46 protein-coding genes and 2 pseudogenes are annotated in these 47,742 nt (G+C 72.7%); 20 read left to right on the top strand and 28 right to left on the bottom strand.

The genetic code is table 11. The annotated features are described in order from the left end of the window. The first annotated feature begins 159 nt into the window (after nt 1-159). Nucleotides 160-723 carry a hypothetical protein gene (locus tag ACIQVL_RS50540; protein ID WP_403479155.1) on the top strand — a complete coding sequence of 188 codons (564 nt, stop codon included), beginning with the start codon at nt 160-162 and terminating at the stop codon, nt 721-723. Here ACIQVL_RS50540 and ACIQVL_RS50535 read toward each other — a convergent pair. Further along, nucleotides 718-1,649 (bottom strand): annotated as a pseudogene (locus ACIQVL_RS50535) (IS5 family transposase). The gene ACIQVL_RS50540 and the pseudogene ACIQVL_RS50535 sit on opposite strands and share 6 nt — an antisense overlap. 214 nt (nt 1,650-1,863) lie before the next feature. Here ACIQVL_RS50535 and ACIQVL_RS50530 point away from each other — a divergent pair. The 5 genes from ACIQVL_RS50530 (at nt 1,864) to ACIQVL_RS50510 (ending at nt 5,946) form a co-directional block, all read left to right on the top strand. Then, nucleotides 1,864-2,472, top strand: a complete 609-nt coding sequence (locus ACIQVL_RS50530) for a flavin reductase family protein (protein ID WP_403425651.1) — start codon at nt 1,864-1,866, stop codon at nt 2,470-2,472. A 147-nt stretch (nt 2,473-2,619) separates the two neighbouring features. Continuing rightward, nucleotides 2,620-3,051, top strand: coding sequence for a GntR family transcriptional regulator (locus ACIQVL_RS50525; RefSeq protein WP_403479154.1), 432 nt, complete (start codon nt 2,620-2,622; stop codon nt 3,049-3,051). Between the two features lie 430 nt (nt 3,052-3,481). Then, a complete protein-coding gene (locus tag ACIQVL_RS50520) occupies nt 3,482-4,261 on the top strand; it encodes a polysaccharide deacetylase family protein (protein WP_403425655.1) in 780 nt (259 codons plus the stop codon). 115 nt (nt 4,262-4,376) lie between these two features. Then, nucleotides 4,377-5,180 (top strand): SDR family NAD(P)-dependent oxidoreductase, encoded by an 804-nt coding sequence (locus ACIQVL_RS50515; RefSeq protein ID WP_403425656.1) that lies wholly within the window; start codon nt 4,377-4,379, stop codon nt 5,178-5,180. A 16-nt stretch (nt 5,181-5,196) separates the two neighbouring features. Beyond that, complete coding sequence (locus ACIQVL_RS50510) at nt 5,197-5,946, top strand: SDR family NAD(P)-dependent oxidoreductase (RefSeq protein ID WP_403479158.1); 750 nt, start codon at nt 5,197-5,199, stop codon at nt 5,944-5,946. Here the strand turns inward: ACIQVL_RS50510 and ACIQVL_RS50505 are convergent. The 17 genes from ACIQVL_RS50505 to ACIQVL_RS50425 all read right to left on the bottom strand — a co-directional run bounded on the left by ACIQVL_RS50505 (nt 5,943) and on the right by ACIQVL_RS50425 (nt 20,685). Beyond that, the gene (locus tag ACIQVL_RS50505) at nt 5,943-6,998 is read right to left on the bottom strand and encodes an MBL fold metallo-hydrolase (RefSeq protein ID WP_403425658.1); all 1,056 of its coding nucleotides are present in this window, start codon (nt 6,996-6,998) and stop codon (nt 5,943-5,945) included. The two genes, ACIQVL_RS50510 and ACIQVL_RS50505, sit on opposite strands and share 4 nt — an antisense overlap. After that, complete coding sequence (locus ACIQVL_RS50500) at nt 6,995-8,545, bottom strand: class I adenylate-forming enzyme family protein (RefSeq protein WP_403425660.1); 1,551 nt, start codon at nt 8,543-8,545, stop codon at nt 6,995-6,997. Before ACIQVL_RS50500 ends, ACIQVL_RS50505 begins: the two co-directional genes overlap by 4 nt. Nucleotides 8,546-8,608: 63 nt before the next feature. Beyond that, nucleotides 8,609-8,929: an EthD family reductase gene (locus ACIQVL_RS50495; RefSeq protein WP_403479153.1), complete on the bottom strand. Its 321-nt coding sequence runs from the start codon at nt 8,927-8,929 to the stop codon at nt 8,609-8,611. Nucleotides 8,930-8,948: 19 nt separating this feature from the next. Further along, nucleotides 8,949-9,332, bottom strand: coding sequence for a nuclear transport factor 2 family protein (locus ACIQVL_RS50490; protein ID WP_403425664.1), 384 nt, complete (start codon nt 9,330-9,332; stop codon nt 8,949-8,951). Next, complete coding sequence (locus ACIQVL_RS50485; RefSeq protein ID WP_403425667.1) at nt 9,329-9,679, bottom strand: nuclear transport factor 2 family protein; 351 nt, start codon at nt 9,677-9,679, stop codon at nt 9,329-9,331. The genes ACIQVL_RS50490 and ACIQVL_RS50485 overlap by 4 nt, the downstream gene beginning before the upstream one ends. A 100-nt stretch (nt 9,680-9,779) precedes the next feature. Further along, nucleotides 9,780-10,406 (bottom strand): TetR/AcrR family transcriptional regulator, encoded by a 627-nt coding sequence (locus tag ACIQVL_RS50480; protein WP_403425668.1) that lies wholly within the window; start codon nt 10,404-10,406, stop codon nt 9,780-9,782. A 116-nt stretch (nt 10,407-10,522) separates the two neighbouring features. Beyond that, nucleotides 10,523-11,311 (bottom strand): enoyl-CoA hydratase/isomerase family protein, encoded by a 789-nt coding sequence (locus ACIQVL_RS50475; RefSeq protein ID WP_403479152.1) that lies wholly within the window; start codon nt 11,309-11,311, stop codon nt 10,523-10,525. Continuing rightward, nucleotides 11,308-12,069, bottom strand: coding sequence for an SDR family NAD(P)-dependent oxidoreductase (locus tag ACIQVL_RS50470; protein WP_403479151.1), 762 nt, complete (start codon nt 12,067-12,069; stop codon nt 11,308-11,310). The genes ACIQVL_RS50475 and ACIQVL_RS50470 overlap by 4 nt, the downstream gene beginning before the upstream one ends. A gap of 5 nt (nt 12,070-12,074) precedes the next feature. Then, complete coding sequence (locus ACIQVL_RS50465) at nt 12,075-12,851, bottom strand: SDR family oxidoreductase (RefSeq protein WP_403479150.1); 777 nt, start codon at nt 12,849-12,851, stop codon at nt 12,075-12,077. After that, nucleotides 12,848-14,062, bottom strand: a complete 1,215-nt coding sequence (locus tag ACIQVL_RS50460; RefSeq protein ID WP_403479149.1) for an acyl-CoA dehydrogenase family protein — start codon at nt 14,060-14,062, stop codon at nt 12,848-12,850. The genes ACIQVL_RS50465 and ACIQVL_RS50460 overlap by 4 nt, the downstream gene beginning before the upstream one ends. Nucleotides 14,063-14,074: 12 nt before the next feature. Beyond that, on the bottom strand, nt 14,075-15,055 hold the full coding sequence (locus ACIQVL_RS50455; RefSeq protein ID WP_403479148.1) for a phosphotransferase family protein: 981 nt from the start codon (nt 15,053-15,055) through the stop codon (nt 14,075-14,077). Continuing rightward, nucleotides 15,052-16,263, bottom strand: coding sequence for an acyl-CoA dehydrogenase family protein (locus ACIQVL_RS50450; protein WP_403425680.1), 1,212 nt, complete (start codon nt 16,261-16,263; stop codon nt 15,052-15,054). Before ACIQVL_RS50450 ends, ACIQVL_RS50455 begins: the two co-directional genes overlap by 4 nt. An 89-nt stretch (nt 16,264-16,352) precedes the next feature. After that, nucleotides 16,353-17,501: a thiolase family protein gene (locus tag ACIQVL_RS50445; protein ID WP_403479147.1), complete on the bottom strand. Its 1,149-nt coding sequence runs from the start codon at nt 17,499-17,501 to the stop codon at nt 16,353-16,355. Further along, complete coding sequence (locus tag ACIQVL_RS50440; RefSeq protein ID WP_403479146.1) at nt 17,498-17,869, bottom strand: Zn-ribbon domain-containing OB-fold protein; 372 nt, start codon at nt 17,867-17,869, stop codon at nt 17,498-17,500. The genes ACIQVL_RS50445 and ACIQVL_RS50440 overlap by 4 nt, the downstream gene beginning before the upstream one ends. Then, nucleotides 17,854-18,642: an enoyl-CoA hydratase/isomerase family protein gene (locus tag ACIQVL_RS50435; protein WP_403479145.1), complete on the bottom strand. Its 789-nt coding sequence runs from the start codon at nt 18,640-18,642 to the stop codon at nt 17,854-17,856. The genes ACIQVL_RS50440 and ACIQVL_RS50435 overlap by 16 nt, the downstream gene beginning before the upstream one ends. A 91-nt stretch (nt 18,643-18,733) precedes the next feature. After that, on the bottom strand, nt 18,734-19,867 hold the full coding sequence (locus ACIQVL_RS50430) for an acyl-CoA dehydrogenase family protein (protein ID WP_403479144.1): 1,134 nt from the start codon (nt 19,865-19,867) through the stop codon (nt 18,734-18,736). An 11-nt stretch (nt 19,868-19,878) separates the two neighbouring features. Next, nucleotides 19,879-20,685, bottom strand: coding sequence for an SDR family NAD(P)-dependent oxidoreductase (locus tag ACIQVL_RS50425; protein ID WP_403425689.1), 807 nt, complete (start codon nt 20,683-20,685; stop codon nt 19,879-19,881). A gap of 69 nt (nt 20,686-20,754) precedes the next feature. On the opposite strand from ACIQVL_RS50425, the gene ACIQVL_RS50420 reads away from it, so the two are divergent. The 5 genes from ACIQVL_RS50420 (at nt 20,755) to ACIQVL_RS50400 (ending at nt 28,242) form a co-directional block, all read left to right on the top strand. Next, nucleotides 20,755-21,822, top strand: coding sequence for an alcohol dehydrogenase catalytic domain-containing protein (locus ACIQVL_RS50420; protein WP_403425691.1), 1,068 nt, complete (start codon nt 20,755-20,757; stop codon nt 21,820-21,822). A gap of 153 nt (nt 21,823-21,975) precedes the next feature. Beyond that, nucleotides 21,976-23,346 carry an FAD-dependent oxidoreductase gene (locus ACIQVL_RS50415; protein WP_403479143.1) on the top strand — a complete coding sequence of 457 codons (1,371 nt, stop codon included), beginning with the start codon at nt 21,976-21,978 and terminating at the stop codon, nt 23,344-23,346. Nucleotides 23,347-23,510: 164 nt separating this feature from the next. Next, complete coding sequence (locus ACIQVL_RS50410) at nt 23,511-24,380, top strand: branched-chain amino acid ABC transporter permease (protein WP_403425695.1); 870 nt, start codon at nt 23,511-23,513, stop codon at nt 24,378-24,380. A 12-nt stretch (nt 24,381-24,392) separates the two neighbouring features. Further along, the gene (locus tag ACIQVL_RS50405; protein ID WP_403479142.1) at nt 24,393-26,972 is read left to right on the top strand and encodes an ATP-binding cassette domain-containing protein; all 2,580 of its coding nucleotides are present in this window, start codon (nt 24,393-24,395) and stop codon (nt 26,970-26,972) included. Between the two features lie 121 nt (nt 26,973-27,093). Then, on the top strand, nt 27,094-28,242 hold the full coding sequence (locus tag ACIQVL_RS50400) for an ABC transporter substrate-binding protein (protein ID WP_403479141.1): 1,149 nt from the start codon (nt 27,094-27,096) through the stop codon (nt 28,240-28,242). A gap of 81 nt (nt 28,243-28,323) precedes the next feature. Here the strand turns inward: ACIQVL_RS50400 and ACIQVL_RS50395 are convergent, their stop codons facing one another. The 4 genes from ACIQVL_RS50395 to ACIQVL_RS50380 form a co-directional block, all read right to left on the bottom strand. Continuing rightward, nucleotides 28,324-29,880, bottom strand: a complete 1,557-nt coding sequence (locus tag ACIQVL_RS50395; protein ID WP_403479140.1) for a carboxylesterase/lipase family protein — start codon at nt 29,878-29,880, stop codon at nt 28,324-28,326. 206 nt (nt 29,881-30,086) lie between these two features. Further along, entirely contained in the window at nt 30,087-30,725 is a 639-nt protein-coding gene (locus ACIQVL_RS50390) for a GPP34 family phosphoprotein (RefSeq protein ID WP_403425704.1), read from the bottom strand. 123 nt (nt 30,726-30,848) lie between these two features. Next, entirely contained in the window at nt 30,849-31,508 is a 660-nt protein-coding gene (locus ACIQVL_RS50385; RefSeq protein WP_403425706.1) for a response regulator, read from the bottom strand. Continuing rightward, nucleotides 31,505-32,674: a sensor histidine kinase gene (locus ACIQVL_RS50380; protein WP_403425708.1), complete on the bottom strand. Its 1,170-nt coding sequence runs from the start codon at nt 32,672-32,674 to the stop codon at nt 31,505-31,507. Before ACIQVL_RS50380 ends, ACIQVL_RS50385 begins: the two co-directional genes overlap by 4 nt. A gap of 11 nt (nt 32,675-32,685) precedes the next feature. On the opposite strand from ACIQVL_RS50380, the gene ACIQVL_RS50375 reads away from it, so the two are divergent. Together ACIQVL_RS50375 and ACIQVL_RS50370 are read left to right on the top strand one after the other, a co-directional pair. Further along, complete coding sequence (locus ACIQVL_RS50375; protein WP_403479157.1) at nt 32,686-33,132, top strand: beta-ketoacyl synthase N-terminal-like domain-containing protein; 447 nt, start codon at nt 32,686-32,688, stop codon at nt 33,130-33,132. Between the two features lie 98 nt (nt 33,133-33,230). Then, the gene (locus ACIQVL_RS50370) at nt 33,231-34,688 is read left to right on the top strand and encodes a WGR domain-containing protein (protein WP_403479139.1); all 1,458 of its coding nucleotides are present in this window, start codon (nt 33,231-33,233) and stop codon (nt 34,686-34,688) included. A 27-nt stretch (nt 34,689-34,715) separates the two neighbouring features. Here ACIQVL_RS50370 and ACIQVL_RS50365 read toward each other — a convergent pair whose 3' ends face one another. The 4 genes and pseudogenes from ACIQVL_RS50365 to ACIQVL_RS50350 all read right to left on the bottom strand — a co-directional run bounded on the left by ACIQVL_RS50365 (nt 34,716) and on the right by ACIQVL_RS50350 (nt 38,277). Then, nucleotides 34,716-35,720, bottom strand: coding sequence for a 2-dehydropantoate 2-reductase (locus tag ACIQVL_RS50365; RefSeq protein WP_403479138.1), 1,005 nt, complete (start codon nt 35,718-35,720; stop codon nt 34,716-34,718). Nucleotides 35,721-35,901: 181 nt separating this feature from the next. After that, nucleotides 35,902-36,460: pseudogene (locus ACIQVL_RS50360) on the bottom strand (sigma-70 domain-containing protein); the annotation flags it as partial. 279 nt (nt 36,461-36,739) lie between these two features. Beyond that, nucleotides 36,740-37,153 (bottom strand): cupin domain-containing protein, encoded by a 414-nt coding sequence (locus tag ACIQVL_RS50355; protein ID WP_403425713.1) that lies wholly within the window; start codon nt 37,151-37,153, stop codon nt 36,740-36,742. 107 nt (nt 37,154-37,260) lie between these two features. Beyond that, entirely contained in the window at nt 37,261-38,277 is a 1,017-nt protein-coding gene (locus tag ACIQVL_RS50350; RefSeq protein WP_403425715.1) for a zinc-dependent alcohol dehydrogenase family protein, read from the bottom strand. 236 nt (nt 38,278-38,513) lie between these two features. Between ACIQVL_RS50350 and ACIQVL_RS50345 the strand changes: the two genes are divergently transcribed. Beyond that, nucleotides 38,514-39,401, top strand: a complete 888-nt coding sequence (locus tag ACIQVL_RS50345) for a helix-turn-helix transcriptional regulator (RefSeq protein ID WP_403425717.1) — start codon at nt 38,514-38,516, stop codon at nt 39,399-39,401. Nucleotides 39,402-39,455: 54 nt separating this feature from the next. Here ACIQVL_RS50345 and ACIQVL_RS50340 read toward each other — a convergent pair whose 3' ends face one another. Next, a complete protein-coding gene (locus ACIQVL_RS50340) occupies nt 39,456-40,358 on the bottom strand; it encodes a helix-turn-helix transcriptional regulator (protein WP_403425718.1) in 903 nt (300 codons plus the stop codon). A 300-nt stretch (nt 40,359-40,658) separates the two neighbouring features. On the opposite strand from ACIQVL_RS50340, the gene ACIQVL_RS50335 reads away from it, so the two are divergent. From ACIQVL_RS50335 to ACIQVL_RS50320, 4 genes are read left to right on the top strand one after another with little or no spacing between them, the layout of a single operon-like run. Beyond that, nucleotides 40,659-42,101 carry an MFS transporter gene (locus ACIQVL_RS50335; protein WP_403479137.1) on the top strand — a complete coding sequence of 481 codons (1,443 nt, stop codon included), beginning with the start codon at nt 40,659-40,661 and terminating at the stop codon, nt 42,099-42,101. After that, nucleotides 42,101-42,985 carry an aldo/keto reductase gene (locus ACIQVL_RS50330; protein WP_403479136.1) on the top strand — a complete coding sequence of 295 codons (885 nt, stop codon included), beginning with the start codon at nt 42,101-42,103 and terminating at the stop codon, nt 42,983-42,985. Before ACIQVL_RS50335 ends, ACIQVL_RS50330 begins: the two co-directional genes overlap by 1 nt. Nucleotides 42,986-43,030: 45 nt before the next feature. Further along, nucleotides 43,031-44,098 carry an NAD(P)-dependent alcohol dehydrogenase gene (locus ACIQVL_RS50325; protein WP_403479135.1) on the top strand — a complete coding sequence of 356 codons (1,068 nt, stop codon included), beginning with the start codon at nt 43,031-43,033 and terminating at the stop codon, nt 44,096-44,098. Between the two features lie 50 nt (nt 44,099-44,148). Next, nucleotides 44,149-44,520, top strand: coding sequence for a DUF2255 family protein (locus ACIQVL_RS50320; RefSeq protein WP_403425725.1), 372 nt, complete (start codon nt 44,149-44,151; stop codon nt 44,518-44,520). An 18-nt stretch (nt 44,521-44,538) separates the two neighbouring features. Here ACIQVL_RS50320 and ACIQVL_RS50315 read toward each other — a convergent pair whose 3' ends face one another. Next, nucleotides 44,539-45,987: an aldehyde dehydrogenase gene (locus ACIQVL_RS50315; protein WP_403479134.1), complete on the bottom strand. Its 1,449-nt coding sequence runs from the start codon at nt 45,985-45,987 to the stop codon at nt 44,539-44,541. A gap of 188 nt (nt 45,988-46,175) precedes the next feature. On the opposite strand from ACIQVL_RS50315, the gene ACIQVL_RS50310 reads away from it, so the two are divergent. Both ACIQVL_RS50310 and ACIQVL_RS50305 read left to right on the top strand, forming a co-directional pair. After that, complete coding sequence (locus ACIQVL_RS50310; RefSeq protein WP_403479156.1) at nt 46,176-46,664, top strand: TetR/AcrR family transcriptional regulator; 489 nt, start codon at nt 46,176-46,178, stop codon at nt 46,662-46,664. Nucleotides 46,665-46,732: 68 nt separating this feature from the next. Then, nucleotides 46,733-47,557, top strand: coding sequence for a maleylpyruvate isomerase family mycothiol-dependent enzyme (locus tag ACIQVL_RS50305; protein ID WP_403425729.1), 825 nt, complete (start codon nt 46,733-46,735; stop codon nt 47,555-47,557). Nucleotides 47,558-47,742: the final 185 nt, after the last annotated feature.

Raw genomic sequence — 47,742 nt, 5'->3', positions numbered from 1 at the left:
GCACCTGGCACATCGCACCAGCCAGTGCATGAGCGGAGGGCTGTCCGGCCTGACGGCCGGACAGCCCTCACCAAGATCTTCATCAGCCTTCTAGGCGCTGTCCGGGCGATCATGCGATTGCTTGGGAGCGGGTTGCCAGTGCTGTAGGCGTCTGGTGGCGTGAGTTCGGTGGAGAACGGCAAACTGTGCGGCGTGCAGGCGACTCGATTGGACGATGGTGACCTTCGGTGGGTCTTTCCCTACCTTGACGACGTGGGTGAGGTCGGCCGCTATGTGAGCCAGGCCGATGAGCGCATCGTGTTGCTGGCGTCGCATCTGGGATCGCGAGCGACCTGGACGGGATGTGGTCTCGAGTTCCATCACATGCCTGGCGCTGCCGAGGCGGATCTCTTCGGAGCCGCAAGTGCACCGGGGGTGGAGTTTGTTCTGTGCCTCGATCGGGTTCCTGTTGGGCGGGACAACCGTAATCGCCACTCACTGCCGGGTGGCTGGGCCGTGACGGCCGACATCGTGTTGGACTGCGATCGTGTCGAGGATTGCGGTGGTCATTACCTGGAGCAACGTGAGGATTGCTTCGCCACACCGCTGGACGCTGCGCGAGCCTTGGCAGCCGGTGCACAGTGGCTCTGGGAACGGGGCTCGGCTGAACCTGCCGGAACTTGGGCGAACCGTAACCGGCCCGACCTGCATACTCTTCCTTCACCGGAGCATGGCCGGTCATGAACGGAGCCAGATGGTGACGGCTGCGACAGTCACGGTGCCGAGGAAGAGGTAGCGGCGTTTGTCATAGCGGGTGGCCACCGCGCGATGCTGCTTCAGTCGGTTGATGGCCCGTTCGATGGTGTTGCGCTTCTTGTATCGCTCTTCATCGAAGCCGGGCGGCCGTCCTCCGCGTGATCCTTTGTGCAGGCGGGCGACCTGACTGTCGGCCTTCTCCGGGATCGTGTGGCGGATGCCACGTTTTCGCAGGTACTTGCGAATGGGTCCATTGCTGTACGCCTTGTCGGCAGCGAGGCTGTCCGGCTTCTTGCGGGGCCTGCCCGGGCCCGGTCTGGGAACGCGGATCTTCTCCAGGACGGCCTTGAACTGGGTGCAGTCCGCCCGCTGGCCTGGCGTGACGATCAGGGACAGCGGGCGGCATCTGCCGTCCGCGCTCAGGTGGAGCTTGCTGGTGAACCCGCCGCGTGAGCGGCCCAGGCCCTCACCTCCAGCACCACCTCCACCAGGCGGGCGACCAGGCTCTGCCATGGCTTCTCGTGCTGATGTTCCACCTCCTCGGCCCCCTTTGAGGGGGGTGCCGGCGGCGGATCGGTGCGGGCACCGGCCGCATGCTGATGCGCGCGGACGATGGTCGAGTCCACTGAGACGTCCCAGTCAATCTCGCCGGTCGCATCCGCCGCGGCCTGGACCTGCTGGAGCAGGCGTTCCCAGGTCCCGTCGGCCGACCACAGCCGGTGGCGTTCGTAGACCGTCTTCCACGGGCCGAACCGTTCGGGTAGGTCACGCCAGTGCACTCCGGTCCGGACCCGGTGCAGAAGCCCGTCGATTACCTGCCGGTGGTCCCGCCACCGGCCACAACGACCGTTGCTGACCGGCAGAAACGGCCGCAGCCGTTCCCACTCGGCATCTGTCAGATCGCCCCGCCCCATGTCCACATCAACGACGCCGGCACGAAGCAGTCACATGATCGGCCGGACAAGTCCTAGGACGGCGCGACGCCCTCGACGGCGGCGTGGGGTGCGGGGAAGGCGCACCGCGCTCGGAGCCGCCGGGCCGCCCGAGGAGACAGCCGGCGCGTGAGCCGCCACGACACACCCGACCTGGCTGCGGTGGGCTCGGGTGTGCCGGTCCGATACTCGGTCCATGCGCGTGGAATACACCCCTGAGGCCATGAGCAGCACGGACTTCTACAGGTTTCTGACATCGGTCGTCATTCCCCGGCCGATCGCATGGGTCTCCACGATCACACCCGACGGAAGGACCGAGAACCTCGCCCCGCACTCCTTCTTCAGCATCGCCAGCACCGATCCCCCGATCGTCCAGTTCACCTCGATCGGCCGGAAGGACTCGCTGCGCAACGTCGAGGAGACCGGGGAGTTCGTCGTCAACTTCTCGTCCGAACCGCTCCTGCAGCTGATCAACGCCACGGCCATCGACTTCCCGCGCTCGGTGAGCGAGTTCGACACCGCGGGCATCGAGCGGGAGGCCAGCCGAAGTGTCCGTCCGCCCAGGGTGGCGGCCGCCCATGCGGCTCTGGAGTGCCGTTCCCACACCACCCTGCGCATGGGCAACTGCACCTTGGTCTTCGGGCGGGTGCTCCATGCCGCGATCGACGAGAGGTACCTCGCCGGCGGCCGCCCCGACAGCGCGTTGCTGCGCCCCCTGACCAAGCTCGGCGGCGACGAGTGGGGCACCCTGGGCGAGGTGCTGCACCTGAACCGCATCCCGTACGAGGAACCCGGCACCGCCTGACTCCCCTGGTGTCCGGCACGGGCGGCATGCCTCCGGCGGCACCCCGATCCCACCAGTGCGCCCACAGGCGTTTGACAGCACCACCGGACATCCACCATGCTTCCATTAATTCATTAGCACAAGCATGGTGGAACCGAGGAAGACGACGTGATCGACTACCGGATCGACCGTGGCAGCGGCGTACCGGCCTACGTCCAGATCGTCGAGCAGACCGAACGAGCGCTCCGGATGGGCTTTCTCAAGGTCGGGGACAAGCTGCCCACGGCCAAGGAGGTGGTGGCGGCGACCGCCATCAACCCCAACACCGTGCTCCGCGCCTACCGGGACCTGGAACAGGCCGGCCTGGTCGAGCTCCGGCGCGGGCTCGGAACCTTCGTGACCCGGTCACTGGCCCGGCCCGGCGCGCAGGACGACTCGCCGCTGCGCCGGGAGGTCACCGACTGGGTGGCACGCGCCCTGGCCGAGGGCCTGGAACGGGCCGACGTCCTCGCCATGGTCACAGCGGCCCTGGACGCCCACGCCAACGAACACGACAGCCACACCCCGGGCGACCGGGAGCGCAGGAGGGGGGACGTATGACCGGGCCTGACGCGCGGCCGCGGTGCGGGCCGCGGGACTCGGATTCCGGTACCGGAGGCGGGGCGCCTGGGCCCTGCGGGACTGCGGGTTCACCGTACCCGGCGGCCGGATAGCCGACCTCGTCGAACGTAACAGCGGCGGCGGCGAGAGCACCGGCGGCCCCGCTGTCGGCCCGCGACCGGGAACCGGGCCTGTCCAAGGCCCTGGTCCGGGCGTTCCCGGGGCAGGGGCTGGGGCCGGTGTCCGCGACGGCGCTGTCCGTCATCTGCATGCCGGGGCTCTCCCTGCTGGTCCACAGCTGACGGAGCGTCGGCTCGGGCGCCGTCCGAGGTATCGCCTGACGCTCGGCACACGGCCGCGGGACCTCTCCGCGCGGCCCGTCCTCACCTGCACGCGGTAACTCCGCGACTCCACCGAAGAAAGGGCTCATATGCTCTTCGACGCACGTTCCAGACGGTTTCGCATACGCATCGCCGTCGCGACAGCGGCGGCCGCCGTGGTGGCCGTCGCCGTGACGCTGGCACTGACGGTGACGACCTACGATCACACCTCGCCGCGTGCCGCCCGGGCCAAGGCATCGGGATCGGTGACCGCAGGCGTCGACTGCCGCAAGGCGAAGTGCGTGGCCCTCAGCTTCGACGGCGGCCCCAGCCCGACGACTCCCCGGCTGCTGGACATCCTCAAGCAGCAGCACCTGCACGCCACGTTCTTCGTGCAGGGCAGGGGGCACATCTCGAAGTACCCCGGCATCCTGCGCCGCATCGCGGAGGAGGGGGACGAGATAGGCAACCACACCTGGACCCACCCGAGGCTGACCGATCTCGACGAGGCCGACGCCCGTGCGGAGCTGACCCGGACCCAGAACGCCATCGAGAGGATCACCGGCACCAGGCCCGTCCTGATGCGTCCGCCGGAGGGCCGTACCGACCGCAAGGTGGCCAGGATCTGCCGGGAGCTGGGCCTTGCACAGGTGCTGTGGAGCGTCACCGCCAAGGACTACGAGACGACCGACTCGGCCCTGATCACCGAGCGGGTGCTCGACCAGACCCACCGCGACGGCATCATTCTGCTGCACGACCTGCACAAGGGGACCGTGCCCGCCGTTCCCGGGATTCTCAAGGCGCTCAAGCAGCGTGGCTACACCGTCGTCACGGTGTCGCAACTGCTCGCCCCGGCCAAGCCCCGGCCCGGGATGGTCTACCGGCCCTGAGGCAGCTCGCCGGCGCTCCCACCCCTTGTCGCTCTCCCCCTCAGGAACCTAGACTCCGTTGGTGAACTGAAGTTGGTTCAGTTCACGATCCGTCTCGGACGGAAGGGAGCGGACGGTGGATGGTTCCCTGGAGGGCAGGGTCGCGCTCGTCACCGGCGCGGGCCGGGGCATCGGCCGGGCCATCGCGGTGGAGGCGGCCCGGCAGGGTGCGTCGGCCGTGGTGGTCGCCGACCTCGACGCGGCGGCCGTCGGCGAGACCGCCGAACTGGTGCGTGCCGAGGGGGCGAAGGCCGAGGCGGTCGGGTGCGACCTGCGGGTGCGCGACGACATCGAGGGCATGGTGACGCGGTGCGCCGAGCGCTTCGGCGGCCTCGACGTGCTGGTCAACAACGCCGGAGTGATCGACACCGCGTTCACCACCGGCCAGGACCACGGGGTCGGCTCGCTCCCCGAGGAGGTCTGGGACGCCGTCTACGAGGTCAATCTGAAGGCCGTCTGGCTGACGACCAAGTTCGCGGCGCCTCTGCTGCTGCGGTCGACGCGCGGCCCGGCCATCGTCAACACCGCCTCCGTCTCCGGCCTGGTGGGCTTTCCCGACTGCCCGGCCTACGGAGTCACCAAGGCCGGTGTCATCCATCTGACCAAGGTCACCGCGGTCGACCTGGCCCCGGTGCGCTGCAACTGCCTCTGTCCCGGCGTCATCGACACCCGGCTGACGCAGGACCACTGCGCCGCGGCCGAGGATCGCGGAGCGACGGAACGGGCGCTGTTGGCGCCGCAGTTGGTGGACCGGCTGGGGCGGCCGGAGGAGGTGGCGCGGCTCGCCTGCTTCCTGGCCTCGGACAGCGCGGCGTTCATCACGGGTGCCGCCCATGTGATCGACGGCGGCGCGCTGGCCTGGCGCGGTGTCAAGCGCTGAGGGAAGGACGCACATGATGGAGACGAGGCTGGGCGGCCGGGTGGCCCTGGTGACCGGCGCGAGCGGAGGCATCGGGGACGCCGTCGTCCGGCGGCTCGCGGCCGAGGGGGCCACCGTGGTGGTGACCGACGTCGACGCGGAGCGCTGCGAGCAACTCGCCGCGGAGGTCGGGGGCGGGGCCCTCGGGCTGGCGCTGGACGTGACCGACGAGTCGGCCTGGGAGGGCGTCGTGCACCGGGTGGCCGGCCGGCTCGGCTCGCTGTCCGTGCTGGTGAACAACGCCGGGATCGCCGCGATGCGCACCGTCGAGACGGAGACCCGGGAGTCCTGGGACCAGGTGATCGCGGTCACCCAGACCGGTGTCTGGCTCGGCATGAAGCACGCCGGCGCGGCCATCGAGCGGTCCGGCGGCGGTTCGGTCGTCAACGTCGCGTCGATCTTCGGTACGGTCGGCGGCTTCGGCTCCCAGTTCTCGTACCACGCGGCCAAGGGAGCCGTACGCCTGATGACGAAGAACGCGGCGCTGCACTGGGCGCGGCGCGGCGTCCGGGTCAACTCCCTGCACCCCGGCTTCATCGAGACGCCCCGGTCCCGTGAACTGTGGCGGGGCACACCGCGGTTGGCCGCGATGCTCGACGGCACGCCGCTCGGTCGGCTCGGCACGCCCGAGGAGGTCGCGGCGGCCGTGGCGTTCCTGGCCTCCGACGACGCGAGCTTCATGACCGGCTCGGAGCTGTACGTCGACGGAGGCTGGACGGCGCGCTAACCGGCGTGCGCGCCGTACCGGTCGACGCCGTCGGCCGACCGGGTGCGCCGGACGTGACCGCGGGCCGCCAGTACGTCGAGGTGGGCCGCGGTCTCGTTGACCGCGAGCATCTGGTTGAAGGCGTTCAGGTCGGCGAAGGCGACCGTGCGCCGCGTCCACCCCAACTCCGCCGCCACGTCGTGGGCGTTGAGCGTGCGGTCGCCGAGGACCGCCAGGGTCCGGGCGAGCCGGTCGTCGTGGTGGGCCAGCAACTCGCCGACCCGGGCGTGCACGCTGTCGCCCACCGGGCCGTGCGCGGGCAGCAGCCGGGCGTCCCGGAGCGTCGTCATCATCCGCAGCGAGTCGAGGTAGTCCCCCAGCGGCAGCTCGGCCGGGCCGAGTTCGAAGCCGATGGACGGGGTGATGTGCGGCAGGACGTGGTCTCCGGAGAAGAGCAGGCCTCGGGCGTGGTCGAGGTAGACGACGTGCCCCCGGGTGTGGCCCGGCGTCGGGACGACCTGCAACCTGGCGTCGCCGAAGCGGAGTTCCTCCGCCTCCAGCCAGCGGTCCGGGGCCTCCCACACGTCCGGGTCGAAGTCGCCGTGGTCCATCGCGGCCACCCGTTCGGCGAGTTCGCCCGCTCCGGAACGCGTCAGCGTCTGCAGCGAACCGGCCGGCTGCGTCGTACGGAGCGATCCGAGCAGTTCCAGGCCCCGGCGCTCGCCTGCGCCGAGGTAGACCCGGGAGCCGAGCAGCCTGCGCAGTGCGACGGCCTGGGTGTAGTGGTCGCGGTGGATGTGGGTGACCAGGATGTGGCTGATCTCGCCCAGGTCGTGGCCGAGGCCGCTGAGCGCGTCCTCGAGTGCCTTGCGGGACTCGGGGACCGACCAGCCCCCGTCGATCAGGACCAGCCCCTCCGCCAGGCCTTCCAGCGCGTACACGTTGACCGCGCGCAGTCCGTCGTCCGGCAGCGGCAGCGGGATGCGGTGGACGCCGGGCCGTACGGTCTCGGCGCCCGCCTCCGCCCACCGGCCGCGGTCGAAGCGAGGGGTGCGGGTCGTGGGGGAGGTCATGCGTCTCCTTGCCGGTGCGATGGGCGGTGCGGGTGCGGGGCCGGCTCCGGGGAGAGCCGGGTGTGCAGTTCGTGGGCGAGCCTGCGGGCTCCCGAACGGTCGAGCTTGCCCACCGTGGTCTGCGGCAACTCGGCCACGGTGAAGGCGAATTCGGGCCACTTGGCCTTGGACAGTCCGGTGCGGTCGAGGTGTGCGGTGAGGTCGTCGAGGCCGATGCCGTCGTGGCCGTCCTCCGGGACCACGAGCACGGCCGCCCGTTCGCCGAGCAGCGGGTCCGGCACCGGCACCACACACGCCCGCGCGACACCCGGGTGGGCGGCGACCGCGCGTTCGATCTCGGTGATGTCCAGGTTGCGGCCGCCCCGGATGATGACGTCCTTCTCCCGGCCCATGACGGTGACCGTCCCGTCGTCGCCGGTGGCCAGCAGGTCCCCGGTGGGGAAGAAGCCGTCCGGGGTGAGGGCGGGCGGTTCGACCTTGCCGTCACGGGCGTAGCCCAGGAAGAGGGAAGGGCCGCGGACCTGGGCCCGGCCGGTCGCTCCGGGGCCGAGGACGGTGCCGTCGGCGGCGACCGCGCGCAACTCGGTGCCGGGGAACGGGCGTCCGTCCCGGCCCAGCCGGATCTCCTCGGGGTCGTCGGGCCGCGGCGAGGTGTGCCCGAGGCATTCGGACATGCCGAAGACGCGCAGGATCCGGGTCCCGAGGGAGTGTTCGGCACGGGCGAGGGCGCCGCGGTCCATGGGACCACCGCCGACGGTGAGGGAACGGACGCCTTCGAGGACCCGTGATCCGGCGGCCGCCGAGCCCATCTGCAGTGCCATGGTCGGCACGCACATGGTCCACCGGACGTCGTTCGCGGACATCCGTGCCAGTGCCTCCTCGCGGTCCCAGCGGCCGCTCAGGACGAGCGGGCCGCCGAGCATCAGCGCCATGCCCACGCCGAAGCAGTACGCGGCGGTCGAGGAGAGGGGCACGACGGCGGCCACCGCGTCGCCGTCGTGCAGCCCGTTGATCTCGGCGGTGCGGGCGCACGCGTAGCGCAGGGCGCTCTCGGACTGGACGACTCCCTTGGGCCGCCCGGTGGAGCCGGACGTGAGGCCGATGAGCGCGCCGCCGGACCAGCGGGAGACGTCACGCGGGCCGTGGCCGGCGAGAGCCTGCCAGCCGTCGAGCACCCCGGCGGTCCGGGCACCCACCACGCCCTCCCGCGCCTGCCATCCCTCGGCCGCGGACGGCTCGGCGACGACGGTGTCGGGGCGGATGTCCTCCAGGGCCGCCGCGAACTCGGCCCGGGTCGTGTGGCGGTTGACCAGGGCCAGGACGCCGCCGGTCAGTCCCACGGCGAGGGTGGCGGCGACGGTGCGCCAGGAGTTGTCGGCCTGGAGCAGGACGGTCCCGCCGGGCGAGCCGTCCGGGGCCATGGCGTCGGCCAGTTCGGCGGCGCGCGCCAGCAGGTCGCGCGCGCCGTGCCGGCCCGTGTCGTCGACGACGGCTGTGAAGTCGGCCTTCTCCGCGCGTTGCTGGAACTCCCGCACTGTCTGTCGCATCCGCTGCTTCCTCGCCTCTTCGCGCGAAAGGTGGTGGTGGCTGTCCGGCTCCGAAGGGCACGCTCAGCCCGGGAACAGCTCCGTCTCGCCGCCCATGACGGCGATCCGCCGGCCCCGCATGTCCCCGACCTGGGCGACCGCGGCCGCCCACTCGGGGCTGTCCAGTGCCCTGCGCAGGTCCTCGGCGGTGTCGAAGCCCAGGACGGAGACCCCGTCCCAGCCCTCGGAGCGCGGTTCGAGGGCCGTGTCGATGTCGGTGTGCCGCCAGGACCGCAGACCGGGCAGGGCACGGGTGAGTTCGGCGTGTTCGCCGCGCCACCAGTCGATGAACTGCTCGTGCGTCCACTCGGGCGGCCGGGCGGCCAGCAGGACCAGGTTGTACATCGCGCCCTCCTCGGGCTTCTCAGGTGAACAGCACCTCGGGCGAGCGCCCGATCATCAGCTGCCGCAGCCGGCCGGTCTCGTCCAGCCGCGCGCCGGCCACGAAGGTCGCCTCCGGCACCCCGGAGCGCCGGACCTCGCCGAGGAACAGTTCGTCGCGGCCGACGGTGCCCGCCGTGAGCAGGTGGTGGGTGCGGACGCCCACCTCGCGCTGGGCGAGGTAGCCCGTCAGCTCGGCCCGGCCGCCGTGGAAGTCGGTGGCGCCGCCGTCACCGGTCGAGAAGAGAATGGAGAACGAGAAGTCGTCGCTGATCAGGTCCAGGATGCGGTCCGCGTCCTCGCTGTCGAGCAGGGCGAACCAGCGGGTCAGGAACGCTGCGGTGGACTGCGCGGCCGGGGCGGTCACGGCCGGTCCACCAGGTCGAAGCCGGTGGTGAAGAAGGACTGGTAGCGGGCCATCAGCCCGGCGGGCGAGACCTGTACGGCGGAGAGGAACGCCCCCGTGGTCACGCCCTTCTCGACGACGAAGCCGTACGCGGTCTCGACGTCGCCGTCGACCGCGTACCTCTTGATCTCATGGGTACGGTCCACAGCCGCACGCCCGGCTATGTACGCGGCGAACTCCTCGCGCGAGGACCCGCTGCGCTCACCGCCGGGCAGGGCGATGAGGAACCGGAAGCCGGGCTCCACCAGCTCCAGGGCCTTCTCCGGATCCTGGCCGTCCATGCGGGCCATGTATTCGCGAAGCACCATTGCCGATCGCTCTCCCTACCGAGACCTAGTGACAACCTGAGTTCAGTTCAGTTTGATCCCGAGACGGCCGCCCCGGCAAGAGGCGGGACGGACCCGGAGGTTATTCGGCGACCATGCGCACCACGCATCCCTCGATCATCTCGCTGATCTCGGAGAGCGGGATCGCCCCGGTCGGGCGGTACCAGCGCCAGACGCTGACGATCATGCCGAGCACGGCCAGGCCGAGGGTGTGGGCGTCACGCAGCGGGAAGGCGCCCTTGGACATGCCCCGCATCAGCAGGTTCGTCCAGTCCCGCTCGACCATCTGCACGAGCTGGCGGGCCGCGACCCGCTCGGTCTCCTCCCGCCGGGACCTGCGCGGGTTGGCCAGCAGCGACATGTTCGCCTGGAGGATGCGCATCTGGCGGATCTCCTGCTCGGTGACCGCGAAGGCGGAGCGCACCGCCGCGCGCACCTCGTCGACCGGCTCCGTCACGTCCTTCGTGGCCTCGACGAACTGGTCGTGGGAGCGCTGGAGTTCCAGGCGCATGATGGTGAGCAGGCAGTGGGCCTTCGACTCGAAGTAGTGGTAGAGCGCCGTCTGCCCGATACCGACCCGGTCGGCGACCTCGGACCACTTGGTGCTCTCGTAGCCGTCCTCCCCGAACCGCTCCACCGCGGCCACCAGGATGGCCGCCCGCTTCGACCTGGGCCCCTCCTCCGGATCCACGATCCGCGCCCTTGCCATCGTCTCTCCCTCTGCTCCACGGCCGGATCCGATCACCGTCCGGTCGTCCGAGAGTAGACCCAAGTTCAGGTTGGCTTCGAATCGACGGGACACGTGGGTCCGGACGGCCCCGTCCGTCACCGCGCTGCGGCCCGTGTGTAGTCCGGCCGCCGCCGACCGAGGAACGCGGCCATCCCCTCCTGTCCCTCCGCCGTCACGGCGGCCGTGGCCATGCGGCGGGCCTCCGCGTCGAGCTGTTCGCCGAGCCCGGCCGCGAACGCGCCGCCGACCAGCCGCCGGGTCACGCCGTAGGCCTCGGTGGCCCCGCGTGCCAGCGTCCGCGCGGCGCCCTCGGCTTCCTCCCGGAGCCGCTCGGGCGCGACCACCCTGCTCACGAGCCCGATCTCCAGGGCCTCCGCGGCAGGCACCCTCCGGTTGGTCAGCAGCAGGTCCAGGGCCCGCTTGGGTCCGACGAGACGGGGCAGCAGCCAGCTCACCCCGGCGTCCGGCGTGTACCCGATCGCGGTGTAGGCCGCCGTGAAATGGGCGTCCGCGGCGGCGAAGCCGAGGTCGGCGGCCATGGCCAGCCCGAGCCCGGCCCCGGCGACCGCCCCCTGCACGGCCGCCACCAGCGGCGCGTCGAGGCCGGCGAGGATCCGCAGCGCCGCGTGCAGCGCGCCGGTGACTTCGGTGAGGTGCCCGGCCAGCCGCTCCCGGGGCAGGGTGCCGAACTCCTTCAGGTCGCCGCCCACACAGAAGGACGGCCCCTGCCCGGTGAGCAGCACCGCCCGCACCCGGGCCGCCTCGCACTCCTGCGCCGCCGCCAGCAGTCCCTGCGCCATCGCGAGGTCGATCGCGTTGCCCGACCCCCGGCACATCTCGACGTGCGCCACCCCGGCGTCGTCCACCTCGACAGTGATCCTCATCGTGCCGTCCACCCGCCGTCCACCGTGAGCACCTGGCCCGTGCAGTACGCGGACGCGTCCGAGGCCAGGTACAGCAGCGCTCCGTCCAGCTCGCCCGGTGCACCGCCGCGCCCGAGCATCGTGCCGCGCTCCACCCAGCGCCGGGAGCGTTCGTCGGCGAACAGTCCATCGGTCATCTCGGAGCGGAACCAGCCGGGTGCGAGGGCGTTCACCCGCACCCCCGCCGCTCCCCACTGCCCGGCCAGCTCACGCGTCAGCCCGAGGAGCCCCGCCTTGGAGGCGGCGTAGGCGGCCCCGCCGAGCGGAGCACCGGCCACGAGCCCGAGGACGGAGGAGACGTTGACGACCGATCTCGTACGGTCGCCGACGTGCCGTGCCTCGGCGAGCAGCCGGGCCAGGTGGAACGGTGCCACGAGGTTGACGGCCAGGACGTCCGCGAAGTCGCCGGGACTCTCGTCCTGTGCGCGTACGGCGCCGGCTGCCCCCGCGTTGTTGACCAGGACGTCGAGCCGGCCGCCGTGCGTGAGGGCGGTCTCCGCCAGCCGGACGCGGTCCGCCTCGCTCGCCACGTCACAGACCACCGGACGGATGCGCGGGTTCCCGTCGGCGAGTTCCTTGAGCCGGTCCGGTCGTCTGGCCGCCGCGAACACCGTGGCCCCCGCGGCGGCCAGCACCGTCGCGAAGCGCGCGCCCAGCCCCGACGAGGCGCCGGTGACCACGGCCGTCCGGCCGTCCAGCGAGAACAGGTCCACGCCCACGCCGGTCACCCTTCCACCCCGATCGGCAGGGCGGTCGCCCCGCCGTCCAGGACGAGCGTCTGACCGGTCATCCAGGACGAGGCCCCGGACGCGAGGAACACCGCCGCGTCCGCCACGTCCTCGACCGTGCCCAGCCTGCGCAGGGGCAGCCGCGCGGTGAGGATCGGCTCCCGCGCCTCCCATACGGCCCGCGCCAGTTCGGTCTTGATCAGGCCGGGCGCGATGGCGTTGACCCTGGCGTGCGGTCCGAGTTCGTAGGCGAGCTGCCGGGTCAGGTGGAGCATCGCCGCCTTGGTGGCGTTGTACCAGCCGATGTGCGGATCGACGACCAGCCCGCCGACGGAGGCGATGTTGACGACGGCTCCCCCGTGCTCGCGCATCCATGCCTGCCAGGCGTGCCGGGTCCACACGACCATGCCGTACTGGTTGACCTCGACCGTCTTCTGTGCGCGCGCCGGGTCGAGGTCGAGGAGGGGGCCCATGTAGGGGTTCGTGGCCGCGTTGTTGACCAGGATGTCGAGCCGGCCGAACCTGCCCACGGTCTCCTCGGTGCACCGCTCGGCGTCCTGGGGCCGGCCCGCGTGGGCGACCACCTCGTGCACCTCGCCGTCGCCCTTGACCCGCAGCAACTCCTCCCGGGCGGCGGCCAGTCCGTCCGGCTTGCGGGCGGCGATCACCACATGGGCGCCCGCCTCCCGGTACGCCTTCGCGATGCCGAGGCCGATTCCCCGGGAGCCCCCGGTGATCACGGCCACCCGGCCGTCCAGTGCTGGTCCGTTCACGCCGACTCCTCGGGATACCTGGCCAGTTCGCGCCGGGCCACGGTGCGCAGGTGCACCTCGTCCGGGCCGTCCGCGATCCGCAGCGCCCGGGTGATGGCGTAGAGCCGGGCCAGCACGGTGTCGTTGCTGACCCCGGCCGCCCCGTGCGCCTGGACCGCCCGGTCCACCACCCGGTGCGCCACCTCCAGCGCGGCGACCTTGATCGCGGCGACCTCGGTACGGGCGGCCGCGTTGCCCGAGGTGTCCATCAGCCAGGCCGATTTCAGGACCAGCAGGCGCAGCTGCTCGATCTCGATCCGGCTGCGGGCGATCCACTCGCGCACGACGCCCTGGTCGGCGAGCGGGCCGCCGAAGGCGGTACGGGTCAGGGCCCGGCGGCACATCAGCTCCAGGGCGCGTTCGGCGAATCCGACCGCCCGCATGGCGTAGTGCATCCGGCCGGGCCCCAGCCTCCCCTGGGCCAGCGCGAACCCCTCGCCCTCGCCGCCGAGCAGCGCGGACACCGGCACCCGCACGTTCTCGAAGAGCACGTCCCCGTGGCCGCAGCGGTCGGTGTAGCCGAACATGGGCAGATCGCGCAGGACGGTGATGCCCGGGGTGTCGCGCGGGATCAGCACCATGCTCTGCTGCCGGTAGGTGGGTGCGCCGGGATCCGAGACCCCCATGAGGATGATCAGCCGGCAGTCCGGGTCGAGGATCCCGGAGGTGTACCACTTGTGGCCGTTGACGACGTACTCGTCGCCGTCCCGGGTGATCCGGGTGCGGATGTTGCGTGCGTCGGAGCTGGCCACCTCGGGCTCGGTCATGGCGAAGCAGGAGCGGATCTCGGCGGCCAGCAGTGGGCGCAGCCAGCGGTCCTGTTGTTCCGGTGTGCCGTAGAGGGCGAGCAGTTCCATGTTGCCGGTGTCCGGGGCCGAGCAGTTGAAGACCTCGGGTCCGATGACGGAGCGGCCCGCCAGCTCGGCGAGTGGCGCGTATTCGAGGTTGGTGAGGCCGGCGCCCAGGTCACCGTGGACGAGGAAGAGGTTCCACAGTCCCTCGGCGCGCGCCTTCTCCTTCAACTCCCGCAGGACCGGGGGGAGTTCGTGCGGGTTGCCCGCTTCGGCGAGCTGCCGGTCGTGGACGGGTTCGGCGGGCAGGACGTACTCCGCCATGAACGCGGCCATGCGCGAGCGGAGTTGCTCGGCCCTCGGCGAGAGTCCGAAATCCATGATGCGGCTCCTTCAGGACCGTGGGGAGCGTCGGGCGAGGATGCCGGCGGCCGTGCGGATCATCGCCGCGATGGTCGGGGGCAGCCGTTCCTGGTCGGGGTCGTGGTGCTTGCCCTCGCGGTGCCTGCGCAGGTTGTGGCCCATGATCGCGGCCATCTTGGTGCGGGCCAGGGCGCGGAACCAGTCGAGGGCGGGCGGTTCGGGACGGCCGTCGAGGTAGGCGGTGAGCAGTTCCTCCTCGGTGGGCAGACCGGGGACCGCGCGGCCGAGGCGGGGGAAGTTGCGGTGGTCGGCGAAGAGCAGGAACCACGCGAGGTCGATCCGCGGATCGCCGTACCCCCAGATCTCCCAGTCGACGACGGCGGCGGGCCGCTCGCCCCGGCACAGGACGTTGCCGAGGCGGAAGTCGCCGTGGGTGAGGGCGGGGCTCGTGCCGTCGGGGACGCGCGCGGCCAAAGCCTTCAGCAACTCCGCTGAGCCGGGGCGGAGTTCGTCCGGGACCGCCCGCATGGTGCGGCTCCACCGTTCCAGCTCCCCTGCCGCGTCCAGCGTCTCGGGAGCCGCCGGGCCAGGCGTTCCGTGCAGGTCCCTGAGCACGTCGGCCAGGGCGAGCATGCGCGTGCGGCACAGCCCGGGGTCCAGGCGGTGTTCGTCGAGGACCGGCTCGACGGCCTCGCCGTCCACGAACTCCATGGCGAACCAGGCCGGTTCGGTCTCGTCCACGGCCACGACGGCCGGGACGGGCACCGGCGACCCGGCGAGCGCGCGCAGGATCCGGGCCTGCCGCAGTACGTCGTTGCGGCCGACGGCGCGCTGTCCCGGTGGCACCGCCTTCACGACGTACGACACCTCTCCGGCCGTGACCGAGTAGGTGAGGCCCGAGTGGCCGCCGGGCAGGGTGCGCAGATCGCCCGGCAGCTCGTGCGGGTGCCGGGCGGCGAGCCGGGCGCGGACCCGCCGTCCGAGGTCGGCTGCTTCGGTCGCCGTACTCAATTCCGCGCCCCCTTCGGCTCTTTGGGCAGCCGGAGCACGCGCTCGGCCAGGATGTTGCGCTGGATCTCGTCGCTGCCGCCGGCGATGCGGTAGCCGGGGGCGCCGAGCAGGTGCTCGGTCCAGGCGAAGGTGCCCCACTCCCCCGTGTCGGCGGCGAGCCGTGGTCCGAGGAGCTGCTGGACGAGGTCGGTGGTGGCACGCATGGTCGCGGTGGCGTGCAGCTTGCCGACCGATGCCTCGGCGCCCGGTTCCCGGCCGGCCGCCAGGGCCGCCGTCACCCGCAGGCCGGTGAGCCGTTGGACGAGCGTACGGACGTAGAGGTCGGCCGCCTGCTGCCGTTCTCCGCCGGTGAGCGGGCGGGGCAGCTGCCGGGCGAGGTCCAGGGCACGGTCGGCGTTGTCCAGGCCGAGGCCGCCGGAGTCGAGGCGTTCGGCGGCGAGCACGGTGAGGGTGACCCGCCAGCCCTCGCCGACCGGGCCGAGCCGGTCGGCGTCCGGCACGTGGACGTCGTCCAGGTACACCTCGTTGAAGCTGGAACCGCCGGTCATCTGCCGGATGGGCCGTACGGTCACGCCCGGCGCGTCCATCCGGACCAGGAGGACCGTGAGGCCCGCGTGCCTGGGGGCGTCGGGGTCGGTGCGGCACACGGCGACGCCCCAGGTGGCGACCCGGGCGCCGGACGTCCAGACCTTGTGACCGCGCACCACCCAGCCGTCACCGGCCCGTACGGCCCGGGTCCGGACGCCGGCCAGGTCGGAGCCGGCCTCGGTCTCCGAGAAGAGCTGGCAGGCGAGTTCGTCGGTACGGAGCATGGGGCGCAGCCAGCGCCGCTTCTGTTCGTCCGTGCCCCAGATGCGGATGGCGGGGGCGACGAGTTGCCGGGTCACCGGGAAGACCTCGGTGCGCCGCGGGACGTCGAAGGCCGCTTCCTCCGTCCGGTACAACTGCTCGTAGTGCGAGGGAAGTTCGCGGCCCCCGTACTCCGGTGGCCAGTCGAGGGCACCCCAGCCCTGGTCGTACCGGGTGCGCTCCCAGCGCCGTATCAGCTCGGTGTGGGCGTGCTCTTCCGCCTCGGTCCAGTTCTCGAAGACCGCCACCGAGTCGTCGCCGCGGCCCCATTCCTGGTGCGCGGCGCGCTCCTTCGCCACTCCGGCCAGCCAGTTGCGGGCCTCGGTGCGGAACTCCGCGGGCTCGGGAATGCCGCTCATGCTCCGCCCACCTCCCTTCTTCTCCTCGATGCCTCGATGCCTCGATGTCCCCGTGCCTTGATGTCCCGGGTCCCGGTGCCTGGATGCGCTCAGCGGGTCAGCACGGTGCAGGCGCTGACGCCCGGCGCCCCGTACACGTGGGTGAAGCCGGCCACCGGGTCACCCGGCACCTGGCGCTCGCCGGCCCGGCCGCGCAACTGCTGGACGACCTCGTGGACCTGGCGGAGCCCCGAGGCGCCGACGGGTTCGCCGTTGGCGATGCAGCCGCCGTCGGTGTTGACGGGCAGCGAGCCGCCGATCCCGGTCGCCCCGAAGGGGATGAGCGACTCCTGCTCGCCGTGGGCGCAGAACCCGCACTCGGCCAGGTGCATCACCTCGGCGCCGCTCTCGGTGTCCTGGAGCTGGCACACGTCGATGTCGGCGGGTCCCAACCCGGCCTCCTCGAAGGCATGTCGTGCCGCGTCCGCGCTCACGCCGGTCGGGGTCCCGGGCGGCGCCCAGGGGCTGAAGACCTCGAAGGAGCCGAACCTGCGGGTCCGCACGACGGCCGCCCGGAGCGTGACCGGTGTACCGCCGAGCTCGCGGGCCACGGCGCGGCTGCACAGCACCAGGGCGACCGCGCCCTGGCCGGGCGAGCAGAACATGTACCGGGTCAGCGGGTCGTTGACCATGCCGGACGCGAGGATCTCGTCGGCGTCGAGCGGCTTGCGCCGCCAGGCAAGGGGGTTGAGCGCGCCGTTCCGGTAAGCCTTCTCGGCGACCAGGGCGAGGGTGCGGGGGCTGATGCCGTGGTCGTGCATGTACCGCTGGATCTTCATCGCGAAGAACTGGGTGGTGACCATCAGTCCGTCGCGGCCGTAGGCCTCGTCGAGCCCCCAGTCGGCGGGCCGTGGGTCGAAGGCGCCGCGCGGGTGCTTGTCGAAGCCGACGGCCAGGGCGACGTCCGCCGCCCCCGACCGGATGGCGTTGACCGCCGACACCAGCGCGCTGCCGCCGGTGGCGCAGCCGTTGCGGACGTTGGTGAACGGCACGCCGGTCAGGCCGAGTTCGGAGACCAGCGTGTCGGCGTTGCCGGCCGCGTCGCTGCCGCCGTACGCGGCCCGCACCCGTGACCAGGGCAGTCCGGCGTCCTGCAGCGCGGCGCGCACGGCCCGCACGGCCAGCTCCCGGCCGCTCGCCTCCGTCCGGGCGAAGGAGGTGATCCCGGCACCGCAGACCAGCACGTCCTCGCCGCTCATACGACGGCTCCCGTGGCCCTCGGTACCCCGTCCCCCGCCGTGACGGTGACCGGCATGCCGATCTCCGCGTCCTCGGGCCGGATGTCCAGGGCGGCCAGCACCCGTACGCCTTCGGGGAGTTCGACGTATCCGACGGTGAACGGCGTGAACCCGGCGGCGGGCGGGACGTACGGCGGCGACTTGGGTGCGTACCGCTGCACGGTCCAGGTCCACAGCGTGCCCGTGGCGGAGAGTACGACCGGCTCGGCCGGTCCCCCGCAGCGGGGGCATCCGGGGCGGGCCGGGTAGGCGGTGACCGCGCAGTCGGCGCACCGGGAGCCGCGCAGCCGGCTCCCGGACTCCGCCGCGGTGCTCAGCGGCCCTTCCACTGCGGTTCCCGCTTCTCCAGGAAGGCCGCCACGCCCTCCGCCGCGTCCTCGGAGTTGAGCATCACGCCGACGGCGAGGTGTTCCATGACCATCAGGGACTGGATGTCGGCGTCGAGGCTCCGGTCGATGGTCATCTTGGTGATCCACATGGTGAACGGGCTCTTGTCGACGAGCTGGTCGGCGAACCCCTCGACGGTGGCGTCGAGTTTGTCGGCGGGCGCCGAGGAATTGATGAGCCCGAACGCGGCGGCCTCGACCCCGGTGAGCAGCTTGCCGGTGAGCATCAGCTCCTTGGTCTTGCGGACGCCGATCATGCGGGGCACCCGGTAGATCGGCCCCGCACCGCCGAACAGGGCGCGGCGGATGTGGAAGTCGCCGATCAGGGCGTCGTCCGCGGCGATCGCGAAGTCGCAGGAGATCATCAGCTCGAAGCCGCCGGCGGTGACATGCCCTTCGAGGACGGCGATCGACGGGGTCTTCATCGAGTACAGCCGGTCGCAGACCTTGGCCGACAGGACGGCGACGTCGATCGCGTTGGACCTGCCGACGAAGTCGGCCTTGAGGCTGTCCAGGTCGAACCCGGAGCAGAAGGTGTTGCCGCGCCCGCGCAGCACCAGCACGCGCAGTTCGGGGTCCGCGTCGACCTCGGTGATGATCTCGTCGAGGCGGTTGAGGATCGGCACGGTCACGCAGTTCTTCTTGTGCGGGCGGTTCAGCCAGACCCGCGCCACCTGTCCGTCCCGCTCGAACTGGATCTCGTCTTCGACTGCCATGAGCCCCTCCAAACTGAACTGAATTGAGTTCGATTCTGGGGGCGATGGATGCCCCTGTCAATGGTCGGGAAGATCGGTGACCCGCGAGCGGTCAGTCGCCGGCGCCGGTCAGGCCCAGCAGGTTGGCCAGGTGCAGGCGCTGGTCGTCCGCCGTGCCGAACAGCGCCTCGTCGGCTCTGGCGCGGCGCACGTAGAGGTGCGCCGGATGCTCCCAGGTGAAGCCGATTCCGCCGTGGAGCTGGACGTATTCGGTGACGGCCAGGCGATACGCACCCGTACAGGCGACCGCCGCGGCGCTCGCGACGACGGACAGCTCCGGCCGTCGCGCGGCCAGGCAGGCACTCGCGTACGAGGATGCCGAGCGGGCGCCCTCGACCGCGACGAGGAGGTCGGCCAGCCGGTGCTTGACCGCCTGGAAGGATCCGACGGCCCGACCGAACTGGATTCGGTGGGACACGTAGTCCAGGGTCGCGTCCAGCGCGTGGGCACTGCCGCCGACGTGCTCGGCGGCCAGGGCCACCCGTGCGGCGTCCAGCACGGCGGCGGCGATCGCCGGGACCTGCCCCGGCTCGCCGACCGGCTCGGCCGCGGCTCCCGTGAAGCGGAGCCGCGCCTGGCGCCGGGTGGGGTCGAGAACGCGGCGTGCCGTACGACGGCAGGTCGCGGCGTCGGGTGCGCAGGCGAACAGCCGCTCACCGTCCGGGGCGCGGGCCGCGACCAGCAGCAGATCGGCGCCCTCGCCGTCCGGCACGAAGTCCGCCTCGCCGCGCAGCACCCAGCCGTCGCGACCCCGCTCGGCGGTGACCCGGGCCGGGTGCAGCACTCCGGCGACGGTGGCCGTGCGGGCTCCGGAGGCGATGCCCGGCAGTCCGCGTTCGCAGGCCGCCCGGTCGCCGCTGGCCAGCAGTGCCTCCCCGGCCAGCACCGCGGTCGGCAGCAACGGTGCGGGACACAGGACCCGGCCCGTCTCCCCCAGGGCGACGGCGAGTTCGGCGAAGGTGTAGCCGGCACCGCCGTACTCCTCGGGAATCGCGAGGCCGTGCACGCCGATCTCGGCGGCGAGCCGGTCCCACAGCGCCCGGTCGAATCCGCGCGGGCTCGCGGCCTGTTCGCGGACCTGCTCGGGCCCGCAGGAACCGGTGAGCACATCCCTCAGCACCGCTCGTAGCTGGCGCTGCTCCTCGGTCTCGAGCAGCAGCGCGGGATCGACATCCAGCCGGACCATCCGAACCTCCCTCAGACCGTGAACCGTCCACCGTTGGCCAGCAGCACCGCACCCACGAGATTCGCCGCGTCGTCGCTCGCCAGGAACAGGGCGATGTCGGCGATCTCCTCCGGCGCGGCGTAGGGCCGGACCCGCGGACCGGCGAGGCCGCGCCGAAGCGCCGCGGGCGTGCGTTGTGCCATGCCCGTCTGCGTCGGCCCCGGTGCCACCGTGTTGACGCGGACGCCGAACGCGATCGCCTCCTTGGCGACGGCCTGGCTCAGCGCGTGCGCGCCGGCCTTCGACGCCGCGTAGTGCGGATAGCCGGCCAGGGTGTCGAAGGCCGAGGAGGAGCCGACGGTGACGACCGCGCCGGACCTGCGGGGCACCATGACGCGCAGTGCGGCGCGCAGCACGTGGAAGGTGCCGTCCAGGTTGACCCGCAGCACCCGCCGCCACGCGTCGTCGCCCAGCCTCGTGGTCACCTCGGGCGGCCGGTCGTCGAGCAGCGCCTCGGCGAGCCACTCCTTGGCCGCGGGGTCGTCGACGCCGGCCGCGTGCACCACCACGTCCAGACGCCCGTGCGCCGCGCTCGCCGCCGTGAACGCGCGGTCGACCCCGGCGGGGTCCGCGACGTCCATGGTCAGCGCGTGGCTGCCGGGCAGCTCCCCGGCCACGGTCGCGGCGGCGGCGCCGTCGACGTCGGCGGCGAAGACCTGCGCGCCCTGGTCGGCGAGTCGCCGGGCGACCGCCGCTCCGATACCGGACCCCGCACCGGTGACCAGAGCGATGCGTCCGCCGAAACGGCCCGCCCTCCCGTCACCGCGTTCGTCACCCATGGCGGTCTCCTCTCCCTCGATCCATCTCTTCTATACTGAACTGACTTCATTTTTGTTACCGTCTCGGTCATGTCAACAGCCAGCACAAGAGCGGTCCGGCTGACGCGCTGGGGCGGGCCGCCCGTCCTCGCCGAACTGCCGCGGCCGGTACCCACGGGCGAGGAGGTGCTGGTACGGGTCGAGGCGGCCGGGCTGTGCCGGTCCGATCTTCACGTCCTCGACGCGGCTCCGGGCGGCCTCCCCTACCGCATTCCGTTCACCCTCGGCCACGAGGTCGCCGGCCGGGTGCTGGCGCGGGGTCCTCGGGCCGTGGGTCCGGCCGTCGGCGAGCGCGTCGTCGTGTACGGGCCGTGGGGCTGCGGGCGGTGCGCGAACTGCGGTGCGGGCGCGGAGAACTACTGCGAGCGGCGAGCGGACCTCGACCGGGAGCTGGCCGGCACCGGGGCGGGGCTGGGCCGCGACGGCGGGATGGCCGACACGGTGCTCGTGCCGTCCGGGCGGCTGCTGGTCCCGGTGGGCGACCTGGACGCGGTCCAGGCGGCGCCGCTGGCCGACGCCGGGCTCACCGCGTACCACGCCGTCACCGCCGTGGGGCGCCCGCCCGCCGACGGCGCGAGCGTGGTCGTCCTCGGCGTCGGCGGGCTGGGCCACCTCGCGGTGCGGATCCTGCGGGCCACGACCGCCGCACAGGTGCTGGCCGTGGACGTACGGGAGGAGGCGCTGGCCCTGGCCGACGCCTGCGGCGCGCACTTCGCGACGCTGCTGCGGCCGGACACCGCCCAGGTCCTGCGGGCCCGGACCGGCGGGGCCGGAGCGGTGGCCGTGCTCGACTTCGCCGGCACCCGCTCCAGCCTGGAAGTCGCGGTCGCCGTACTGCGGGCCGGCGGCGAGCTGGTCGTCGTCGGCAGCGGGGGCGGCGAGCTGACGGTCCGCAAGCCCGGCGCGCTGCCTCCCGGAACGCGGATCTCGCTGCCCTTCTGGGGAACCGTCCCCGAGCTCGAACGGGTGGTCGCGCTGGCCCGCACGGGTGCCCTGCACGTGGAAGTGGAGCAGGTCGCGCTGTCGAACGCCCTGGAGGCGTTCGACAGGCTGCGTGCGGGCGCGGTGCGGGGGCGCGCCGTCGTCGTACCCGACTGAGCTTCCGGCCGGGCCCCGGGCGTCTTCGCGGCCGAGGCGCCCACCCGGCCGAAACCGTACCGCCACAGCCCGTCCGTACCGGCCTCTCGACTCCAGAAGTGAGTTCAATTAGCGTCTTGTCTCACTCAGTGACGCAAAGGCGGTGGACTGCCCATGGGCGCGGACACAGTGGATCTGCTGGTGATCGGGGGCGGCATGGCGGGGCTTTCGGCGGCCGCCCGGGTGGCGGCCGCGGGCGGCTCGGTGGTGCTGGTGGAGAAGGCGGAACGGGTGGGCGGCTCCGCCCGGTTCGCCGGCTTCGTCTGGACCGCGCCGACGGTCGAGGAGTTGCGGCGGGTCAATCCGGACGGCGATCCGGAGCTGACGGCCGCTCTGGTCGACGGGTTCGCCGACGGAATGGCCTGGGTCCGGTCGGTCGGCGTGGAGTGCAGGCCGCCGGTGCCGGTTCTCGGCTTCGGCCGCGGGCATCAGGTCGACACCAACCACTACCTCGACACCTGCGAACGGCTGGTCCGGGACCGGGGCCAGGAGGTGCTGACCGGCACCTGGACCCGCACCCTCCTGACTCGGAACGGCCGGGTGACGGGCGCCGAGTGCCTGTTGCCGGACGGCTCGGCCCGCCGCATCGAGGCCACCTGGACCCTGCTCGCGACCGGCGGCTTCCAGGGCGATCCGGGGCTGCGCGCCCAGCACCTGCACCCGCAGGCCGCGGACGTCGCACTGCGGGCCAACCCGCACAGCCGCGGCGACGGACTGGCGCTCGGCCGGGCGGCGGGAGGGGCGTTCGGTGCGAAGGACGCCGGTTTCTACGGCCACCTGATGCCGGCGGGCGTCGCCCTCGCCGACCCGGCCCGCTTCGTCGACCTCGCGCTCTACTACAGCGAGCACGCCCTGCTGTTCGACACCACGGGCGAGCGCTTCGCCGACGAGACGGCCGGCGACCATCTCACCGCCATGGCCCTGCTGGACCGGCCGCAGGCCCGCGGTCTGCTGGTCGCCGACGCGCGCGTGCACCGGGAGTGGATCAGCGCCTCGTACGTGGAGGGCATTCCGGGCGTCGACAAGTTCCAGCTGTGCCATCGCGCCGGGGCCCGCTGCGCGGTGGCGGAGGACCTGGCGGACTTCGCGTCGATGCCCGAGGAGTGGGGCTATCCCGGCACCGTGATCCGTGACCGCATCAGGGAGTTCAACGCCACCGCGGCATCGGGCCGGGCCCCGGCACCCGGGCGCCTGCTGGACTCCCGGCCGCTGGACGAACCGCCCTTCTACGTCGTCGAGGCCGCCCCGGCGGTCACGTTCACCTTCGGCGGCCTGCTGATCGACTCGGCGGCCCGCGTCCTGTCCGGGCCCGCGGACGCGGGCACCGACGGGCGGCGCCCCGTCCCCGGGCTGCTGGCAGCCGGCGCGGACGCGGGCGGGCTGTACCGGCGCGCCTACGCGGGCGGCCTGGCCCCCGCCCTGGTCTTCGGGCTGGCGGCGGCCCGTACCGCGCTCGCCGGGAAACCCACGGCCGCCGGCGGCTGAGAGCGCCCGGGGCGGCACGCACAAACCCCGTGCACGAGTCTTGCCCGCCCGGCCCACCAGTGCCTAGCTTACTGAAGTGAGTTCACTTTGATTTGGCACTGCCCACGGTGCCCGTACATCCCGCACGCGTGGCGTGAAACGCGCTCTTCCCCGAGGGAGGGACTGTGAGCCAGTTCCTGCTTGTCCTGGTCAGCGGTGTGGCGAGTGGAGCCGTGTACGGCCTCATGGGCCTCGGGCTGGTCATCATCTACCGGGCCACGGACGTCGTGAACTTCGCGATGGCGTCGCTCGCGACCCTGGGCCTGTACGTGGCGGTCTCGCTCCACGACCGCGGCGTGGCGACGGTCCTCGGTCTGCTCGCCGCCGTCGTGGTCACCGTCGCGGCGGGCCTGCTGGTGCGCGAGACCGTGATCCGGCCGCTCGGTCAGGGGCAGCTGTTCTCCGCGCTCGTCGTGACCATGGGAGTCTCGCTGATCGCCGAGAACCTGGCCGGGTCGGTCTGGGGCGAGCAGCCCAGGGACTTCCCCAGCCTGGTGCACGGCACGGTGCGCTGGTCGGGCGCGGCCCTGCCGGTGCAGAGTCTGGTGACGATCGGTGTCGCCGCGGTGGCGATGGCGCTGGTGGGATTCCTGTTCTCACGCACCACGCTCGGCTCGGCGATGCGGGCCGTGGCCGAGTCGGCCGAGACGGCCCGGGTCGTCGGCCTCGGCGCCCAGCGGCTCGCCCGGATCTCCTGGGCCCTCGGCCTCGGTCTCGCCGCGCTGGCCGCGTGCCTGTACGCGCCGCGCTCGGGCCTTGCCACCACCGCGCTCACCGCACCGCTGTTCCGGGCCTTCGCCGGGATCTTCCTGGGCGGTCTGACCAGCATGTACGGCGCCGTCGTCGGCGGGCTGGCCATCGGTGTCCTGGACAACCTGGCGGCGAACTACGTCTCCGCCGGCTTCCGCGACACGTTCGTGTTCTCGTTCACCGTGCTGGTGCTGCTGATCCGCCCCCAGGGCGTGTTCGGCACCCGCACCTTCCAGCGCGTCTGAGGGGTCGCATCCATGGTCTTCAACCGTTCCGTCCTGGCGAGGACCGCCCTGGGGCCGGTCGCCGGCGCGGTGCTCATGGTGTTCATGGCGGCCGGCGCCATCCCCGCGTACCAGATGTACTCGGTGGCGCTGGCGGCCGTGTACACGATCGTCGTCCTCTCGGTCGGCCTGCTCGCCGGCTGGTCCGGCATCTGGTCGGTGGGTCACCCCGCGTTCTTCGCCATCGGCGCCTACTTCGCGGCGTACGGCAGCGCGCACGGCTGGGCGCTGGAGGCGGTGGTCCTGGGGGCGGCAGCCGTCGGTGCCGCCCTGGGCGCCTTCCTCGGGTACGCGGGCGCCCGGTTCTCGGTGCTCTACATCGCCCTGCTGACCCTCGCCTTCACCACGGTGACCCTGGAACTGGTCAACAGGTGGAGCAGCGTGACCGGGGGCGACCAGGGAGTGCCGGTGCTCCAGTTGCGCAGCGCCCTGGGCCTCGGCACGTTCGCGGGCGGTGGCACGCAGGCCCAGTACCTCGCGGTGGGCGCGGCGGCCGTGGTCCTCGCCCTGGCCGTGCCCGCCCGCGCCTCGGCGCTGCGGATGCGTCTGGTGGCCGCCAAGTCGCATCCGATGGCCGCCCGTACGGTCGGCATCGCGCCGGAGGCCCAGTCGTCGCTGTCGTTCGCGGTGAGCGGGGCGTGCACGAGCTGCGCGGGCGTGCTGCTCGGCCTGATCACCGGGTTCGTCAGTCCGGACCCGTTCTCGCTCGCCTTCGGCATCTCGCTGATCGCGGCATGCGTGCTCGGCGGGGTCGGCTCGGCCCTCGGCGCCGTGGCCGGTGGCATCTACCTGACCTGGAGCCCCGCACTGTCGTCCACCGTGGGGATGCCCCAGCCGGTGGTGCAGGGCGTCGTCCTGATCGCGGTGCTCCTCTTCCTGCCCGCGGGCGTCGTACCGTCCCTCGCCGGGCCCGCGCGGGGCATCCTGCGGCGGGCGCGGCGACGGCCGGGGGCCGGGAACCCGCTGTCCCCCGAGCCCTCCGCGGTGGGGCCGGGGACCGGGCCGACCCCCTCCTCCGAGTCCTCCGCACCGCTGCCGCCCGCGGGTCGCTCGCCGGGGGCGGACGGCGCGGCCCCCGTCCTCCTCGGCCTGGAGCACGTGTCCGTCGCGTACGGCGGGCTCAAGGCCCTGGAGGACGCCTCGCTGTCCGTGCGGCAGGACGAGATCCTGGCCGTCATCGGGCCCAACGGGGCAGGGAAGACCACCTTGTTGAACGTGCTGTCCGGGCTGACCGGCAACGGACGTGTCAGCGGCACGGCCGACTTCGCGGGACGGCCGCTGCTGACGGCCAGGGCGACCGCGCGCCGCCGGCTGGGCATCGGCCGCACCTTCCAGCACGCCGAGGTGTTCTCCGAACTCACCGTCGCCGAGAACGTGTTGTGCACGCGCCGCCGCGTCACGGCCCGCGACCGGGAGGCCGTCGCCCGGCTGCTGCACTCCGTGGGTCTCGCCGACGTGGCGGACCGTCGCCCCGCGGAGCTGCCCTTCGGCCTGCAGAAACGCCTCGACCTGGCGCGGGCGATGGCGGAGAGGCCGCGGCTGCTGATCCTGGACGAGCCCTTCGGCGGCCTCGACTCGGGCGAACGGGCCCTGCTGGCCGGGCACATCAGGCGGCTCAACGCCGAGGGCACCGCCGTGGTCGTCATCGACCACGTCCTCGACGACCTCTTCTCCGTCGCCCACCGGGTGCTCGCCTTCGACTTCGGCCGCACCATCGGCGACGGCACCCCGGACACCGTGCTCCAGGACCCGAAGGTGCGGTCGTCCTACCTGGGCACGGTCGGCAACCGGGCCCGACTCCCCGCCACCGTGGGCGAACGGAGCCTGATCCGGCTGCGCGGGACAGGTCACTCGTACGGCGGTGTGGCCGCCCTGCGGGACGTCGGCCTCGACGTCCGCGAAGGAAGCGTGCTCGGCGTCGCGGGGGCCAACGGCGCGGGCAAGAGCACCCTCGCCGGCATCCTGCACGGCTCGCTCCGGCCGACCCACGGCGTACGGGAGTCGGACGGCTCCGTCCGCACGAGCCTGGCTCCGGAGGGCCGCGGACTGTTCAAGACGCTGTCCCTGCGCGAGAACCTGGAGGTCGCGGCGTACGCGGCCGGCATCACCGGCTCGGAGCTGCGCGCGCGGCTGGAGGAGACCGTGCGGTGGCTGCCGGCGCGGCTGCGGGACCGGATGTCCGCCCCGGCCGCCGGGTTGTCCGGCGGTGAGCAGCAGATGCTCGCCATCGCCCGCGCCCTGATCGCCCGTCCGGACGTCCTGATCGTCGACGAACCCGCCCTCGGGCTGGCCCCCGCCCTGGTGGACGAGGTCTACGACCGCCTGATCGGGCTGACCCACGACGGCCTGACCGTGGTGCTGCTGGAGCAGTCGCTCAGCCGCGCCCTGTCCGTCTGCCACGAGGTGGCCGTCCTGCACGAGGGCGTCGTCGCCGCTCACGGACGGCCGGACGACCCGGAGTTCGCCGCCCTGGCGGAATCGGCTTACTTCGGCGGCGCCCCGGTGCCCGCCACGACCGCGGCGGCGACCGCCCCGACCTCCCGAGTGAAGTGAATTCCCGTTGCGAGCGCCACATCCGTAGCGCCCGTTGTGACCGTTGTGAACGAGGTGGACCGTGTTCCGGACATTCAGCAGATTCCGCCGTGCGGCGGGACCAACAGCCGTTCTCGCCGCGATGGCCCTGACCGCAAGCGCGTGCGCGGGTCAGGACTCGGCGTCGGCAGGCGGCAACTCCTCCGAGATCCACATCGGCGCGTGGCTGCCCCTCACCGGCTCCACCGCCACGTACGGCGTGGCCGAGAAGGCGGGCGCCGACGCGTACTTCAAGATGGTCAACGCCCAGGGCGGCGTCAACGGCCGCAAGATCGACTGGACCGTCAAGGACAACGCGGCCGATCCGCAGCAGACCGTGCAGATCGCCCGTGAACTGGTCGGCCAGGACAAGGTCGTGGCCATCGTCAACGCGAACGGCACCTCCCAGGCGGAGGCGGCCTTCCCGTTCGTCCTCACCCAGTCCAAGGTGCCGGTCCTCAACGAGGTCGGGGGCGCCGAGAACTGGTACAAGCCGCCGCGCGCCGGTCTGTTCGGCACCCAGACGCTCTACGAGGACCAGGCCGCTGCGGTCGCCGCGTGGGCGGTGCAGGACGGCGCGAAGAAGATCCTCGTGGTGCACAGCGACCCGGCCGCGTTCGTGAACGTGGCCGAGCAGGTGGCACCCGTCGCGAAGAAGCTGGACCCCTCGGTCGAGGTCGAACGGCTGCCGGTCAAGTACCAGACCACCGACTACACGCCCGTGATCAGCAAGGTGAAGTCGGCGAAGCCGCAGGCGGTCGTCCTGATCCTCACCTCGCCCGAGGCGGCCGCCTTCCTCAAGGAGGCCAAGCTGCAGGGCCTCTCCCTGCCCACGTACGCCTACGCCCCGGTGGCGGCCGAGTCGACGATCGCCCTGGCCAAGGACGCCGCCGAGGGACTCAAGGCCGTCCAGCTGGTCAAGGCGCCCTCGGACGACGACCCGGCGGTGCAGGAGTTCCGGACCGCGATGGCCAAGTACGAGCCCGGCCAGACCGCGGGCTTCCTCGCCCTGTGGGGCTGGAGCAACGCCAAGGTCTTCGCCGAGATCGCGAAGACCGTCCAGGGACCCGTCACGGCCCAGTCCCTCACCGCCGCCTACCAGAAGGCGGCCAGGGTGGACCCGGGGGTGTCGCCGGTCATGAGCTTCAGCGCGAGCAACCACCTGGGGACGCGCAGTGTGCAGAAGGTGGTGGTGAAGAACGGCGTCTGGACATCCGTGGGCGACTTCTACACTCCCCCTGCCCGCGATTGACCGTCTGTCTCGACGACGCGGTTCCGCTCGCCTCGGGGCGCGGTGCGAGGCGGGCGGACCGCGGGATGTCCTTCGGGAGAGTCAGCCGAGCGTGCTCCAGAACGCGCAGTGGTGACGGAACCGCGCCGTGCGGGTGGGGACGATGTGGTCCGGGGCCAGGGAGAGCACCGTCTGCCGGGACCACCGGGGCGACGACGGGCCGTTCGGGTCGGCGATGCGGGCGAAGCGGGTCCAGTAGTCGATCATGGTGTCGGCCAGCCGGTGCTGGGCCGCGGTCAGCTCGCGGGGACGGCCGCCCAGGTCGAACAGGTAGGGAAGTTCGCTCGCGTGCGGTGCGCCGAGCGGGAACGGCGGGGTGCCCGGGGTGAGGGGCGGAGCGTGATCGTCGGCGAACTCGTAGCGCCAGACCGGCACATGGGCCGCGAGCAGGCCGCCGGTGCGCGCCGTCGGGCAGGCGAAGTTCGCGTCGCCGATGACCGCGCCGAACACCGGGCCGCCGTCGGTGCGGTGCACCGGGTACTCGCGGACGACGGCCTTCGCCTGCCCCGGCGAGGGGAAGAAGGCGGCCACGACGTCGGGCCAGGTGGCGGGGGTGACGGGGTTGCCGGCCTGGATGATGCCGGCGGCCCAGCCGTTGCCCTCGTCGTGGTTGTTCCCGATGAGTACCGGGACAGGGCGGAAGCGGCCGGCGGCGACCGCCGCCGCGGGATCGGCGGGCAGCAACGGGGTGGCGTAGGCGGGCTGTTGGTCGGTGTCCTGGGCTGCGAGCAGCCGGGAGACGGGCACGCGCCGCAGACAGGCCAGGACGTCACGGGACGGGCCGCAGCCGACCTTCGCCGCGAGGTCCGCGCCCGCGCCGCGCGCCGTGGACAGCGGGACTGCGGACGGTGCGAAGGGGCGGTCGGGACTGCCGGTACACGGGCCGCTCTCGATGATCGCCCGGTCGAAGAGCCCGGCGGCGGCCGGCGCGGCGAGCTGGGCGCAGACGCTGTATCCGCCCGCCGACTCGCCGGCCAGGGTCACGTTGTGCGGGTCGCCGCCGAAGGCACGGATGCCGTCGCGGACCCAGCGCAGCGCCGCCTGCTGGTCGGCCAGGCCGAAGGTGCCGGAGCCGGGCAGCCCCGCGTGCGCGAGGAAACCGAGGGCCCCCAGGCGGTAGTCGACGGTCACGACCACGACGTCTCCCCTGGTGGCCATGCGGTGGGCGTCGTAGGAGCCGGCCGCGCCGGTGGTGAGACCGCCGCCGTGCAGCCACACGATCACCGGCCGAGGGCGTTCCGGTGCCGCGCCGTCGGGTGTCGTGACGTTCAGGTGCAGGCAGTCCTCGTCGGTGCTGCCACCGGGCACCTCGCCGGCCGGCTGCGGGCAGGCGCTCGCGGGCCGGGTCGCGTCGCGTACACCGGCCCAGGCGGCCGCGGGGCGCGGCGCCGCCCAGCGCTGCGCGCCGACCGGGGGTGCCGCGTACGGGATGCCCTCGAAGGTGCGGTACCCGTCGTGCGCGGCTCCCCGCACCAGGCCGTCGCGGGTGTGCACCGTCGTGACAACGGCGGGCCCGGCGGGCGGCGCCGGCGCCCAGGCCGTCACGAACACGGCGGTCAAAGCACAGGCCAGGGTGGTCAAGGTGCGGTGCTTGGCCATCGTCTCCCCCTTGCGATCAGTGGTCGCGCCCGTCCGATCGGTCGTCTCGCCCCCGCGGCGGGTCGTCTTGCGCCCGCCGTCAGTGGTCTCGCCCCCGCGGCCGGTCGTCTCACGCCGGCCGTCAGTGGTCTCGCCCCGGTGGCCGGCCGTCTCATCCCCGCCGTCAGTGGCCTCGCGCCTGCGATCGGGCTGTCTTGCGACCGCGGTCAGCTGCCGCCCATGCCGCCCTGCGCGGCGATCATGGTGGTCGGCAGTGCGCGGACAGCGTGCTCCAGGCCGGGTGCGAGGCTGCCGAGGCGCCCGGTGCAGGCGTCGATGCGGGCCCGGAGGGTCTTCTGGTCCTGCCGTGACACGACCGTGCGGACCCGGCCCGCCGCGGCCAGTGCCAGCAGCACGGCGTCGGCGGCGGGGACCTCGCGCACCGGGCCGTCGCCGTGCAGCACGGCGGACACCCTGGTGCGGAGCGCCACGGACCCGGCGTGGTCGGTCACGGTCGACCGCCGGCCGCCGAGGCGGAGGCGGGGCGCCCGCAGCGTCAGGAGTCCCGCCGCGGCGAGCCGGTCCTCGACCTCCGTCAGGGTCCGCCTGCGATGCCGCCGCACCAGCTGTTTCCAGCCGTGCCCGCCGACGGCGTCACGCAGCACCCCGTCCAGGACGGGGTCGCCGGTCGGTTCCGTGCCGGACACGGTGACCGTGCCGCGATCCTCGCCCAGCCGGCCGCGCAGTGCGAGGTCGGCCAGGGCGGCGGCACGGACCAGCAGCTCGGTCCGGGAGCGGTCGTACGGGCCCTCGGCCGCGTCGTCGTGGGCGAGCAGGTACATGAGGCAGGGCAGGTCATCGGTCACAGCTCGACGCTAGGGCCGGTCACCCGGTCCGCGGATCGGCCGCCGGAACGGGCCGTCACTGGGAGCACGGGAGGACGGCGGCCCGGTCTCCTCCCTGAGGAGGAGAGCGCGGTACGGGTGCCGTCAGGGGCGGCGCGGTCGTACGAGGCCGTGGTCGTAGGCGGCGACGACGGCCTGGACGCGGTCGCGCAGGCCCAGTTTGCGCAGGACCGCGGTGACATGGTTCTTGACGGTGGCCTCCGACAGGCGCAGCCGTTCGGCGATCTCGGCGTTCGACAGTGCCTGCCCGATCAGGGTGAGCACCTCCCGCTCGCGGCCGGACAGGTCCCGCAGGGAGGGCGGCGGCGCCGGGTCGGGCGTGGTGCGCAGGAACCGGTCGAGGACGCGGCTCAGCACAGCGGGTGCCAGCAGTGCGTCGCCGCGCGCGGTGACGCGGATCGCGTCGACGAGTTCGGGGGCGCGGATGTCCTTGAGCAGGAATCCGCTCGCGCCGGCCCGCAGCGCGGCGACCACGTGCGCGTCCACGTCCCAGGTGGTCAGCACGAGCACCCGGGCCCGGCCGCCGTCCGCCACGATCCGCCGGGTCGCCTCGATACCGTCGACGACGGGCATGCGGACGTCCATCAGCACCACGTCGGGTGCCAGTTCCCGCGTCAGCCGCACCGCTTCGCCGCCGTCGGACGCCTCACCGACCACCTCCAGGTCGTCCCGGGCGTCGATGATCATGCGGAACCCGGTGCGGACCAGGGCCTGGTCGTCGGCGAGGACCACCCGCAACGTCATGACACACGCTCCACCGGCAGCCGCGCGGCTACCTCGAACCCGCCGCCGGGCAGCGGGCCCGCACGCAGGCTGCCGCCCACGAGCCGCGCCCGTTCGCGCATCCCCAGGAGCCCGCGCCCCGCCCCCGCCGTGCCCGAACGCCCCTGTAGCGCACGCCCGTTGTCGACCACCGTGACCCGCACACATGCCCCTTCCGCCGCCACCCGCACCCGCACCTGGTCGGCGCCGGACGCATGGCGCAGGGTGTTGGTCAGGGCCTCCTGGACGATCCTGTAGGCCGCCAGGTCCACCGCGGCCGGCAGTCCGTCGGTGGTGCCGTCGCGGTCCACGCGCACGGCCATCCCGGTCGCCCGGACGGTGTCGGCCAGTTCGTCCAGCCGCGCCAGCGAGGGGCCCGGCTGCCGCGGCTCCCCGCTCGCCTCCTCTGCCGCTTCGGGGCCGAACGCCCGGAGCAGCAGGCGCAGTTCGCCGAGCGCCGAGCGGGCACCCGACTCGATGGCCCGCAGCGCCTGGCGGGCCTGTTCGGGCTGCCGGGTGAACACGTCGTCGGCGGCGCCCGCCTGGATCACCAGCACCGACAGGGTGTGTGCCACGACGTCGTGGACCTCGCGCGCGATCCGCGCCCGCTCCTCGACCACGGCCCGGCGCGTCTCCGACCTGGTCCGGGCTCGCTGCGCTCTGCGCCACTGGCCCGCGGTCCACGCGAGGACCACCGTCAGCAGGTAGACCGCGAGCCCTGCGGAACCGCCCGCCGCGAAGGACAGCGGCGCCGGCAGGCACATCGCCACGAGGGCCCGCGCCGACACCCGCCGCGGTCGGATCGCCGACAGCACGCACAACGCGACCTGCGCCGCGAGCAGGGCCCCCGTCAACGTCACCGCGGGCAGCAGCGCCCACACCCCGAGCCCCGCCGCCGCGGTCACGGCCAGTACGGCGGCCGGGGAACGCGCCACCCACCTCAGAGCGCCCATCTGCACGAGGACCAGCGCCACGGCCGCGGACAGCCGTCCTGCGTGTTCCGCGCCGGCGACGAGCACCGAGGTGCCGAGAACGGCGAACACCAGAGCGGCCGACCCCCACCACAGGCCCCGGGCCGCCCGGGGCGACGGCTCCTCCCCCGCGTCCCCGGCGAACGCGTCGTCCGGCTGTCTGCTGCTGGAGTCCACACCTCGACCCTATCCAGCGGCGTGGGCGGAGCCACTTCGAAGACCGCCACCCGTACCCGGGTCGCGGCGTCCCGAGCACCTCCGTCGGCACCGCCTGCTCGTCGTCGCTGGTGGCCGTGGACCAGGCGTGCGCCGCGCTGCGCGCCGGGGAGGCCACTTTCGCCCTGGCCGCGGGCGTCAACCTGGTGCTCACCCCGGCGGCCGGTGCCGCAGCACCCGCCGTGGACCGGGCAGAGCTGTTCCTCGCCGAGGTCGCCGCCGTCCTGCGCGTCGACCCCGTACACCTCGACCCGGACCGGGACCTGACCAGCCAGGGTCTCGACCCGCTGATGGCGGTTCAGCTCCGGCAGGCGGTGCAGCGCTCGCGCGGGGTGCTCCTGCCGGTCGGCAGGAGCCTCAGCCGCACGACGCTCGGTGATCTGACGGACCATCTGAACACCGCGCCCCGGCCGGAGTGATCCCGGCGAAGGCCGTTGTCAGTGGCTCCGACTACGGTCTGACCAGTGGGATCCGCCGGACGGACGGCGGATCCGTATGGGGAGGGGTCTGATCCGCCATGTCCACCGGTTCTGCCGCAGTGTCGACGACGACGTACCTGGAGCTGTCCCAGGAGGACGGCGCCGCGCACAAGTTCTACGAGGTGTCCGTCGCCGACCTGGTCGTGACCGTGCGGTACGGCCGGATCGGCGCCGAGGGGCAGACACAGACGACGACGTTCGCGACGGTGGAGAAGGCACGGGCTGCCGCAGCGAAGAAGGTCGGCGAGAAGGTCCGCAAGGGATACGCCCCGGCCGTACAGGGAGCACGCGCGCCTCGCTCGGTGACCCGGCGTCAGGTCGCGTCGGCCCCCTCCACCGCGCGCTCCGCCGCGCCCGTGCTGTGGCGTTTCCGCACCGGCTCCGCCGCGTTCGGCATCCATGTCGACGACGACCGCTGCTGGGTCGGCAACCAGGCGGGCGATGTGTACACCCTGGACCACGAGGGCGGTGTGCTGGCCCGGTTCAGCCTGCCGGACGGCGTGAAGTGCCTGGTCGCCGACGACTTCTGGATCTACGCGGGCTGTGACGACGGCAAGGTGTACGACCTGTCCTCGAAGCTGCCGTTCGTGGCCTACGACATCGCGGCGGACGTCGACATCTTCTGGCTGGACATCCACGAGGGCGTGCTGGACGTCTCCGACCGCGACGGCCGGCTCACGGTCATCGACCACGAGGACGAGCACCAGTGGGCCCGCCGCAGCCAGGGCGAGCAGGCCTGGATGGTCCGCGCCGACGAACGGGCCGTGTACCACGGCCACACCAGGGGCGTCACCGCCTATGCCCCGGACGGCGGCCGGGAGTTGTGGCACTCGCCCACCAGGGGCGCGGTGCTGTTCGGCTGGCAGGAGGGCGACGTGGTGTACGCGGGCACCGCCCACAAGGCGGTCCAGCGGCTGTCGAAGGCGACCGGCGCGATCGAGGTGACGTACGCCTGCGACAGCGCCGTGTACTCGTGCGCGACCTCGCCCGGCGGGCGGTTCGTGTTCGCCGGTGACGCGTCCTCGTCCGTCTACTGCTTCGACCAGGACGGCACCCGGCTGTGGAAGCTGGGCACGGGCGGCGGTTCGGCGCTGTCGATGCAGTACCGCGACGAGCGGCTCTACCTGGTGACCACCGACGGCTCACTGGTCTGTGTGGACGCGAGCGAGGCGGCCGTCACGGCGGCCCAGCAGGGGTCGGTTCCGGTGGCGCGGGACATCAAGCTGGCCGCGGCGATGCCGGCCTGGGCGCCTGCCACGACCGTGAGCGCGGTGGCCACCGTCACGCAGGCCCCCACCGGGGCGATTGTCGTGGAGTGTGTCCGGGAGGCGGGCCGGGTCCGGGTGCACGTCGTGTCGGACGGCTACGACCAGTCGCTGAACGTCCAGTTCCCGCGCGCGATACGCGAGCCCGGGGCCCGCTATGTCGTGGACTCCCTGCACACCGCGGCCGGCGGCTTCTACCGGGTGCGCGGTGACATCCGGCGACTGCTCTGAGCCGGAGAGGACCCTGGGGCGCGGGGTTCAGGACGCGGCACGCAGCTCGGCGTACAACTCCGCTCCGGTCCAGGTGCGCGGGGTGGTCTCCGCCTCGTGCACCAGGGACGCGAGTCGGGCGTTGGCGGCGGCCCTGTGTCCGTGGCTGCGGGCGACGGCGACGATCTCGCCCTGGAGTGAGTCGATCTCTGTCGCCCGGCCGCGTTGCAGGTCCTCCCACATCGACGAGCGCGCGTGGGCGTCGATGCGCAGGGAGGCCGCGGCCACCCGGCGGAACGCGGCGTCGGGCAGTTCGAGTATGTACGGGGTCAGGCGCGGCGAGGTCGGCCCGAGGCGGGCGGGGGTGACGCCGGCGGCGCGGTAGGCGGCGAGGGCTTCGCGCTGGCACAGGGCCAGGCAGCGGCGGTAGGCCCGTTGGCCGAGCTGGTCGCGCAACGGCAGCCCGGACAGGGCGTTGATCGCGTTGTTGAGGTTCATCAGCAGTTTGGCGTGCTGTACGGCGGTCATGTCGGTGCGGGCCTCGACGGCCAGGTGTGCGCCGCGCAGGGCCTCGTGGAGGGTGTCGTCGGGCTCGGTCATGAGCGTGCCCGGCATGCCCTGGTGGACGGTGCCGGGTTCGGACTGGACCACGTTGTAGGGCACCATGCCGGCCAGCACCGTGTGTCCCGGCAGGGCGGGGCGCAGGGTGGCGGGGTTGTGCAGCCCGTTCTGGAAGCTGACCACGACGGTGCCGGGGGCGAGGTGGGCGGCGAGGTCCATGGCGGCGGCCTCGGTTCCCGCGGTCTTCACGGTGACCAGTACGTAGTCGGCGCCGGCCGCGGCCTCGGTCCCGGTGGCGAGGGTCAGCCGGTCGGGGGTGAGGTGGACGGGCGGACGACGGGAACCGGTGAGGGTGAGCCCTCGTTCACCCAGCACCCGCATGCCGGACGGCCGCCCGATGAACGCCACCTCGTACCCGGCGGCGACCAGGTGGCCGCCGAGATGACAGCCGATGCTGCCGGCGCCGAGGACGGCGAAACGGGGCTTCGACACGGGTGACCTCCGGTGGATCGGCGGCGGGCCGGGGTGTCCGCGTCCTCCGCACCGGACCGACTCCCTGCTCGATGGTGTCACAGGCGACCACGCAGCCGATCCACCAGACCCCGCTCACCTCGGCCGACAGCCGCCTTCGCCGTCCTGCGACCTGATCCGCCGGACGGCGCCCAGCGCGGGCTCAGGAGCCGTCGAGGTAGTCCTGCAGGACCTGTGAGCGGGACGGGTGACGGAGCTTGGTCATGGTCTTGGCCTCGATCTGGCGGATGCGTTCGCGGATGACGCCGTAGACGTGCCCGATCTCCTCCACGGTGCGGGGGCGGCCGTCCGTGAGTCCGTAGGCGCAGGGAGATGGTGCCGGCCTCGCGGGCGGTCATGCCGGTGAGCAGGCCGCGGATGGTGTCCTGGAGGAGGTGGTGGGTGACGGCCTCCCAGGGGGCGGGCGTGTCGGAGTCCTCGATGAGGTCGCCGAACTCGCCGTCTCCGTCCTCGCTGAGGCTTGCGTGCAGGGAAACGGGTTCCCAGGTGTAGGCGTCCAGTTCGCGGAGCCGTTCCACCGTGATCCCGGCCTGCTCGGCGAGCCGCTCCGGTGCCGGCGCGGTGCCGGTCTCCCGGGTCAGCTCCCGGCGGGCCCGTGCCACCCGGTTGATGACCTCCACGGTGTGCACGGGGATACGGATGGTGCGGCTCTGGTCGGCCAGGGCGCGGGTGAAGGCCTGTTTGATCCACCAGGTCGCGTAGCCGGCATGTACACCGACCAGGACGCGGTGGGCGTCCGCCCGCGCAGCGAGGCGTATCTGCGGCGCCGGACGCGGCGCGCCCTGACCGTGTGGACCTCGGCGGAGGCCGCCGCGTGCGAGCGCGGCACGCTGCACGTGCCCGGCTCCCGCGCCGACCACTGGTCCGGCACCGGGGCACTACCTGCACGAAGAGCACCCCGAACGCACCGTCCGGCTGGTCCAGGAGTGGGCTGCGGGCGAAGCACGGTCCGGGCCCGGCCGCGCCTGAGGAGGCGGCCCTCAGCGGGTGAGCGTCGCGAGCGCTTCGGCGTACTGCTCGTCGGTCACCGGTTCCAGCCAGGTGGTGCCGTCACCGCCGGGCTCGCCGACCACGATGGCGATGTGTGCCATGAGGGTGGTGTCGGTGCCGCCGTGCCAGTGCTCCTCACCGGGCGGGCACTTGACGGTGTGGCCGGCGCTGACGCGTACGACGTCGCCGTCGCGGGTGCCGACGAGGCCGACGCCGTCGGTGATGTAGAGGGTCTGGCCGTTGGCGTGGGAGTGCCAGTTGGTGCGGGCACCGGGGGTGAAGCGGACCAGGGCGGTCGCCAGCCGGGCCGGCTCGGCGGGGGTCTGGATCATGTTGAGGTAGACGTCGCCGGTGAAGCGTTCGGCCGGGGCCTTGGCGGTCGGGGTCTGCGTGACGAGTTCCACGGAAGGGGTTCCTTGCTGTGCGGTCGCGGGGGCGTGGGATGCCGGGTGCCGGGCTCGCGCTCTTCGGTGAGCAGGGACCGCTTGGGCCTGCTGTCGCTCCTTCGGCGTCAGGGCTTGAGGAGTGCCTTGACCGCCCGGCGCTCGTCCATGGCCCGGTAGCCCTCGGCGACCTGGTCGAGGGGCAGGGTGAGGTCGAAGACCCGGCCCGGGTCGATCCGGCCGGTCACCACGCGTTCGATGAGGTCGGGCAGGTAGCGGCGCACGGGGGCGGGGCCGCCGCGCAGGCCGACGTGGGAGAAGAACAGTTCCTGCCCGTCGACGGCGACGTCGTGCGGGACGCCGACGAAGCCGACGCTGCCGCCGGGGCGGGCGGAGCGCAGCGCCTGCCGCATGGCCTCGGCGGTGCCCACGCACTCCAGGACGCTGTCGGCGCCGATGCCGTCGGTGAGGTCCTTGATCCGGGCGATGCCCTCGTCGCCGCGTTCGGTGACGATGTCGGTGGCGCCGAACTCGCGGGCCAGTTCCTGCCGGGACGCGTGCCGGCTCATGGCGATGATCCGCTCGGCGCCCATCTCCTTGGCCGCGATCACCGCGCACAGGCCGACCGCGCCGTCGCCCACGACCACGGCGGTGGAGCCCGGCCTCACCTCGGCGGCCTCGGCGGCCCACCAGCCGGTGCCCATGACGTCGGAGACGGCCAGCAGACCGGGCCACAGCTCCTCGCCCGGCACCTCGTCCGTGGCGACCAGGGTGCCCTGGGCGTTGGGGATGCGGACGTAGTCGGCCTGGCAGGTGCTCATGAACTCGCGGTGCAGGCAGTTCGACGGAAAGCCGTTGCGGCAGTTGGCGCAGGTGTTGTCCGAGGTGGCGAAGGAGCCGACGACGAACTGGCCCGGCTGCACGGCCGTGACCTCGGAGCCGACCTCCTCGACGAAGCCGACGTACTCGTGGCCCATCGGATGGGCGCCGCCGATCGGTTCGAGACCGCGCCAGGGCCACAGGTCGGAGCCGCACACACAGGTGACGGCCGTGCGGATCACCGCGTCGGTGGGGTGGAGGATCTTCGGGTCGTCCAGCGTCTCGAAGCGGACGTCACCGGGGGCGTGGATCACTGCGCCGCGCATGGGGGGTTCCTTTGCTCACGTGAGGCCGGGCCGCTGAGGGCGGTCCGGGTGGGCCCGGTTCTGGGCCGCGAGGTGTCCGCGCGTCGGGGTCGGGCGGGTCCGTCCCCGTCGGCGGACGGCCGGGGACGGCGCCACGTCCTCCAGGTAACCCCCCTCGGTGGCGGCCGGCCAGTCACCGTCGATGGGTGTACCGGCAGTACATCCCTGATGCGGCCCGCTGCACGTACGGTCGAGGGGTGGACAACCAGCAGGAGGTCCGCGAGTTCCTCACCTCGCGGCGCGCCAAGATCACCCCCGAGCAGGCCGGGCTGCCCTCCGGGACCCGGCGCCGCGTCCCCGGGCTGCGCCGCAGCGAGGTCGCGGCCCTCGCCGACATGAGCGTGGAGTACTACGCCAAGCTCGAACGCGGCAGCCTGGCCGGGGTCTCCCCCGCGGTCCTGGAATCCGTCGCCCGTGCGCTGCGGCTCGACGACGCCGAACGCGCCCATCTGGTCCATCTGGCGCAGGCCGCCGACGGCTCCGACGCACTTGCCCGTCCCCGCCGCCGACGCCCGGCCCGGCAGTGGACCCCGCACCCGAGCCTGCAGTGGACGCTCGACGCGATCACCGCGGGTCCGGCCTTCGTCCGCAACGGCCGCATGGACATCCTCGGCACCAACGCGCTGGCCCGCGCCTTCTACAGCGACATCTACGCGAACCCCCACAACCAGGCGAACCTCGCCCGCTTCGCCTTCCTGGACCCCGCTGCCCACCGTTTCTACCCCGAGTGGGGTCCGGCCGCCGACATCACCGTGGCGATCCTGCGCACCGAGGCCGGCCGCAACCCGTACGACAAGGAGCTGCACGACCTGGTCGGCGAGCTCTCCACCCGCAGTGACGACTTCCGTACCCGGTGGGGCGCGCACAACGTCCGCCACCACGGCACCGGCACCAAGAACTTCCACCACGAGGCCGTCGGGGACATCACCCTCGCCTACGAGGGCCTGGAGATGGCGGCCGAGCCCGGTCTCACCGTCACCGTCTACACCGCCGAACCCGGCTCGCCCTCCGAGGAGGGCCTGCGCCTGCTCGCCTCCTGGGCCGCGACACGGGAAGCCCTCGCGGGGCGGCCGCGGGCGGACTGACCTCCCTCCCCGCGGCGACCGGCCGTCCCGGGGATGTGCGGCCCCTCCCGGTGGTCAGTCGTTCCCGGTGGGGACGACGGTGGCGGTGGCCGTCCAGCCGGCGAGGAGGCCGAGTGCCTCCCGTTCCCGGGAGTCGGGTTCGGGGGTGTAGAAGTTGAGGCGGAGGCCGGGGTCGGACGGCAGGTCCATCGCCTCGTAGGGCAGGGCGAGATCGCCGACCAGCGGATGGTGCAGGTTCTTCACCCCCGTGCGGTGGAACTTGACGTCGTGGCGGGCCCACCGGCGGGCGAACTCGTCGCTCCTGGTCGTCAGCTCGCCGACCAGGTCGGTCAGCACCTTGTCGTGCGGTGCCCGGCCCGTCTCGGCGCGCAGGAAGGCCACGGCGTCGTCGGCGCCCTTGTCCCAGTCGACCCAGAACTCCCGGCTCGCCGGGTCCAGGAACATGAAGCGGGCGGTGTTGACCGGCCCGCGCTGGGCGAACAGCGGCGAGTCGAAGACCGGTGCGTACAGGGCCCGGCCCAGTGTGTTGGCGGCCAGGATGTCGAACCGGGCGTTGCGCACGTACGCCGGCACCCCGGTCATGGAGTCGAGCAGCCGCAGGATCGTGGGCCGCACCCGGGACGCGGTCACCGCGGACCGGCGGCCCGACGGGGTCGCCGCGCGGGCCAGGTCGTAGAGGTGGGCGCGCTCGGCCTCGTCGAGCTGGAGTGCGTGGGCGAGGGCTTCGAGCACCGAGTCGGAGGCGCCGCTGAGGTTTCCGCGCTCCAGCCGGACGTAGTAGTCCACGCTCATCCCCGCCAGCAGCGCAACCTCCTCCCGGCGCAGGCCCGCCACCCGGCGGTTCCCGCCGAACACGGGCAGCCCGGCCCGCTCCGGGGTGATACGCGCCCGACGGGTGCTCAGGAACTCACGCACCTCGCCGGCCAGGTCCTTCTTCGTCTTGTCACTCTCGGTCATGGTCGGGCCTCGGGAGGTTGATCGGCAACGGCGGGCGTGCTCGGGCGGTGTGGATCCGGCCCGCCTCCTCACGGTAGGTGCGCCGGTGGACGCCTGCGAGGTACTGCCATTACCTGGAACAGGAGTGACTCCCACCCGGGCGTCCGTCCGCGGTTCTCTGGAGAAGGCCGAGGGCTGCGAGTCCTCGACCGGCCCGATGAAACCGATCCGAAGGAACACCGTGCGCGCAGCACTCATGTACGAATCCGGCGACGCCGGCGACAGAACCGGTGAGAGGCCGGTGACGGGACCGGTGACGCGATGACCACCGCGGCACAGCGCGGTTCGGCACCCGCGGCGGTGCGCCCCGACGGGACGCCGGTCCACGCGACGCTGATCCTCGCGATCATCTGCGTCAGCTACTTCATGGTCATCCTCGACAACTCGATCGTCTTCACCGGGCTGCCGCAGATCCGCTCCGACATGGGGTTCTCCGAGACCGGCCTGTCCTGGATCACCAACGCCTACGTCCTGGTCTTCGGCGGCCTGCTGCTGCTGGGAGCCCGGGCCGGTGACCTGTTCGGTCATCGCAGGGCGTTCCTGTTCGCCCTGGTGGTCTTCTCGCTGACCTCGCTGCTGGTGGGCGCGGCGCAGACCCAGTGGTGGCTGATCGGCGCCCGTGCGCTCCAGGGGGTCGGGGCCGCGGTGCTGGCGCCCTCCGCGCTGTCCCTGCTGACGCGCACCTTCGCCGAGGGGCGGGCCCGTGACCGGGCGATGGCCGCCTACAGCGCCGTGGCCGGTCTGGGCGCCGCCCTCGGCCTGGTCGTCGGTGGTCTGGTCGCCGACCTGGTGTCGTGGCGGGCCGGGTTCTTCCTCAACGTCCCGGTCGGCGTCGTGATGCTGGCACTGGCCCCGCGGTTCCTGCCCGCCACCGAACGCCGTCCGGGCCGTTTCGACATCGCCGGGGCGGTGCTGGCGACGCTGGGTTCGACCGCGCTGGTCCTCGGCATCGTGGACGCCGCCGACTTCGGCTGGACCGCCCCGCTGACCCTGGTGCCGCTGGTGGCCGGGGTGGTGATGCTCGGGCTGTTCGTCCAGGTGGAGCGGCGGGCCGCGCAGCCGATCGTGCCGCTGCGGCTGTTCGCGGCACGGGCGCGCAGCGGCGCCTACGTCACCCGGATGCTCTACATGGGCGCGATGATGGGCTTCTTCTTTTTCACCGCGCAGTTCGTGCAGAGCGTCTACCACTGGACACCGCTGCAGGCCGGGCTCGCGTTCCTGCCGATGACGCTGGTCAACTTCGCTTTCGCCGTCCAGGTGCCGCGGCTCCTGGAGCGCGCCGCACGGCCGCTGGTGCTCCTGACCGGGATCGTCCTGACCACGGTGGGCATGGCCTGGCTCAGCCGCCTGGACCTGCACACCCCCTACCTGACGGGCGTGGCCCTGCCGATGGTGGTCATCGGCGCCGGCCAGGGCCTGACGCTGGCCCCGCTGACCTCCAGCGGTGTCGACGGCGTGGCCCCGGCGGACGCGGGGGCCGCCTCGGGCCTGGTCAACACCGTGCACCAGATCGGCAGCGCGCTGAGCCTGAGCATCCTGACCGCCGTCGCCGCGTCCGTCTCCACCGGGCACGCGGCCTCGGACATCGCGACCCGCTCGGGAACGGCCCTGACCGGCTCCGCCGTCCTGCTCGCCCTGGCCGTCGTGACCGTCCTCACCCTGATCGTGCCCGCACGGGCCACGCACAACGAAAGGTCCCAGTGATGCAGACCCTCACCCTCAACAACGGCGTCGAGATGCCCGCGCTCGGCCTCGGCGTCTTCCAGACCCCGCCCGACGAGACCGTGGCCGCCGTCAGGTCCGCCCTCGACCTCGGCTACCGGCACATCGACACCGCCGCCGCCTACGGCAACGAGCGCGAGGTGGGCCGGGCCCTCCGCGACTCCGGGGTGCCCCGCGACGAGATCTTCGTCGAGACCAAGATCTGGATCAGCGACTACGGCTACGACGCGACCCTGCACGGCTTCGACAAGAGCGCCGCGAAACTCGGTGTCGACCGGATCGACCTGCTGATCCTGCACCAGGCCCTGCCGTCCGACTTCGACCGGACCCTCGACGCCTACCGCGCCCTGGAGAAGCTCCTGGCCGACGGCAAGGTCCGGGCCATCGGCGTCAGCAACTTCATGGCCGGCCACCTGACCACACTGCTCGACGCCACGTCCGTCGTCCCCGCGGTCAACCAGCTGGAGATCCACCCCTACTTCCAGCAGCGCGCCGTACTCGACTTCGACGACCGGCACGGCATCCTCAACCAGGCCTGGTCCCCCATCGGCGGGATCACCTTCTACCCCGGATACGGCGAGGACCGCACGAGCGTCCTCCAGGACCCCGCCGTCACCCGCATCGCCGAGGCGCACGGCAAGAGCCCCGCCCAGGTACTGCTGCGCTGGGGCCTCCAGCAGGGCCGCTCGGTCATCCCCAAGTCCACCCGGCGCGCACGCATCGCCGAGAACATCGACGTCTTCGACTTCGAGCTCACCACCGAGGAGCTCACCGCCCTCGACGCGCTGGACACCGGCCGGCGCGGCGGCCCCGAACCCGAGGACGTCACCCTCGCCGCCTACGGCCGCACCATCCCCGAAGCCTGACCCGACCCGCGCCCTCTCAGCACCACTCCGACCGAAGGATTCACCGTGTCCACCACCGTCAAGGCGTTCGGCGCCCACGACGTGCGTCAGCCGCTCGTCCCCCTCACCATCGAGCGCCGCGACGTCGGCCCGCACGACGTCAGGCTCGACATCCTGTACTGCGGCATCTGCCACTCCGACATGAACTACGTCGGCGGCGCGTTCGGCCCGCTGCCGACCAGCCCGCTGGTGCCCGGCCACGAGATCGTCGGACGGGTCACCGAGACCGGGTCCGCGGTCACCCGGCACCGGGTCGGAGACCTCGTCGGCATCGGCTGCATGGTCAACTCCTGCCGCCGGTGCGAGAACTGCCGGGCCGGGCAGGAGCAGTACTGCCTGGGCGGCCACACCCTCGTCTTCGGCAGCCCCGACCCCGTGGAGCCCGGCGCCCACACCCAGGGCGGCTACTCCGAGGCCGTCGTCGCCCCCGAGGACTTCGTGGTCCGCGTTCCCGACGGCCTCGACCCGGCCGCCGCGGCACCGCTGCTGTGCGCGGGCATCACCGTCTACGCCCCGCTCAGGCGCTACGGCGCCACGCCGGGCGCCAAGGTCGCGATCGTCGGCCTCGGCGGCCTCGGCCACCTCGGCGTCAAAATGGCCAAGGCCATGGGCGCAGAGGTCACCGTCCTCTCGCAGTCCGACCGCAAGCGCGACGACGCCAGGACCCTCGGCGCCGACCACTACGCCGTCACCGGCGACGGGTCCGCCTTCACCGACCTGGCCAACACCTTCGACATCGTCCTCAGCACCGTCAGCGCACCGATCTCGCTGAAGGACTACCTGGGGATGCTCCGTCTGCACGGCACCCTGGTCAGCGTCGGCGTGACCACACAGCCGATGCCGCTCGATGTCTTCCCGCTGCTGCAGAACGGCCGCGCCTACGCCGGCTCGCTGTTCGGCGGCATCGCCGAGACCCAGGAGATGCTGGACTTCGCCGCCGCGCACGGCGTGAGCGCCGACATCGAACTGATCGGCGCCCAGGACATCAACACCGCCTACGAGCGGATCCTCGCCTCCGACGTCCGCTACCGGTTCGTCATCGACGGAGCGACCTTCGCCCGACTGCAGCCTTGAGCCCCGGCCCGGCCGCCTCAAAGCACCTGTGACCAACCCGAGGAACGACCATGACGCACTGGAACGACACGGACCTGACCAGGGTCGGTGCCGCGGAAGAGCTGGACCTGGAGTCCGAGCGCGCCGACGGCACCCTGCGCGACCGCGTGACCATGTGGGTCGTCCGCGCCGGCGACCACCTCTACGTACGCTCCGTCAAGGGCACCGCCGGCCCCTGGTACCGGGGCACCCAGTCCCGCCGGCAGGGCCGTGTCAGCGCGGGCGGCGTGCGGCAGGACGTGACCTTCCGTCCGGCCGATCACGACGAGTACGCGGCGGTGGACACCGCCTACCGGGAGAAGTACGGCCGGTACCCGGGCATCGTCGAACACGTCCTGACCGACCGGGCCCGCGAGTCCACCCTCCGCCTCGAACCACGCTGACCCGCCGACTGCTCCGGATCAGGCGCCCGGCGCCGCCAGCGTGACCGACTTGTACTCGACGTACTGGGCGAGCCCCACCGCGCCGTACTCGCGGCCGATGCCGCTGGCCTTGTGGCCGCCGAAGGGGCCGTCGAAGGAGACGGGTGCGCCGTTGACGGTGACCGTGCCGGTGCGCAGCCGGCGGGCGACTTCGAGGGCGCGGGTCTCGTCGGCGGACCACACGCCGCCGGAGAGGCCGTACTCGGAGTCGTTGGCGATCCGCACCGCGTCGTCCTCGTCGTCGTAGGGGATGACCACGAGGACGGGGCCGAAGATCTCCTCCTGGGCGATCCGCAGGGAGTTGTCGACGTCGGCGAACACGGTGGGGGTGACGTAGTTGCCGTGCTCCAGGCCCGGCGGGACCTGCGGGCCGCCGGTGACGAGCCGGGCGCCCTCCCTGATGCCGAGCTCGATGTAGTCGCGCACGCGCTGCTGCTGGTCCCGGCGGACCATCGGGCCGATGAAGGTGCCGGGGTCGGCCGGGTCGCCGACCTTGAGCGACTCCACGAGGTCCTTGAGGGCGGTGACGACCTCCTCGTACCGGCTGCGCGGTGCGAGGACGCGGGTCTGCGCGATGCAGGACTCGCCGTTGTTGAGGAGCGAGGCGAACTTCAGTCCCGGCACCGCCCGGTCTAGATCCGCGTCCGGCAGGATGATCGCGGCCGACTTGCCGCCCAGCTCCAGGCTGACCCGCTTCAGCTGCTCGCCCGCGATGGCGGCGATCCTGCGGCCGGCCAGGGTCGAGCCGGTGAACGCGATCTTGTCGACGTCACGGTGCGAGACGAGGTACTCGCTGGTCGCCCGGTCTGCGGGAAGGACGCTGATCACACCGTCCGGCAGCCCGGCCCGCTCCAGCAGTTCGGCTAGCAGCCCCATGCTCAGCGAGTTCTCCGGGGACACCTTCAGGACGACGGTGTTGCCCGCCAGCAGCGCGGGGATGATCTTGGCCATGGCGGCCGAGAACGGGGAGTTCCAGGGGATGACCGCGGCCACCACACCGACGGGCTCGCGGCGCACCACCGTCCGGACCCCCGCGGCGGATTCCAGCGTTTCCTCCCAGCCGAACGCCTCCGCCGCCCTGAGGTAGGCCTCGGCCTGCCGGGTGAGCCCCGCCCGGCCGGCCCTGGTGAACCAGCGGGCCGAGCCGTTCTCGGCCGAGACGAGGTCGGCGATCCGCTCGGCGTCGGCCTCCCGCAGGGCGTTCAGCCGCCGTATGACGGCGATGCGCTCCGCCGGTGCGGTCCGCGGCCAGGGACCTTCGTCGAAGGCGGTCCGCGCCGCTGCCACGGCACGGTCGACGTCGGCGGGCCGGGCCTGCGCGGCACGGCCGATCACCGTCCGGTCGTGCGGCGAACGGATGTCGAGGAGGTCCGGGTCGCTGGGCGCGGTCCACGAGCCCGCGAGGTAGAGACGGTCGTAAGTGATCATGTGCCCTCTCCGGAGGGGTCGAAGGGTCAAGACTGCGCTATCTGTCACTTCAATGTAGCACTTACATGCGAGAGAGCATCTAATGCGTGGCGGAAGATGAGACAGGCTCCACACCTCCGGCTATGCTCTGGCCCGTGAGAGCCGACGCAGCACGCAACCTGGAAGCCGTTCTGACCACCGGAGCCCGGATGCTCGCCGTCGATCCGGGCGCGAGCATCACCGCGATCGCCGCCGAGGCCGGTGTCGACCGGCGCACCGTCTACCGGCGGTTCGCGTCCCGCGAGGAGCTGCTGGCGGCCATCTACGAGGCGCGGTACGACGCGGTCGAGCGGGCCGTCGAACACGCCAGGCTGCGGGAGGCCCCGGTCGCCGTGGCGCTGCACCGGTACGTCGAGGAGATCATCGGCGTCAATCGCAAGTGGCCCGTGGAGCTCACCCGGCTGCGGGCCGACGACGCGATCCGCGCGCGGCGCGACGCCCTGGTCCACGAGGTGGACGACTTCCTGCGGCGGGCCACCGAGGAGGGGCTGCTCCGCGACGACCTGCCGCCCGGCTGGGCGAGTTCACTGCTGCCGCAGCTCATGCACCTGGCGTCGCAGCAGTTGCCCGAGCTCAACGCGGCCCAGGCCGCCGACACGGTCGTCGACACCTTTCTGCGGGGGCTAGGAGCGCGGTGATCGCCGCGGGGGTTGTGGCAGGCCCGCGCGTCTGATTGGGTACCGCGCGACAGAACAGGGGTACCGGCGTGGATCAGGCGGCACGGCAGGACGTTCGCGGGGCGCTGCCCGCGGAACTCGGGCAGGCGATACGGCGGACCGCCGCCGACATCGCGGCCGTACTCGACGGGGTCGGCGACACCGGGGCCGCCGTACCGGGATCGGTGTGGACGGTCGGTGAGGCGGCGGCCCATCTCGCGCTCGCCAACGAGCTGATGGCCGACCTCGCCGTGGGGCGGGAACGGCCGTACGGGGACGGCACACCGCAGAGCCTGGCGGCGGCCAACGCCGAGTCGCTGGCCGTGTTCGGCGAGCGCCGGGCGGCACCGCTCGCGGCGATGATCAGCGAGCAGGCGGAGCGGTGCGCCGACGCACTGGCCGCGACGGCCGACGGTCCCGCGCCGGTCACCCCGCTCGGCCCGATGGACCGTTCCGTGCTCGCCTCCTACCTGCTCACCCACATGCTGGGGCACGGCTACGACCTCGCCCGTGCGGTGCGCCGCCCGCACATGATCGACGCCGAACGGGTCGCGTGGTGCCTGCCGTTCCTACTCTCGGTGATGCCGGCCGTCGCGGACGGCACGGCCACCGCCGGTCTGACCGCCCGCTACACGATCCGGCTGCGCGGTGGCGACGGCGCCTTCGGCGTCACCCTGGCCGACGGTGCCGTGCAGGTGGCACCGGAACCGCAGGACCGCCCCGACTGCACGATCCTCATCGATCCGGTGGCCTTCCTGCTCATCGCCCTCGGCCGCCGCAACCCGTGGCTCGCCATGGCCGGGGGCCAGGTGTTCGCCTACGGGCGCAAGCCCTGGCTCGGGCCCCGCTTCCCCGCCCTCTTCGTCGCCCCCTGACCTCCCCCTGACCTCCCTCTGGCCTCCCCCTGACCTCCCTCTGGCCTCCCCCTGACCTCCCTCTGGCCTCCACCTGACCTTCCTCTGACCGGCCCCTAGAAGGCTGATGAAGATCTTGGTGAGGGCTGTCCGGCCGTCAGGCCGGACAGCCCTCCGCTCATGCACTGGCTGGTGCGATGTGCCAG

The organism is Streptomyces sp. NPDC090499 (genome assembly GCF_044769305.1).
In the GTDB taxonomy this organism is placed as follows: Bacteria; Actinomycetota; Actinomycetes; order Streptomycetales; family Streptomycetaceae; genus Streptomyces.
Note: the sequence above shows the minus strand (reverse complement) of the source record. Positions and strands in the feature narration are given on the sequence as shown.

What these genes read in the sequence shown, in the direction of transcription:
- ACIQVL_RS50530 (WP_403425651.1), top strand. Translation starts at nt 1,864, where the DNA reads ATGCGCGTGGAATACACCCCTGAGGCCATGAGCAGCACGGACTTCTAC.
- ACIQVL_RS50520 (WP_403425655.1), top strand. Translation starts at nt 3,482, where the DNA reads ATGCTCTTCGACGCACGTTCCAGACGGTTTCGCATACGCATCGCCGTC.
- ACIQVL_RS50510 (WP_403479158.1), top strand. Translation starts at nt 5,197, where the DNA reads ATGGAGACGAGGCTGGGCGGCCGGGTGGCCCTGGTGACCGGCGCGAGC.
- ACIQVL_RS50505 (WP_403425658.1), bottom strand. Translation starts at nt 6,998, where the DNA reads ATGACCTCCCCCACGACCCGCACCCCTCGCTTCGACCGCGGCCGGTGG.
- ACIQVL_RS50500 (WP_403425660.1), bottom strand. Translation starts at nt 8,545, where the DNA reads ATGCGACAGACAGTGCGGGAGTTCCAGCAACGCGCGGAGAAGGCCGAC.
- ACIQVL_RS50495 (WP_403479153.1), bottom strand. Translation starts at nt 8,929, where the DNA reads ATGTACAACCTGGTCCTGCTGGCCGCCCGGCCGCCCGAGTGGACGCAC.
- ACIQVL_RS50485 (WP_403425667.1), bottom strand. Translation starts at nt 9,679, where the DNA reads ATGGTGCTTCGCGAATACATGGCCCGCATGGACGGCCAGGATCCGGAG.
- ACIQVL_RS50480 (WP_403425668.1), bottom strand. Translation starts at nt 10,406, where the DNA reads ATGGCAAGGGCGCGGATCGTGGATCCGGAGGAGGGGCCCAGGTCGAAG.
- ACIQVL_RS50475 (WP_403479152.1), bottom strand. Translation starts at nt 11,311, where the DNA reads ATGAGGATCACTGTCGAGGTGGACGACGCCGGGGTGGCGCACGTCGAG.
- ACIQVL_RS50460 (WP_403479149.1), bottom strand. Translation starts at nt 14,062, where the DNA reads ATGGATTTCGGACTCTCGCCGAGGGCCGAGCAACTCCGCTCGCGCATG.
- ACIQVL_RS50450 (WP_403425680.1), bottom strand. Translation starts at nt 16,263, where the DNA reads ATGAGCGGCATTCCCGAGCCCGCGGAGTTCCGCACCGAGGCCCGCAAC.
- ACIQVL_RS50445 (WP_403479147.1), bottom strand. Translation starts at nt 17,501, where the DNA reads ATGAGCGGCGAGGACGTGCTGGTCTGCGGTGCCGGGATCACCTCCTTC.
- ACIQVL_RS50435 (WP_403479145.1), bottom strand. Translation starts at nt 18,642, where the DNA reads ATGGCAGTCGAAGACGAGATCCAGTTCGAGCGGGACGGACAGGTGGCG.
- ACIQVL_RS50430 (WP_403479144.1), bottom strand. Translation starts at nt 19,867, where the DNA reads ATGGTCCGGCTGGATGTCGATCCCGCGCTGCTGCTCGAGACCGAGGAG.
- ACIQVL_RS50425 (WP_403425689.1), bottom strand. Translation starts at nt 20,685, where the DNA reads ATGGGTGACGAACGCGGTGACGGGAGGGCGGGCCGTTTCGGCGGACGC.
- ACIQVL_RS50420 (WP_403425691.1), top strand. Translation starts at nt 20,755, where the DNA reads ATGTCAACAGCCAGCACAAGAGCGGTCCGGCTGACGCGCTGGGGCGGG.
- ACIQVL_RS50415 (WP_403479143.1), top strand. Translation starts at nt 21,976, where the DNA reads ATGGGCGCGGACACAGTGGATCTGCTGGTGATCGGGGGCGGCATGGCG.
- ACIQVL_RS50405 (WP_403479142.1), top strand. Translation starts at nt 24,393, where the DNA reads ATGGTCTTCAACCGTTCCGTCCTGGCGAGGACCGCCCTGGGGCCGGTC.
- ACIQVL_RS50400 (WP_403479141.1), top strand. Translation starts at nt 27,094, where the DNA reads ATGGCCCTGACCGCAAGCGCGTGCGCGGGTCAGGACTCGGCGTCGGCA.
- ACIQVL_RS50395 (WP_403479140.1), bottom strand. Translation starts at nt 29,880, where the DNA reads ATGGCCAAGCACCGCACCTTGACCACCCTGGCCTGTGCTTTGACCGCC.
- ACIQVL_RS50385 (WP_403425706.1), bottom strand. Translation starts at nt 31,508, where the DNA reads ATGACGTTGCGGGTGGTCCTCGCCGACGACCAGGCCCTGGTCCGCACC.
- ACIQVL_RS50370 (WP_403479139.1), top strand. Translation starts at nt 33,231, where the DNA reads ATGTCCACCGGTTCTGCCGCAGTGTCGACGACGACGTACCTGGAGCTG.
- ACIQVL_RS50350 (WP_403425715.1), bottom strand. Translation starts at nt 38,277, where the DNA reads ATGCGCGGCGCAGTGATCCACGCCCCCGGTGACGTCCGCTTCGAGACG.
- ACIQVL_RS50340 (WP_403425718.1), bottom strand. Translation starts at nt 40,358, where the DNA reads ATGACCGAGAGTGACAAGACGAAGAAGGACCTGGCCGGCGAGGTGCGT.
- ACIQVL_RS50335 (WP_403479137.1), top strand. Translation starts at nt 40,659, where the DNA reads ATGACCACCGCGGCACAGCGCGGTTCGGCACCCGCGGCGGTGCGCCCC.
- ACIQVL_RS50330 (WP_403479136.1), top strand. Translation starts at nt 42,101, where the DNA reads ATGCAGACCCTCACCCTCAACAACGGCGTCGAGATGCCCGCGCTCGGC.
- ACIQVL_RS50320 (WP_403425725.1), top strand. Translation starts at nt 44,149, where the DNA reads ATGACGCACTGGAACGACACGGACCTGACCAGGGTCGGTGCCGCGGAA.
- ACIQVL_RS50315 (WP_403479134.1), bottom strand. Translation starts at nt 45,987, where the DNA reads ATGATCACTTACGACCGTCTCTACCTCGCGGGCTCGTGGACCGCGCCC.
- ACIQVL_RS50310 (WP_403479156.1), top strand. Translation starts at nt 46,176, where the DNA reads ATGCTCGCCGTCGATCCGGGCGCGAGCATCACCGCGATCGCCGCCGAG.